The sequence below is a fragment of the Anaerolineales bacterium genome, from assembly GCA_016928575.1.
In the GTDB taxonomy this organism is placed as follows: Bacteria; Chloroflexota; Anaerolineae; order Anaerolineales; family RBG-16-64-43; genus JAFGKK01.
This window is the reverse complement of record JAFGKK010000095.1, coordinates 1-57671: the sequence shown is the minus strand read 5'-3', so window position 1 is coordinate 57671 and position 57671 is coordinate 1. Positions and strand designations below refer to the sequence as shown.

47 protein-coding genes are annotated in these 57671 nt (G+C 63.1%); 25 read left to right on the top strand and 22 right to left on the bottom strand.

Going from position 1 to position 57671, the window contains the following annotated elements; translation table 11 throughout:
- Nucleotides 1-439 precede the first annotated feature (439 nt).
- Entirely contained in the window at nucleotides 440-802 is a 363-nt protein-coding gene (locus tag JW929_12290; GenBank protein ID MBN1440179.1) for a hypothetical protein, read from the bottom strand.
- Nucleotides 803-1017: 215 nt separating this feature from the next.
- On the bottom strand, nucleotides 1018-1692 hold the full coding sequence (locus JW929_12285; protein ID MBN1440178.1) for a glycerophosphoryl diester phosphodiesterase membrane domain-containing protein: 675 nt from the start codon (nucleotides 1690-1692) through the stop codon (nucleotides 1018-1020).
- Nucleotides 1693-2285: 593 nt separating this feature from the next.
- Here JW929_12285 and JW929_12280 point away from each other — a divergent pair.
- From JW929_12280 to gnd, 6 genes are all read left to right on the top strand, one after another.
- Complete coding sequence (locus tag JW929_12280; GenBank protein ID MBN1440177.1) at nucleotides 2286-3296, top strand: LacI family DNA-binding transcriptional regulator; 1011 nt, start codon at nucleotides 2286-2288, stop codon at nucleotides 3294-3296.
- Nucleotides 3297-3358: 62 nt separating this feature from the next.
- Nucleotides 3359-4396, top strand: coding sequence for a uroporphyrinogen decarboxylase family protein (locus JW929_12275; GenBank protein ID MBN1440176.1), 1038 nt, complete (start codon nucleotides 3359-3361; stop codon nucleotides 4394-4396).
- Nucleotides 4397-4406: 10 nt separating this feature from the next.
- Entirely contained in the window at nucleotides 4407-5843 is a 1437-nt protein-coding gene (uxaC, locus tag JW929_12270; GenBank protein ID MBN1440175.1) for a glucuronate isomerase, read from the top strand.
- 340 nt (nucleotides 5844-6183) lie between these two features.
- Nucleotides 6184-7014, top strand: a complete 831-nt coding sequence (locus tag JW929_12265) for an SDR family oxidoreductase (protein ID MBN1440174.1) — start codon at nucleotides 6184-6186, stop codon at nucleotides 7012-7014.
- 18 nt (nucleotides 7015-7032) lie between these two features.
- Complete coding sequence (locus JW929_12260) at nucleotides 7033-8283, top strand: DUF2088 domain-containing protein (protein MBN1440173.1); 1251 nt, start codon at nucleotides 7033-7035, stop codon at nucleotides 8281-8283.
- A gap of 88 nt (nucleotides 8284-8371) precedes the next feature.
- The gene (gene gnd / locus JW929_12255) at nucleotides 8372-9835 is read left to right on the top strand and encodes a decarboxylating NADP(+)-dependent phosphogluconate dehydrogenase (protein ID MBN1440172.1); all 1464 of its coding nucleotides are present in this window, start codon (nucleotides 8372-8374) and stop codon (nucleotides 9833-9835) included.
- A 16-nt stretch (nucleotides 9836-9851) separates the two neighbouring features.
- On the opposite strand, the gene JW929_12250 is transcribed toward gnd, so the two are convergent.
- Nucleotides 9852-10001, bottom strand: coding sequence for a D-lyxose/D-mannose family sugar isomerase (locus tag JW929_12250; protein MBN1440171.1), 150 nt, complete (start codon nucleotides 9999-10001; stop codon nucleotides 9852-9854).
- On the bottom strand, nucleotides 9970-10080 hold the full coding sequence (locus JW929_12245; protein ID MBN1440170.1) for a D-lyxose/D-mannose family sugar isomerase: 111 nt from the start codon (nucleotides 10078-10080) through the stop codon (nucleotides 9970-9972). Before JW929_12245 ends, JW929_12250 begins: the two co-directional genes overlap by 32 nt.
- A gap of 704 nt (nucleotides 10081-10784) precedes the next feature.
- Here JW929_12245 and JW929_12240 point away from each other — a divergent pair.
- Both JW929_12240 and JW929_12235 read left to right on the top strand, forming a co-directional pair.
- Nucleotides 10785-11918 (top strand): DUF362 domain-containing protein, encoded by a 1134-nt coding sequence (locus JW929_12240; GenBank protein MBN1440169.1) that lies wholly within the window; start codon nucleotides 10785-10787, stop codon nucleotides 11916-11918.
- Between the two features lie 366 nt (nucleotides 11919-12284).
- Complete coding sequence (locus JW929_12235; GenBank protein MBN1440168.1) at nucleotides 12285-12692, top strand: hypothetical protein; 408 nt, start codon at nucleotides 12285-12287, stop codon at nucleotides 12690-12692.
- Nucleotides 12693-12923: 231 nt separating this feature from the next.
- Here JW929_12235 and JW929_12230 read toward each other — a convergent pair whose 3' ends face one another.
- The gene (locus JW929_12230; protein ID MBN1440167.1) at nucleotides 12924-13478 is read right to left on the bottom strand and encodes a hypothetical protein; all 555 of its coding nucleotides are present in this window, start codon (nucleotides 13476-13478) and stop codon (nucleotides 12924-12926) included.
- A gap of 446 nt (nucleotides 13479-13924) precedes the next feature.
- On the bottom strand, nucleotides 13925-14752 hold the full coding sequence (locus tag JW929_12225; GenBank protein MBN1440166.1) for an SDR family oxidoreductase: 828 nt from the start codon (nucleotides 14750-14752) through the stop codon (nucleotides 13925-13927).
- A gap of 109 nt (nucleotides 14753-14861) precedes the next feature.
- On the opposite strand from JW929_12225, the gene JW929_12220 reads away from it, so the two are divergent.
- The gene (locus JW929_12220; GenBank protein ID MBN1440165.1) at nucleotides 14862-15551 is read left to right on the top strand and encodes a hypothetical protein; all 690 of its coding nucleotides are present in this window, start codon (nucleotides 14862-14864) and stop codon (nucleotides 15549-15551) included.
- A 255-nt stretch (nucleotides 15552-15806) separates the two neighbouring features.
- Here JW929_12220 and JW929_12215 read toward each other — a convergent pair whose 3' ends face one another.
- The 4 genes from JW929_12215 to JW929_12200 form a co-directional block, all read right to left on the bottom strand.
- A complete protein-coding gene (locus JW929_12215; GenBank protein ID MBN1440164.1) occupies nucleotides 15807-17357 on the bottom strand; it encodes a DUF4445 domain-containing protein in 1551 nt (516 codons plus the stop codon).
- A gap of 165 nt (nucleotides 17358-17522) precedes the next feature.
- Nucleotides 17523-18575, bottom strand: coding sequence for a hypothetical protein (locus JW929_12210; protein MBN1440163.1), 1053 nt, complete (start codon nucleotides 18573-18575; stop codon nucleotides 17523-17525).
- 13 nt (nucleotides 18576-18588) lie between these two features.
- Complete coding sequence (locus tag JW929_12205; protein ID MBN1440162.1) at nucleotides 18589-19326, bottom strand: DUF1638 domain-containing protein; 738 nt, start codon at nucleotides 19324-19326, stop codon at nucleotides 18589-18591.
- A 13-nt stretch (nucleotides 19327-19339) separates the two neighbouring features.
- Entirely contained in the window at nucleotides 19340-19981 is a 642-nt protein-coding gene (locus JW929_12200; GenBank protein ID MBN1440161.1) for a corrinoid protein, read from the bottom strand.
- Nucleotides 19982-20614: 633 nt separating this feature from the next.
- On the opposite strand from JW929_12200, the gene JW929_12195 reads away from it, so the two are divergent.
- Complete coding sequence (locus tag JW929_12195; protein ID MBN1440160.1) at nucleotides 20615-22000, top strand: helix-turn-helix domain-containing protein; 1386 nt, start codon at nucleotides 20615-20617, stop codon at nucleotides 21998-22000.
- A 372-nt stretch (nucleotides 22001-22372) separates the two neighbouring features.
- On the opposite strand, the gene JW929_12190 is transcribed toward JW929_12195, so the two are convergent.
- From JW929_12190 to JW929_12175, 4 genes are all read right to left on the bottom strand, one after another.
- Complete coding sequence (locus JW929_12190; protein MBN1440159.1) at nucleotides 22373-22846, bottom strand: Rieske 2Fe-2S domain-containing protein; 474 nt, start codon at nucleotides 22844-22846, stop codon at nucleotides 22373-22375.
- Nucleotides 22847-23417: 571 nt separating this feature from the next.
- A complete protein-coding gene (locus JW929_12185; GenBank protein ID MBN1440158.1) occupies nucleotides 23418-24737 on the bottom strand; it encodes a hypothetical protein in 1320 nt (439 codons plus the stop codon).
- 179 nt (nucleotides 24738-24916) lie between these two features.
- Nucleotides 24917-25615, bottom strand: a complete 699-nt coding sequence (locus tag JW929_12180) for a hypothetical protein (protein MBN1440157.1) — start codon at nucleotides 25613-25615, stop codon at nucleotides 24917-24919.
- A gap of 22 nt (nucleotides 25616-25637) precedes the next feature.
- The gene (locus JW929_12175; protein MBN1440156.1) at nucleotides 25638-26267 is read right to left on the bottom strand and encodes a hypothetical protein; all 630 of its coding nucleotides are present in this window, start codon (nucleotides 26265-26267) and stop codon (nucleotides 25638-25640) included.
- 510 nt (nucleotides 26268-26777) lie between these two features.
- Between JW929_12175 and JW929_12170 the strand changes: the two genes are divergently transcribed.
- Nucleotides 26778-27641 carry an endo alpha-1,4 polygalactosaminidase gene (locus JW929_12170; GenBank protein ID MBN1440155.1) on the top strand — a complete coding sequence of 288 codons (864 nt, stop codon included), beginning with the start codon at nucleotides 26778-26780 and terminating at the stop codon, nucleotides 27639-27641.
- 344 nt (nucleotides 27642-27985) lie between these two features.
- On the opposite strand, the gene JW929_12165 is transcribed toward JW929_12170, so the two are convergent.
- The 3 genes from JW929_12165 to JW929_12155 form a co-directional block, all read right to left on the bottom strand.
- Nucleotides 27986-29062: a radical SAM protein gene (locus tag JW929_12165; protein ID MBN1440154.1), complete on the bottom strand. Its 1077-nt coding sequence runs from the start codon at nucleotides 29060-29062 to the stop codon at nucleotides 27986-27988.
- A complete protein-coding gene (locus JW929_12160; GenBank protein ID MBN1440153.1) occupies nucleotides 29062-29802 on the bottom strand; it encodes a hypothetical protein in 741 nt (246 codons plus the stop codon). Before JW929_12160 ends, JW929_12165 begins: the two co-directional genes overlap by 1 nt.
- 73 nt (nucleotides 29803-29875) lie before the next feature.
- Nucleotides 29876-30403 (bottom strand): hypothetical protein, encoded by a 528-nt coding sequence (locus tag JW929_12155; GenBank protein ID MBN1440152.1) that lies wholly within the window; start codon nucleotides 30401-30403, stop codon nucleotides 29876-29878.
- 153 nt (nucleotides 30404-30556) lie between these two features.
- On the opposite strand from JW929_12155, the gene JW929_12150 reads away from it, so the two are divergent.
- Nucleotides 30557-31609, top strand: coding sequence for an undecaprenyl-diphosphate phosphatase (locus JW929_12150; protein MBN1440151.1), 1053 nt, complete (start codon nucleotides 30557-30559; stop codon nucleotides 31607-31609).
- A 194-nt stretch (nucleotides 31610-31803) separates the two neighbouring features.
- Here the strand turns inward: JW929_12150 and polX are convergent, their stop codons facing one another.
- Nucleotides 31804-33525, bottom strand: a complete 1722-nt coding sequence (gene polX / locus JW929_12145; protein ID MBN1440150.1) for a DNA polymerase/3'-5' exonuclease PolX — start codon at nucleotides 33523-33525, stop codon at nucleotides 31804-31806.
- A 118-nt stretch (nucleotides 33526-33643) separates the two neighbouring features.
- Here polX and JW929_12140 point away from each other — a divergent pair, with 118 nt between their 5' ends.
- Together JW929_12140 and JW929_12135 are read left to right on the top strand one after the other, a co-directional pair.
- Nucleotides 33644-34615, top strand: coding sequence for a carbamate kinase (locus JW929_12140; GenBank protein MBN1440149.1), 972 nt, complete (start codon nucleotides 33644-33646; stop codon nucleotides 34613-34615).
- Nucleotides 34616-34735: 120 nt separating this feature from the next.
- Nucleotides 34736-35206, top strand: a complete 471-nt coding sequence (locus tag JW929_12135) for a GNAT family N-acetyltransferase (GenBank protein ID MBN1440148.1) — start codon at nucleotides 34736-34738, stop codon at nucleotides 35204-35206.
- A 45-nt stretch (nucleotides 35207-35251) separates the two neighbouring features.
- Here the strand turns inward: JW929_12135 and JW929_12130 are convergent, their stop codons facing one another.
- Nucleotides 35252-36478: an aminoacetone oxidase family FAD-binding enzyme gene (locus JW929_12130; GenBank protein ID MBN1440147.1), complete on the bottom strand. Its 1227-nt coding sequence runs from the start codon at nucleotides 36476-36478 to the stop codon at nucleotides 35252-35254.
- A gap of 155 nt (nucleotides 36479-36633) precedes the next feature.
- On the opposite strand from JW929_12130, the gene JW929_12125 reads away from it, so the two are divergent.
- Nucleotides 36634-37911: a (Fe-S)-binding protein gene (locus JW929_12125; protein MBN1440146.1), complete on the top strand. Its 1278-nt coding sequence runs from the start codon at nucleotides 36634-36636 to the stop codon at nucleotides 37909-37911.
- Between the two features lie 108 nt (nucleotides 37912-38019).
- Nucleotides 38020-39402: an FAD-binding protein gene (locus JW929_12120; protein MBN1440145.1), complete on the top strand. Its 1383-nt coding sequence runs from the start codon at nucleotides 38020-38022 to the stop codon at nucleotides 39400-39402.
- A 192-nt stretch (nucleotides 39403-39594) separates the two neighbouring features.
- Here the strand turns inward: JW929_12120 and acnA are convergent, their stop codons facing one another.
- Nucleotides 39595-42267 carry an aconitate hydratase AcnA gene (gene acnA, locus JW929_12115; GenBank protein ID MBN1440144.1) on the bottom strand — a complete coding sequence of 891 codons (2673 nt, stop codon included), beginning with the start codon at nucleotides 42265-42267 and terminating at the stop codon, nucleotides 39595-39597.
- Between the two features lie 391 nt (nucleotides 42268-42658).
- On the opposite strand from acnA, the gene JW929_12110 reads away from it, so the two are divergent.
- On the top strand, nucleotides 42659-43570 hold the full coding sequence (locus JW929_12110; protein MBN1440143.1) for a hypothetical protein: 912 nt from the start codon (nucleotides 42659-42661) through the stop codon (nucleotides 43568-43570).
- Between the two features lie 75 nt (nucleotides 43571-43645).
- Here the strand turns inward: JW929_12110 and gyrA are convergent, their stop codons facing one another.
- The gene (gyrA, locus tag JW929_12105) at nucleotides 43646-46180 is read right to left on the bottom strand and encodes a DNA gyrase subunit A (protein ID MBN1440142.1); all 2535 of its coding nucleotides are present in this window, start codon (nucleotides 46178-46180) and stop codon (nucleotides 43646-43648) included.
- Nucleotides 46181-46293: 113 nt separating this feature from the next.
- Between gyrA and JW929_12100 the strand changes: the two genes are divergently transcribed.
- The 8 genes from JW929_12100 to JW929_12065 all read left to right on the top strand — a co-directional run bounded on the left by JW929_12100 (nucleotide 46294) and on the right by JW929_12065 (nucleotide 55089).
- Complete coding sequence (locus JW929_12100; GenBank protein MBN1440141.1) at nucleotides 46294-46812, top strand: winged helix-turn-helix transcriptional regulator; 519 nt, start codon at nucleotides 46294-46296, stop codon at nucleotides 46810-46812.
- Nucleotides 46813-47669: 857 nt separating this feature from the next.
- On the top strand, nucleotides 47670-50600 hold the full coding sequence (locus JW929_12095; GenBank protein ID MBN1440140.1) for a HEAT repeat domain-containing protein: 2931 nt from the start codon (nucleotides 47670-47672) through the stop codon (nucleotides 50598-50600).
- A gap of 314 nt (nucleotides 50601-50914) precedes the next feature.
- A complete protein-coding gene (rplU, locus tag JW929_12090; protein MBN1440139.1) occupies nucleotides 50915-51250 on the top strand; it encodes a 50S ribosomal protein L21 in 336 nt (111 codons plus the stop codon).
- Between the two features lie 2 nt (nucleotides 51251-51252).
- Entirely contained in the window at nucleotides 51253-51522 is a 270-nt protein-coding gene (gene rpmA / locus JW929_12085) for a 50S ribosomal protein L27 (GenBank protein ID MBN1440138.1), read from the top strand.
- A 65-nt stretch (nucleotides 51523-51587) separates the two neighbouring features.
- A complete protein-coding gene (gene rpmE / locus JW929_12080; GenBank protein MBN1440137.1) occupies nucleotides 51588-52085 on the top strand; it encodes a 50S ribosomal protein L31 in 498 nt (165 codons plus the stop codon).
- Between the two features lie 264 nt (nucleotides 52086-52349).
- Nucleotides 52350-52928 carry a thymidine kinase gene (locus tag JW929_12075; GenBank protein MBN1440136.1) on the top strand — a complete coding sequence of 193 codons (579 nt, stop codon included), beginning with the start codon at nucleotides 52350-52352 and terminating at the stop codon, nucleotides 52926-52928.
- The gene (hpt, locus tag JW929_12070; protein ID MBN1440135.1) at nucleotides 52925-53485 is read left to right on the top strand and encodes a hypoxanthine phosphoribosyltransferase; all 561 of its coding nucleotides are present in this window, start codon (nucleotides 52925-52927) and stop codon (nucleotides 53483-53485) included. Before JW929_12075 ends, hpt begins: the two co-directional genes overlap by 4 nt.
- A gap of 101 nt (nucleotides 53486-53586) precedes the next feature.
- On the top strand, nucleotides 53587-55089 hold the full coding sequence (locus tag JW929_12065; GenBank protein ID MBN1440134.1) for a CCA tRNA nucleotidyltransferase: 1503 nt from the start codon (nucleotides 53587-53589) through the stop codon (nucleotides 55087-55089).
- A gap of 261 nt (nucleotides 55090-55350) precedes the next feature.
- Here JW929_12065 and JW929_12060 read toward each other — a convergent pair whose 3' ends face one another.
- Nucleotides 55351-57132, bottom strand: a complete 1782-nt coding sequence (locus tag JW929_12060) for an alkaline phosphatase family protein (GenBank protein ID MBN1440133.1) — start codon at nucleotides 57130-57132, stop codon at nucleotides 55351-55353.
- Nucleotides 57133-57671: the final 539 nt, after the last annotated feature.

Below are 57671 nucleotides of genomic sequence, written 5' to 3'. Positions count from 1 at the left end.
GTGAGTGACCCCTCCGTTCCATTCAGGGAAGAGTCAGGGTATAAAGCAATCTCCATCACAGTACAAAGAAGGAGATGGCCCCGCCCTGACTCCGCCATGCGGAGCCAGGGCGTCGCTCCCCCGGCCTCGCCACGGCAATAGCCTGCCCTCGCGAAGCGGGAGCCCGGGCGGGGCTTGCAATGACACAACCGAAGTGCTTTTCAGCACTCTGCGTTAATGGGAGTCGCTCCCGTGCCAATTTTTATTGGTTCGGAAAGGGGGGGTGGGGACTGCGCAATTATAAACGATCCGAAGGATAAATGGGTGGAATAAATCCAAATTGAAGGCGAAGATTTCCTTGCGCCCCCGGGATCGGCCGTTTCCATTCCGCGCCGGGGCGACTCTTCGATCAGGCGTTCCGCTGCGGGAGTGCCTTTCCCCCCGCGCAGGGCAGCATTTCTTACTCGTACGTCACGCCTCCGGTGGACCGCAGATACAGCCATTCGTTGTACGGCAGGCTCAGGACCATCCTGTTCAACACCGCATCGAATTCCGAAAGGACCAAATCCCGGCAGGCCTGGGACGAGGTTCCCTGCAAGCTCACGCAGACGCTGTCCGGCGAGGCGATGAAACCCATGTCGTTCCCGCGCGAGTGATACACGATGACCACGCCGTCGCGGTACTCGGCGTTGGGCGGCATGACGAATATTCCAGGCCGGACGATGATCCACGCCATGATCAGGACCACGATTCCGAAAACAATCCCCGTCACGATGCGGATGTTGCGGTTGTTCGCCTTTAACGCTCTCGATTTCTTGCTCACAATTCCATCCTCCCGGCAGACGTTATTTCAACCCCTTCGATTTCCGATGAACGGTCGCCGTCCGCGCCCGCCACCCCACATTATAAGCATTTTTTCCGCCCAACCGCCTTGCCTTCGCAGACCGGGCCGGTTTTGCCGGATCCGCAACGGCGGAGGCCGTCCGCCCGCGGATTACACCTTCCCGATTTTTCCGTCCCGTGTTGTTTCCGCGTTCCTTATTCTACAAGCTGGATTTCTTCTTCGGAATCGGTATTTTTCGGCGGCGACGACAAGTAATGATAGATGACCATCGCGATAAAGACGCTGTAGGGCAGAACCAGCAACGAAACCGCATCGGAAAGCATGCGCCCGGCGCATTGCGCTGCGGCGTTGCTTTCATGGAACACTTCGAGATAACCGGCAAAAGCCATGACGGGAAATTCCACGAGGATAAGCACCAGGTTGGCGATGAACACGATCGAAAATACTTCCCAAACCTTTCCTCTTGTTTTCTTCCACGAATACCGGAGGGTATCCCAAGCGTTCCGATTGCGGTCCACCAACGCCGGAAAGACGATGAACAACTGCAGGCTCAGATACCAGAGCAAGAATACGAAGGCGACGACGGCGAGGCAAATAATTCCCCTCGCGGCGTTGCCCAGCAGCATGATAAAGACAAACGGAGTCGCCGGGATCAGGATAAAGACGGACATCGCAAAGGCGCGTAGAAAAAAGGGGTTGCTTTTGGCAAACAGGGCGGCGATGGAAATCCCGGAATCGCCCGCCAGCATATATTGGATGATCATCAATTCCACCGGCACTTCCAGGACGAACAACGAGATCGCCAATACCCTCCCGGCTTCGGGAACCCGGGGCACGGCCAATGCGGTGATGCCCGCGTGCAGCGCCATGGGGAGCAGAATTATGGAGATAATTTTTAAAAAATAATTTGTATCTCCTCAGCCCCCCGTCCCTGCCCTTTCCTCACCCCCAACCCCCACAACCCCTTTCCCCTCTCCTGATTTATGTCAGGAGAGGGGAAAGGGGCCAGGGGATAGGGGTGGGGATGGAAAAGAGCAGGATTTCATTTCAATATTACTGAGGCTTAGTAGATATATTATTTTTATAGAATTTAAGCGCATCCGCAATCAGCTTTCCCGCACCGACATAGGTGATTTCGGAAATCTTTTCCATGCCTCCCCTTTCGCCGGCGTCCCCAATTCGGTTTTTTCCTTCCGGCGGTCCGCCTTCACGGGACCCACATTATATATGCAACAATCGTTTTCCCCCCAAAGCCATTCTCGCCCTCCCGGCCTACTCCGGAAAAACCCACCGCCGCATCCGGGCGGCGCCACGCCCGGTATCTCCGGCGTCCGTTTCGCTTTCTGTCTCTTCCGGAACTCCTTGCCGCATCCGGCCCGCGCCGCCAGCCGCAATTGACGCGGCGTCGATTCCGGCTATAATTCCGTTAGCGTTAACGGTAACGCTAACGGAACAATCCCGCATGGCGCGCAAAGCCACCGCCGCCGACATCGCCCGCAAGGCGGGCGTCTCGATCATGACCGTCTCCCGGGTGGTCAACCACAAGGGCGACGTCAGCCCGGCCACGCGCCGGCGCGTCGAGCAGATCATCACCCGCCTGAACTACCGCCCGAGCGGGATCGCCCGCAGCCTGGTCACCCGCCAATCCGGAACCATCGGCCTGGTGATTCCCGACGTCTCCAACCCGTTTTTCGCCGACGTCGCCCTCGGCGCGGAGCACGTGGCCTGCGCCGAAGGCTACAACGTCTACCTGTGCCACACCGCGGAGGATCCCGAACGCGAGCTTTCGGTGATCGCCTCGCTTGAGGAAAAGCGGGTGGACGGTCTGGTGCTGTTCAGCCGCTTGGAACCCAAATCCTTGTCGGCCGCCGTGGACCACCAAACCGCGGTCGTGCTGATCAACCGCCTGGCGCCGCGCAACACGAAGAAAACCTCGGTCGGATCGGTCCGCCTCGACGACGTGCTGGGCGGCCGCCTGGTCACCCACCACCTGCTTGAAAGCGGTCGCCGGGCGATCGGATTTCTTTCCGGGCCCGCGGCTTCCCACAGCGCGCGCAACCGGGTTATCGGATACCGCGAGGCTTTGGCCTCCGCCGGAATGCCGCGGGATCCCGCCTGGGAGCATCCCTGCCCCCCGACGGTCGATGGCGGGCAGGCCGCCGCCCGCGCGCTGCTGCTCGCAAAGCCCGAATTGACCGCGCTGTTCTGCTTCAACGACCTGGTCGCGGTCGGCGCACTGCAAGCCTGCGCCGAGCTGGGGCGCAAGGTCCCCCGGGATTTGGCCGTCGCCGGGTACGACGACATCCCGCTGGCGGCGCTGGTCACCCCGCCGCTGACCACCTGCCGCACCCCCCGCTACGAGCTCGGGGCGGAAGCCGTGCGCCAACTGCTTGGAAGGATCCGCGGCGAAAAATCCGCCGCTCCGGAAACGATCCTTCAGCCGCAACTCGTCGTCCGCGCCAGCGCGCCCTGAAGGCCGCCGCGCGGCAGGAAAAATCCGCCGGAGGAAGCGCCGGCGGTGGAGAGGTGGAACCGATGAGCGCTCCGTGGGACCGGTTCAAAACCGCCGCCCGGCTGGAGACGCCGGATGCCGTTCCGGTCGCGCTGATCGTCGACAGCCCCTGGCTCCCGGGATACGCCGGGATCGACACCCGCGATTATTTCCTCTTTCCGGAGAAGTGGCTGGAGATCAATCTCGGACTGTTAAAACGGTTCTCCGACGTGGCCTGGATTCCCGGCTTTTGGGTGGAATACGGAATGGCCGCCGAACCCTCCGCCTTCGGCACGCGGCTGCACTTCTACGCGGACCGGCCGCCGGCGATCGAACCGCTGACCGACAATCTTGATTTCTGGTCGGAGCTGCGCCCGGCCGACCCGCAGGAAGACGGCCTGATGCCGCTTGTCCTGCGCCAATACCGGGCGATGGACGAACGCCTCGCCGCCGAGGGGCTGGGGATCCGGATGGTGGCGGCCCGCGGTCCGATGACGGTCGCCTCGTGGCTGGCGGGGATGGTGCCGCTCCTCACCGATGTCGCGCTCGCCCCCGAAAAAGTCTCGATCCTCCTCAAGACGGTGACCACCACCATCATCCGCTGGCTGCACGCCCAGTTGGATTCGATCCGGCAGCCGGAGGGGATCCTCCTGCTGGACGACGTGGTGGGGATGGTTTCGAAGGAGCACTATGAAGAGATCATCCATCCGCACCTGCGGCGGATCTTCGATGAATTCGACGGGCTGATCCGCATCTACCACAACGACACCTCTTGCCTGCACCTGGCGGAAAGCCTGGCCGAAGCCAATTTCGACGTGTTCAACTTCAGCCACGAGGTGGATGCGGCCGAGGTGAAAAAGAAAATGGGCCGCCGTGTGGCGCTGATGGGGAACGTTCCGCCGCTCGATTTGGGAGTCCGCGGCACGCCCGAGGAAACCGCCCGCGCGGCGCGCGATTGCATGGACCGGGCCGCTCCGGGCGGCGGATTCATCCTCTCCTTCGGCGGGGGTGTTTCGCCCCAGACCCGCCCGGAAAACATCGACGCGCTGGTCCTGGCCGCCAAGGCCTGGAAGGCGCCCTGAAGGAACGGCCATGACCGCCCCGCCGAAGGAATTCCAAAAAAAACATTTGCCTGAGGATCGCTATTTCGGGCCGGATCCGGCGCAGAAGGGAATCGCCCGGGAGCTGTACGTCCAGATCCGCGATCTCTCCCTGCTCTGCCCGCACGGACACGTGGACCCCCGCATGTTCGCCGATCCGGATTACAGCTTCGGCACGCCCGCCGACCTGCTGATCATTCCCGATCACTACGTATACCGCATGCTCTATTCGCAGGGCATCCCGCTCGAATCGCTCGGGGTCCCGCGCCTGGACGGCGGGCCGGTGGAGAAGGATCACCGCAAGATCTGGCAAACCTTCGCCGAGAATTTCCACCTGTTCCGCGGAACTCCGAGCGGGATGTGGTTGAAGCACGAACTGGCCGAAGTCTTCGGCGTGCCTGAGAAACTGAACGGCGGATCGGCCCAGGCCGTGTACGATCAGATCGCCGCCCGGCTGGCGACTCCCGAATTCCGCCCGCGGCGGATGTTCGAGCGCTTCCGGATCGAAGTGCTGGCGACCACCGACGGCGCCGCCGATCCGCTCGAGCACCACCGCGCACTGCGCGATTCGGGCTGGCCGGGGCGGGTCATCCCCACCTTCCGTCCGGACGATATCCTTCACATCGGATCGCCGGCCTGGAAGAAGAACGTCGAGGCGCTCGGCGCGCGTTGCGGTTTCGACATCGGCGGCTGCGCCGACCTGATCCGGGCGCTGGAAGACAGGCGCGCGTTTTTCAAATCGATGGGCGCCACCGCCACCGACCAGGCCGCGCAGACCGCCTACACCGAACGGCTGAGCGGCGCCGAGGCCGAGGCGGTCTTCCGGCGCGCCTGGAAGGGCGAGGCGACGGAAGCCGACGCGGTCCGCTTCGCGGGCCACCTGGCGCTGGAAAGCGCACGGATGAGCATCGAGGACGGGCTGGTGATGCAGTTCCACGTCGGCGCCTGCCGCAACCACAACCCGCTCGTCGCCGGACGCTTCGGCCGCGACAAGGGCGCCGACATCCCCGTCCGCAGCGAGTTCACCGAAGCGCTGAGGCCGCTGTTGGAACGCCACGGCAACGATCCGCGGCTGACGCTGATCCTGTTCACGCTCGACGAATCCGCCTACACCCGGGAGCTGGCGCCGATCGCCGGCCACTACCCGGCGGTCAAGCTCGGGCCGGCTTGGTGGTTCCACGACAGCCTGAACGGGATGACCCGCTACCGTGAATGGGTCACCGAGACCGCCGGGTTGTGGAACACCGCCGGGTTCAACGACGACACCCGCGCCTTCCCATCGATACCGGCGCGGCACGATCTTTCGCGGCGGGTGGACGCCAATTGGATCGCGGGTTTGGTGGTGCGCGGAATCGTGGACCGCGAAGACGCGCAGGAAATGATCCGGGATACCGCCTACCGGCTGGCCAAGAAGGCCTACCGGTTCTAATCCCTCATCCCTTCCTTTCCCGGAAGACCACCGGGACAGGCTTCCCAGTTAACGCTGGGAGAAGGTGGCGGTGCCTGTCCCGGAGCGCCGCGGCGGGAGGACGGCATTCTACAGGATGCCTTGCGGTCGATTGGTCGTCATTCCCACGCCGGCTCTCGGCGCGTTCTTCGCCGGGGGTGGGTTTAGCGGGAATCCGGGCTTCTGCGACCGGATGCCCGCTACGTACTTGCGGGCATGACGATCCATAGACAGCGGTTGCCTTTTTTTTTAGGTAAGCCCCAAGGATCCGGCGCTTCGCGCCTACCCCGGACCACCTTGGAAAAAAAACGAGGCGGATGCCATGACAGAAAATACGAATTCCCTCTTTGACGTTTCCGGCCGCACGGCGGTGGTCACCGGCGGCGCGGGCGTGTTGTGCGGGACGTTGTGCCACGCGCTTGCCCGCCGCGGCGCACAGGTCGCGGTGTTGGACCTGGCGAAGGATGCGGCCGAAAAAACGGCCGCGGACATCCGCGCCGCGGGCGGGCAGGCGCTGGCGCAGGCGGCCGACGTCCTGGATCCTGCTTCCCTCCGGCGAGGATGCGACTCCATCCTTTCGGATTTCGGACGGATCGACATCCTGATCAACGGGGCCGGCGGAAACCGCAAGCAGGCTTCGACCTCGGCCGAGCTTTCCTTTTTCGACATCCCGCCCGAAGCCGTGCGCGGCGTGACCGACCTGAACTTCCTCGGCGCGCTGCTGCCGAGCCAGGTGTTCGGCAAGGCGATGGCCGAGCGCGGGGAGGGATGCATCCTCAACATCTCCTCAATGAACGCCTTCCGGCCGCTGACCCGCATTCCGGCGTATTCGGCGGCCAAAGCGGCGGTGAGCAATTTCACGCAGTGGCTGGCGGTGCACCTGGCGCAGGAATATTCGCCGCGGATCCGGGTCAACGCAATCGCGCCCGGCTTCTTCCTGACCGAACAGAACCGCTTCCTGCTGACCGACGCCGCCAGCGGCGAGCTCACTCCGCGCGGGAAGACGATCCTGGCCCATACGCCGATGAGCCGATTCGGCGAACCGGAGGACCTGATTGGAGCCGTGCTTTTTCTGCTCTCCCCGGCCGCCGCCTTCGTCACCGGCGTTGTCCTCCCGATCGACGGCGGCTTTTCGGCCTTCAGCGGAGTGTAGGAAGCGGGAGTTGAAGCCATGGTTCACGGACAGGGTCATCCCGATCGGATTTTATCCGACGCCGAACTGCAAGCGATCGTCCGCGAAAGCCTGGGGGCGCTGAAGCTCGACGGCAAACGCGTGTTGGCGATCATCCCCGACGGAACCCGCTCGATGCCCATGCCGCAGATGTTCGATCTGCTGCGCGAGGAAGCGGGCCCGCGCGCCGCCGCGCTGGATTTCCTGGTCGCGCTCGGGACGCATCCGCCGATGAGCGACAAACAACTCGGCCGGCTGGTGGGAAAAGCGGTGGCAGACGGACGAGCCGGACCGACTCGGATTTTCAACCACGAATGGGGTGACAAAGCGGCCTTCGCGAAGGTGGGGACGATCCCCGCCGACGAGATCCGCCGCATCTCCGGCGGGCTCCTCGCTCAGGACGTCCCCGTCTCGCTGAACAAGCTGATCTTCGCCTACGACCACCTGCTCATCTGCGGCCCGGTGTTCCCGCACGAAGTGGTCGGCTTTTCCGGCGGCAACAAATATTTCTTCCCCGGGATCGCCGGTCCGGAGATCATCGATTTCACCCATTGGCTGGGGGCGCTGCTGACCAGCTATAAGATCATCGGCTCCGGTTACACGCCGGTGCGGGCGGTGATCGACCGCGCGGCGGAGATGATCGACCGGCCGAAGACCTGCCTGGCGCTGGTGGTGCGCGAGGAGGGCGTGGCCGGCCTGTTTGCCGGCGCGCCCGAAGAGGCCTGGCGCGCGGCGGCCGGTCTCTCGGCGCAGGTTCACATCCGCTTCCTCGCAAAGCCCCTGCGGCGCGCGCTTTCGATCATGCCCGAGATGTACGACGACCTGTGGACCGCGGCCAAGGGAATGTACAAGATGGAGCCGGCCATGGCCGACGGCGGCGAAGTGGTGATCTACGCGCCGCACGTCCGCGAGGTCAGCCACACCCACGGCCGCCTGATCGACGAGATCGGCTATCATTGCCGGGATTATTTCGTCAAACAATGGGAGAAGTTCAAGCGCTACCCGGGCGGCGTGTTGGCCCATTCGACCCACGTCAAGGGATTGGGGGAATACGATCCGGCGACGGGCGTGGAAACCCCGCGCATCCGGGTGACGCTCGCCACCGGGATCCCGGAGGAACGCTGCCGGCGGATCAACCTCGGGTATCTCGATCCGCGGGAGGTCGACCGGCGGGAGTGGGAAGGGCGCGAGGCGGAGGGAGTCCTCGCGGTCCCAAAGGCCGGGGAAATGCTGTACCGCATTAACACGTAGGGCTTGTTGAGGATTGAAGAAGAGGTGCTTCGAGAACCGTCCTCACACAATCCTCAACCCGCCCGACAAACGATGAAAGGACATCCATATGGGCGACGCAGACATCGGCTTGATCGGCCTGGCGGTGATGGGACAGAACCTGGTGTTGAACATGGACGACCACGGATTCACCGTGGCCGTCTACAACCGCACGCAGGCGACGGTCGACAAATTCCTCGCCGAAGGCGCCAAGGGCACGCGGGTGATCGGGACTCGCTCGATCGCCGAGCTGGCGGCGGCGCTCAAGCGCCCGCGGCGGGTGATGCTGATGATCAAGGCCGGTCCGCCGGTGGACGAGATGATCGAGCGGCTGCTGCCGCACCTCGAGCCGGGCGACGTCATCATCGACGGCGGCAACTCGAATTTCGCCGACAGCATCCGCCGCGCCGCCTACATCGAATCCAAGGGGCTGCTGTTCATCGGCACCGGCGTTTCGGGCGGCGAGGAAGGCGCCCGGCGCGGGCCGTCGATCATGCCCGGCGGATCGCCGGCCGCCTGGCCGCACGTCAAGCCGATCTTCCAGGCGATCGCCGCCAAGGTGAAGCGCCCGGACGGCGGCGAGGATCCGTGCTGCGATTGGGTCGGGGAGAACGGCGCCGGGCACTACGTCAAGATGGTCCACAACGGAATCGAATACGGCGACATGCAGTTGATCTGCGAGGCCTACCACTTGATGCGCGAAGGGCTCGGGATGGGAGCCGGCGCGATGCACAAGGTCTTTGCCCGCTGGAACAAGGGCAAGCTGGATTCCTACCTGATCGGGATCACCGCCGACATCCTTGCGCACAAGGATTCCGACGGCAGTCCGCTGGTCGATAATATCCTCGACGCCGCCGGGCAGAAGGGCACCGGCAAATGGACGAGCATCTCCGCGCTGGACCAGGGCATCCCGCTGACGATGATCGTCGAAGCCGTACTCAGCCGGTCGCTCTCGGCCCTGAAGGAGGAACGCGTCGCGGCATCGAAGGTGCTCAGCGGCCCTAAGCCGCGGATCGCCGGCGACTCCCGGTCCTTCCTGCGCGCCTTGCAGGAGGCGGTTTACGCCTCGAAGATCATTTCCTACACCCAGGGCTACATGCTGATGCGCGACGCGGCGGAGGAACACCGCTGGAACCTTAACTACGGCGGGATCGCGCTGATGTGGCGCGGCGGCTGCATCATCCGTTCGGCTTTTCTGGGGAAGATCAAGGAGGCCTTCGACCGCCGGCCGGACCTGACCAACCTCCTGCTGGATCCGTATTTCCGCGGGCAGATCGAGGCGGCCCAGCCGATGTGGCGGCGGGTGACGTCCAAGGCGCTGCAGAGGGGCATCCCTGTGCCGACGATGGCCAGCGCGCTTTCGTTTTTCGACAGCTACCGCCGGGCCTGGCTGCCGGCCAACCTGTTGCAGGCCCAGCGCGATTACTTCGGCGCCCACACCTACGAGCGGATCGACGCGCCGCGCGGCGAATTCTTCCACACCCAGTGGCAGGAAAGCGGCGGAAAGGTCACCTCGAGCGCCTACAACGCATAGCCTTCCCCGCCGAAGATCATGCCCCCGTTTTCAAGATCAGGAACAAGCCGCGCTTTTCGGAATCCCCGGTCCCGAAATCGGTGATGTCCCATCCCAGGCGGTCGGTGGTGATATCGCCGGCCGCGCTGCGTGTTTCAACCCAATCCTCCCGAGGTCCTGTAGGCAAACGGCGGAAGGGAAAATTTTCTACAGCGAAGAAAGGTTTTCGCGGAGCGCAGGATTGTGTTGATCTGGGAGCGTTTCATGTTTTTTCCCCTAGCAGGGTGTTGAAAAAAACCGTAAAGGGTGTCATTGCGAGCGACCGCAGGGAGCGAAGCTATCTCCTTCGCTGGAAAAAGAGGGAGATTGCTTCGCCCGCCCCGGCGTAGGGTGGGCCGGGGTCGCTTCGCTCCTCCGTCCTCGCCGCGGCGAAGCCGGGGCGGGGCTCGCAATGACATCGCTAGGCTTTTTCAACACCCTGTTAGCAATTTACAAACCAATCGAGGAAAATTTCGATATTATCCCTTCTGGACTTCCAAGGAAACCTTGAAGAAATTAGGTACCTCCTTAGCCTTCCGTCCTTTCTCTTTCCTCGCTCCCAACCCCCAAGCCCCTTCCCGCTACTTGCATTTGTCAGGAAAGGGGGCAGCCGGTCCCCCGTCCCCGCGCGTCGGATGCAATGGCGGGGTTTGAGCGCTTGTCCCGAGCAGAGCGAGGGAAAGCGGAAGGAGGGTTGTGAAGAGGAGGATAGGAGGCAAGGTAATGGATCAGCAGAAGCATTCTCCCGCGGTTTGCGCTTTTTCTCAGCGTGGTTTTCGTCGTGGGGAGCGAAGCATCCCGGCTTGGATTTGCGGATTCCCCGCTCGGCCGCTGAGCTGTGCCCTGCAGGCCCGGGCGATCGGGCTGACGATCCCGGCGGTTGCGTTATGTATAATGGGGCGTAGTCCTGTCCCATCTCCCGGGAGGAACCATGCCGAAACTCCTGCATCCGCATAAACGCCTTTCGCGCCGCGACTTCCTTAAAGCCGGGGTGGCCGGCACCTCCGCGCTGTTGGCAGCCGGAGCCTGCACGCCGACTTGCATCCCCGTCACTTCCACGCCTTCCCCGACGGCCGCGCCGAAAAAAAACTCCGTCAGCGTCGTGGAAACCACCGGCGGCATCCGGCCGGCGGTCGAAGAGGCGATCCGCCTGCTGGGCGGCGCCGAGCGGGTGTTCGGCAAGTCCAAGAACATCATGCTCAAGCCTAACCTGGTTTCGGATTCCAGCAACTCCACGACGAATCCGGAAGTCGTCGGATGGCTGGCCAATCTGATCCGGGAGAGCAGAGTGGGAGGAGAGCAAAGGACGGTGTCCATCGGCGAAGGTTCGGCGGCGGCGGCTGGATACAACGTGTTCGCGGAAGGCCCCTGCTACACGGACGATGAGGACACGCTGAACGATCTGCAGGACCACGTGTTTCAGCGGCTGGGGTACAAAGATCTGGCCGCTGAATTGTCGATCGAGCTGATCAACCTGCACACGGGGCCGATGGCGACCGTGGAATTGCCCGACGGGCTGGCTTACAAGAAGCTGACCATCCACAAATCACTGATCCAGACCGACCTGCTGGTTTCGGTTCCGATGATGAAGACCCACTACATGGCGTCGGTCTCGCTGGGGATGAAAAACCTAATCGGCTTGTATCCAGGCACCAAATACGGCACCGTCCGCTACAGCGTCCACGAGGAAGCCTACAACGCGGGATCGGATGGGGTCGCCTTCGAGACCATCGACATGGTCCGCGCGAACCGGCTGGGCCTGACCATCATCGACGCTACCACGGCCATGGAAGGCAACGGCCCCACGAACGGCGATTTGGTGCCGATGAACTTGATCGTCGCCGGCACCAATCCCCTAGCGACGGACATGATCGGCGCCTATCTGATGGGTTATTGTCCGGACGAGATCCCGACCTTCGTATGGGCGCGCAGGATGGGAATGGGTCCGCAGAGCCTCAACGACATCGTCGTCCGGGGGCTGGATATCGTCACAGCCCGGAGGATGTTCAAAAGACCGGATATGCACACCTGGCCGGACGAGCGGGGCATCTACTACCCTTGCTGACGGGAACTCCGCGATCGCCCTTGCACCGTCCTTTTTTGTGAGCTTGACATGAATCGATCCCTTAAAACGGTCCGGGCGTTGGATCCTTGCCGGACAGATAATCGGCCAATGAGTCCGCCGCACACAAAGCCGGTCTGGCTGTTCTGATTGTTGGTTTTTTCCCTCAATTGCAGTTTTCTTACCTCGATACTCAGCGCAGAGGATGCGCACGCGCCGAACCCCATCGCCGTTTCAACAGGGGAGCAAATTCCTGCCACGGCACCCCCCGGCGCCCGCGGAACCCGGACGCGGACATCTGCGCCCACGAGGTTGTTCCCGCCTTCGAATACCGCCGCCTTAACAAGAACGCCTGCATACCGCCCCGGAGTGTACTACTACAATCGATGCGCCGCGTACATTCCCGCCAACGTTCCGCCGTTCGTCAATTATGAGGTGCTATGCCTGAACGCCGTCCGGGTAAACGGAGACTACTCATTGCAGTTCATTCTGAACTGGTCGAGCAGTATTACCGGTCTTCAGTGCTACGACCATGTCCCGGACGTTGACCGGCACGATATCTTTCTGCGGGATGACCTTGACCACAGGTACGACCATATCGACTCCGGGGGCTGCGCCGCGGTAAAAGAGAATCTGTGCGGGTCGAATTATTCGGGGGAGGATTTCGCCGATTGCAGCGGCTGGCTACTCTTCCCGGCCGCGAAGCCGGAAGCGACTACCTTCAACCTTGTCGACAACCGGAACGGTTTCATCATCGAAGGGATCGTGCTTCAGTAGGGACATCGAATGATTCAGCGGGTTTCAGCCGATCTCCGCGATGAAGCCGCGCCAACCGGCGCCCCGAGCCTGCCGGCGATGCCCGGTTTTGCCGGGCAGGCACATACATGAGTGTAATCACGGATTATGGCGGAGAAATCCCACGCGCGAGATCGGCCGGAATTCGCCCGTCCGGTTGCTTATAATCGTTGACCTCGGAACAGGCCCCTCATCGCCGGCCCCCCCGATGATTCATCCGCCGGCCGGTCCGGCTTCCTGAATCTTGAATTTGTTGACGGCCCCCTTGACCAACCCGATCAGCAGCACGAGAAGGATCGGAACGCCCATGAGGTATTTGCCCGACGTGAAGATCGTGGCGAGCCAAGCAACGATTGCGGGACGGGCCGGAAAGGCCCAGATCAGGATCATGATCCAAATGTTTTCCATCAAGTCGAAGAGGCCGCCCAGGACCGGTACCAAATTGCCTCTCTGCAATCCGCTTTCGGGTTTAAATCCGCGCCGGAACAGCCAGGATACGGTGAGGGACAGCAGCAGGGTGTATCCGGCAATCAGCAGGAAATCCGCCAGATGAAGCAGGAGCATTTGAACGCGGCCCGCCTCGCCGTAGGAAGCCACCGCCGCAAAGGCCTGCTCCGGGGTATAGGCGAACCTGCCGTCCAAACTTGCTGCGACCAATTCGGGATCAAACAAAGGCAGGTTGACCAGCAGGATAAACGCCGCCAGAACAGCCAGGATCAGCCGGCCATCGGCCCAGGCGCGCAAGCGGTCCGAAAGTTCCAAAAGCATGGCGTTCTCCTTTGCGAACAGCGTGGTTTTTCCATTAGCAGGGTGTTGAAAAAGCCTAGCGATGTCATTGCGAGCCCCGCCCCGGCCCCGCCCGGTGGGCTTGCCGGGACGGGCTTCGCTCCCTGCGGTCGTTCGCAATGACATCCTTTACGGGCTTCTTCAACACCCTGTTAAGATCTGCCGTCGCGGATCTCTCCGCCGGGTGGATACGCCCAAAGCCGTAGCCGGTTATCGCCCGGCGCCGCGGCCTGCCGCTCGATGCACGCCCCGCCGCCGGAATCCGGCACGGTCACGCCCGTAGGGGAATATCCGCCTCGGTATTTTCGTGGGCGGTCGTTGCGGACGGCTTGCGGAAACCGGCAGCGTTCCCGGGGATCAGGTTCGCGTGATCTCCGCCCGATCCCGAACCGGCCGCCATCCCGGCCGCCGCCCTTTCTCGCCCCCGCTCAGGCTTGGATGCGGTGCTTCCGGATTTCACTCACCCCCATTTTCACCAACGCGGCGTACAAGTCCGGATTCAGACGATACAGCCACCAGAACAACCGATTGTGAACTGCGCCGTCCAGGATGACGGCCCGGTTGCGCTCAACGCCGCGCAGGATGGCGCGGGCGCAGTCGCCGGGTTCCATCATCTTGAACGCGCCGATTTCCCCGATCGCCCCTTCGCGTTTCACCCCGACAAACGACGCCCCTTCGAGGATGTTGGTTTTTACGGCCCCGGGGCAAGCAACGCTCACCTTGATTCCCAGGTCGGCCGCCTCCATCCGCAAGGTGGTCGACAGCCCGACCACGGCATGCTTGGCGGCGGTATAGGGAGCAGCCATCGGCATGGGCATCAGGCCGTCCAACGAGGCGGTGTTGACGATCTGTCCGGATCCCTGGGCGACCATCACCCGGTAAGCCGCCGCCGTTCCGTAAATCACGCCCCACAGATTGATATCGATCATCCGCCGCCAATCCGTGAGAGTCAGGTCGCGGACTTCCCCGCACAGTGTGGCGCCCGCGTTGTTGAACATCAGATCCAGGCGGCCGTTCTTTGCCGCCGTTTCCCGGACGAGGTTTTCCACGGCCGCTTCCTGCGAGACGTCCACCTCCGCCGCGGATGCCTTTCCGCCGCCCTCCTCAATTCGGGCGGCAACCCGCCGCGCGCCCTCGGCGTCGATATCCGCGGCGACAACCTTGGCCCCTCTTTGTGCGAGGGATTCGCAAAGCGCGCTTCCGATTCCGGAAGCGCCTCCGGTCACTATCGCCGTTTTGCCGTTGAAGTAGCCCATCTCACTCCTTTGCCCGATCGATCTTTTCGCGAGCCCGACACCATTGCCCAACTGTAAAAGTTGGATGGCTGCAAATTGGGAATAATAGTATCACAATCCTATTGTCGGGATGGCCCCAACTCCCGCCCAGGCTGGATTGCAGTTGGCAAGCAACACCCGCACCTGCGCCCGTTCGAGAAGGTTCTCCTCTGTCGCCGGGTTGGTGAATGAGGGCTTTTCTGTTATAATCCGTTCGATAAATCAAGGACAAAATGCGGACCAGTCCTTTTTTTTGGGCTGGTTTCTTTTTTCGAAGGAGAGTGTCATGGCCTTTCACATCGGCGAAAAAGTGATCCATGCTTCCTTCGGCTTTGCCGAAGTCGTCAACATAGAAAACAAAGTGATCTCCGGCGATTCGCGGCAATATTACGTCGTGAAAACAAAAGAAATGCTGATCTGGGTTCCCACGTCGGAAAACAAGGAAACCAAACTGCGGCCGCCTTCCTCCATGAAGGATCTGCAGGAATGCTTTAAAATTCTTAAATCAAAATATTCGCCGTTTTCTTCCGACCGCCACGAGAGAAAATCGCTCATTCAAGATAAAATTCATCACGGTTCGATCCATTCGTTGTGCGAAGTGATAAGGGATTTATCCTTTTATAAGGTCCAGAATAAGATAAACGACAGCGAAAAAACCCTATTGGAGAAATCGATAACGCATTTGCTTGATGAGTGGGGATACGCATTTCAAATCACCCACATTCAAGCGCGCAATGAATTGAACAGACTTTTAAAAGAAAGCTATGCGTCTTCCGTATAGGGCGTATTTCCCGAAAAGGCGCCCCTCGGACCGCCCAATTCCAACGGAATGATCTGAACACGGCGCCGCCGGCGTTCCCCCGGTTCCGTTCGTCGCCCCGGAGCCCTCGTCGTACACGGCATAACCGGGGCGAACCCCGGGACGACGATCGCCGGTCGAGCCGCTGGCCTGCAAATGGATTTTCCCCGAACAGCCGCCCGTTTAACGGAATGCGAGTATCGGCAATCAGGGAAGGTGTCCATTCTCCTTGCCCGCTCATCCGGCCGAGTGCGGAAACCGCATCGCATTCACGAACTCCTCCTGAAAGCCGGGCGCCCTTGAAAGATCCAGCACCCGCACCGCGGGAGCAAGCGCGATCAGCCCTTCGAGCAACGCCGGATCGCGGGCGGTCATCAGGGTGCCCGCCAGGGCGGTGTTCCCGGCCGGCTCGATCCGCCCGCCCAGTTCCTGTGGGATCAGGCCGACGATCCGCGCCGACTCGGGCGAGAGGCTGCTGCCGAACCCGCCCGCCAAATGCACCATCCCGACCTCTTCTAACCTTACGCCGGCGCTCCGGCACAGCGTTTGGATGCCTGCGGCGATCGCGCCTTTGGCGAGCTGCAGCCGGCGGATGTCGGCTTGGGTGATACGCAAAGGCGGATCCTCCGACAGGGTGAACGCTTTTTCACCTGCGGAGTCCGCCTCCACTTTCAGCGCGCCGTTTTCATCCAACAACCCGGCGCGCCGCAGGCCGGCCAACAGATCCAGCAACCCCGACCCGCAGATCCCCGCCGGCGGCAGACGGCCGAGCACGGTGAACGAGAAGACTCCGCCGCATTGATCGACCGTATCCACCGCGCCGTCCATGGCGGGCATCCCGCATGAGATCTCGGCGCCCTCGAAAGCCGGGCCTGCCGCCGTGGCGGTGGCCCACAGCTTGCCCTCCGCGGAAAGTACGATTTCGCCGTTGGTGCCGATGTCGACCAGCAGTTCGGGCCGCCCCCTGGCGTCGGCCAAGCCGCAGGCGAGGATTCCGGCGGAAATGTCCGCGCCCACGAAGGCGGAGATCATCGGCAGGAGGCGGCACTCCGCGCCGTCCGCCCCTTCTAGGTCGAGCGCCGTCTCGCGGCTCTCCAGGAAAGCGGGTTCGAACGGCATCCGGCTCAGGCCGGCGAGGTCCGCGCCCTCCCACAAATGCAGCATCGTGGTGTTCCCGCAAATGTGAATCCTCGGCGGACGGTTTGTCCCGCTCCGGCGGCAGAGCCCATCCAGCATCGCCTGCGCCTGCTCGTGGATCAGGCGCCGCATCCCGGCGGCCTGATCCGGCGCACGCAACCCGTTCTCGATCCGCGAGACGACATCTTGGCCGTAGCTCCTCTGGCGGTTGGCCTCCGCCGCGCGGGCGAGGATCCCGCCGCCGGCAACATCCGCCAGGGCGCAGGCGACCGTGGTGGTTCCAAGATCGACCGCCGCGCAGGTTTCGCCGCCCTCCGCGGCGGAGGCCGCTTTCATGCGGATGATGTTCGGGAGGAAGAATTCGCGTTCCTGCCGTTCCACAAGCAGGGAGCCGTCGTGTTGGAAACGAGCCCGGCAGGAAAGCCGCCCGCCGGCTTGGATCTCCTCCGTCCCAAGCAGCCGCTTTTCCTCTTCATCGGGCGGCGACAGCAATCCTTCCGGGAGACGGCCCGCCGCGGCATCCGCGCGCACCCTCACCCGGCAGCGCCCGCATCGGCCGGACCCTCCGCAGGGGGCTTCGGCGTTCGGAAAAACCGCCCGCATGGCATCCAGCAGAGTTTGCCCTTTGGTTCCCCGCACCTGCCTCGCCATTGATCCGCACTCCTTGGTGGAAATTCGACGGGCCGCGCTCAGCCGCCGAGGGTGACGGCGGTTTCGATCCGCCTCGGAAATTCGAAGCGTATGCTCCACCGCCTTCCGGCTTGCGGAGCGGGCTTCACCGCCTTGGGGCAATGCCGGGCATGAACCGCACCGGGTTCAGGCCGCGAGGCCGTGGAAGGCGCTCACCTTCTTCATGATGACCGATTCGTATCCCGGCATGCTGAGAATATCGCATTCGCTGGCAGGAATAAAGGGGTGCCCGGCGGCGCGCATCCTTTCCAGAAGTCGGCGGGTCAGGGCCTCGACCTTCTTCACCGGCATCTCCTCCTCGGAATAGAAGCGCTTGGTGGGCAGGTTGCCCAACAGAACGGTCGTCTTCGGAACATGGCGCGCCGCTTCCCACAGCGTTACCGGACTTCCCAGGCTGAGGATTGCCGGATCCAGTATCGAAAAAGACTCGATCATCTCCGGGATCAACTCGCCGCAATCGTGGAGGATCAGGTCGCAGCCGAGCGAATCGAAAACGTCCTTTAGCCTCCGGTTGGGCTCGATGACGAAATGCGAAAACGCCCTTGAGCCGGGCTGGCGGACCTGGTTCGGAGAAAAAAATACCGCATTGGCCGCCGGCTCGCAGATCATGATCGCCTTGGCGCCGGCCTGAATCTGCGCCGAACAGGAGGCACGGACCGCGTGCTCGGCAGCCCGCAGAACGGATTCCAGAAGGGAAACCTCGGCGGAGAGTTCTTCTGCAGCGGAGAGGAAGACCGGCGTGATCGGATCCTGGACCAGTTTGGAGGCCAGCGAGAACGGGCCGATGCACATGCCGACCGGCAGCCACTCCGGCCGGTCGGCGACCTGCGCCAGGGCTTCGCATTGGGCGCGGAACCGATCGTGGGCGAACGGATCCAGCCGGTCTTGGATCCGCCGGATCCGGCTTTCCTCCAGCGGGCGCTCGAATTGATGGGCCGACATCCGTTCCCGGGGCACGCCCAGCGCTCCCAGCAGCAGCTCTTTTTCCAGGGTCAGATCCATCGCCGAAAGCGCCAGCGGATGTCCGAATCGGCGAGCGGTCTCGATCATCACGGCCGCGAGGCGCTTCCCGTCGCGCAGAACCACTTCGGCGTCCGGCTGTTCGCGAAGAATCAGGTCCGTGGCGATCGGGACGCATGCACCACGCGCGGCGAGATCGAGGTAATACCGCCGTTCCATGCCCTCCCTGCAATCAATCGATGGCGAGGATATCCGGCCCGTAACTCGGTTTGGCCGTCCGGCCGGGGGGAACGGTCAGGAATTCCGAATCGTCCCAATTTCCCGCGAGCATGCGGTCCAGCAATCCGGAATCTCCCTGTACTTCCTCGTACGTCCATCCCCGTTCCGCAGCCAGGGTCTGTGAAATTCGGCGGTAGGCTTCCACGTCGCCGACTCCGGTGTTGATGAAAGCCAGCTTGCGGTAGTGCTTGAACCAATCCGAAATTACCGGGGCGAGGTATTCGGCGTTCTCCTCGCCGAAGCGCGCGGACAGCTGCCCGAATCCGCCGCCGAGGTTCAGGCGCGCAGTGACGCTTGCCGGGTTGTCGTTCGGATTGGAATCTCGTTCGATCCAACCCGGGGATTTGAAGAACGTTCCCGGGTTGTCATGGAAATAGTCGGCATAGCGTTCGCGCGATCCGAGCATCAGGGTGATGCAATCGTGAGCCCGCGGGAGGATCAGGGGCAGCGGGGCGCGTACGCCGCACACGCCGTTGTTGCACAGGCCGTACCACAACAGGATGGCTTGGCAGCCTTCGCCGGGCGAAGAGTCTACGGCTTGCTGCAGCAAGGCCGACATGCGCTCCCGGCCGACGTCGTGCAGGCCCTTGGGCAGGAACACCGGCTGGATGATGTTCGGCGCGCGCGCAATTGCGGCGCACACCTCGCGCTGATTAATTTCGCAGGCGATGAGCTGGAACCGGCGGGACATCGATGGAAGGCCTCTAATTCGCGCGCGTCACCAGCCGAAGCGCGGCCTCGGCCGCGCTGGCGGCATCCGGGGCGTAGGCATCGGCTCCGATTTGGATTCGGAAATCCTCGGTCACGGGGGCGCCGCCGATCATGATCTTGAAACGGCCGCGCAAGCCGGCTTGCGTGAATTCCTCCACCACGGTTTTCATCTGCCCCATGGTGGTGGTGAGCAGAGCCGAAAGGCAGACGATATCGGCTTCCTGCTCCAGCGCCGCTTCGACGAACCGCTTGGCGGGAACGTCGACACCCAGATCCTGGACCTCGATCCCTTTGCCCTCGATCATCATCCGCACCAGGTTTTTGCCGATGTCGTGCAGGTCGCCCTTGACGGTCCCGATGACGGCTTTGCCCCGCGGGCTGACTCCGGCCGAGGCGAACAGAGGCTTGAGCAGAGCCGTTCCGGCGTTCATCGCCCGCGCCGCGATCAGCACTTCCGGAACGAACACCTCGTTGCGCTTGAATTTCCCGCCGATGATGTTCATGCCGGCCATCAGACCCTCGTTGAGAATCCGCTCGACGGGGATTTGCTCCTGGATGGCCCGTTGAACCAATTCCTTCACTTCCTTGGCTTGGCCTTTTTGCAGGGCCGCGGAAATATCTTCAAGCAAAGTCATGCCAAAAACCTCCCAAACAGGGGAAATCCTCCGGGGGCGTTCTGAGTGTACTCTCTATGAATCAGCCCGTCTTGTATTTTTTTGCGGTGAATTGGAGTATTTGTTCAATCCCCAGATCCGTTCTTCATTTAAGATCACCACCGTCCTCTCCCTGATGGAAAATCGAAAAAAGGACGATTTTTCGTCTACCATCTCCCGGCGCCCGTCCTCGTAGAGAGGGAGTAACCTGGAAGAATGCGAACAGAGTTGAGCAAAGCGAGGGAAGCCGACGAGAGGGCGGATGAGGGAGAAGCTGAGTATTAACAATTTTTTGGGCCGGTAAACCATTCCTACATCGGGGGTCTGCAGACACGACCTGCTTTTTGGAGTGTAGTCAGAGACCAAAAATGCGTAAAAACCGACCAGGCGGGCGTTCCGCTGCCGCGATTGCTTCGTCCTTCCCGTCAGGCTGGTCGAGCAGGCCTCGTGTTCTTTGAAATTGCACCGAGACGCAGGCCGAGTTGCGGCGGCCGAGCTGGTTCTGATGCGGTGCGGAGGTCTTTTTGCCGCCGCCCCTCCCGTTTCCCCGGGTCTGGCGCATCAGCCTCTGCGCCTTTTCTCGACACCCTGGTAGAATATCTTCGGTACGCGAATATGGAAGGCCCCATCGGTTCCGCGCAAGGGTTAACCGTTTCCCTCCCGCCCGTCGATATTCAAGCCGCCATCCTCGAACTGGCCGGGCATTATTACGCGGCCACCGGCATAAAGTGCGCCGCAATCACTCCGGACGGGCAATGGATGGGCGCGCCTTCGGCTACGGGCGATCCCCGCCCGCCCGCACACCGCTGCCGCTTGTGCTCCGTCCTCTCCACCCTGCCCGCCTGCACCCGCGTGGATTGCCCCAGTGTGCACCGCTACGGGACCTACCAGGCGGAGCGCTTCGGCGGGGTGTACATCTACTTCTGTCCGAAGAACATGACCCACTGGGCGGCTCCGATCCGGATCGAAGGAATCACCGTCGCCTCGCTGATCGGCGGACCGGTCCTGATGATCGATCCGGAGGAATTTCTTCAGGACGACATCCTTGAAGGCAATCCGGTGCCGCCGGAACAACTCGCGGAACTGAGAGAAATCTGCTCCGAGATCCCGTATGTGGATCCGGCCCGGGTCCGCTCGCTTTCAGAGATCCTGAAATCCAACGCCCAAGCGCTGTCGACCTTGCTTGGCCGGAAGATGGGCGCCCCCCGCAACGCGGCCGTCCTGGAAAAAACCGCCGCCTTCGACGCCGCGCCGCATTCCGGGGGCATCGCCATCCCGGCCTCGCCGCACGATGGCTACCCGATGGCCAAGGAGCGCGAACTGCTGCACTACATTTCCAAGGGGGATCTGGACGGATCGCGGAAAACCCTCAACGAGATCCTCGGGTTGATCTTCTTCTACAGCAACAACAACCTGGAAGCCATCAAACTGCGGGTGGAGGAGCTGGTCGTGCTGCTTTCCCGCGCGGCCATCGACGGCGGGGCGTCGACCGAGGAAATCATCGGCCTGAACAACGACTACCTGGTCCGAGTGCGGGATTCCCAGTCGGTCTACGACCTCTCGGCGTTCCTCTCGATCATCCTCTCCCGCTTTGTGGATTGCGTCTTCACCCTGCGTTCGATCAAACACGCCGACCTGATCCGCAAGAGCATCTACTTCATCCACTCCCAATACACCGGAATCCTCTCGCTGGAGAAAGTCGCCGAATTCGTCCACCTCAGCCCGTCGCACTTCTCGCGGATCTTCCACGAGGCGACCGGCGAGAGCTTCGTCGCCTACCTGACCCGGATCCGAATTGAAAAAGCCAAAACCCTGCTGCAGACCCGCTCAATCCCGCTGGCGGAGATCGGCGCCCGCACGGGGTTCAAGGATCAGAGCTATTTCACCCGCGTGTTCAAGCGCAACACCGGAATGTCGCCGGGAAAATACCGCGTTACCCGCGGATTGAACGCGCGCCGGACGCGGATCGACGAATCCAACATCGAAATCCACGAAACGTGATCGTCGCGGCTGTCCGCAATGCGCGGAGGAGCATCCCCCGGATAGTCATGCCGGCGTCGGTCCTCGATCGGATTTTAGACGAGGGCGTCAGAAGCAGGCCTCCGGTCATGCGGCCGCCGGTTTCCGGCTTTTCCGCTCCGAAAAAAAAGCGGCTGGCGCAAGGCATCAATTCAACTTGCCTCCCGTGAAAATCCATGAAAGCCCGCAACTGTTGCAGCTTCCAGCCCTTGTTCCTTTCTCAATCCTATTCCCCTCCCCCTTGCCCCTCCCCTGGCAATGATCAGGAGAGGGAAAGGGATCGGACATGAAGGGGCATAGGCGCATGATATCTTATGGAGAAAGAACGGGCTGAGAATCGGCGGCGAAGGTCCTTCATTTCCGGATGGTTAAAACGGTTCCGGAAAGGCTCGCGCCGTACGCCGCCAGCGGCTTGTCGGCGGGTCCGCGCAGGACATTGCCGCCGGCGTCGAACTCCGACCTGTGGCACGGACAGGCGGCGACGCCATCCCGGAAACCCTCAACCGCGCAACCCTGATGCGGGCAATTCCGGCTGAAGGCGAGGACGGAACTTTCACCGGACCGGTACAGCAGAATTCCCTTCGGGTCGATATCGTTCGCTTCAAGCGTCAGCGTTCCGCCAACCGCGGCAAGGCTTTGGTTCTCCGGCAAAGCCAAGTCGAGAGTAATTTCCGCGGTTTCGCCGCCCGCGGAGGGGACTGCGGTCGGCGATCCGCAACCCGCCAGCAGGGGGCCGCAAGCCGCCGCCCCGCCGGAAACCGCGCAGACCTTTAAGAATCCGCGGCGCCGGAGGATCCGGCCTGTCTTTTGGTTTGTTCTTGTGGCCATGTTCATCTCCTTGGTTCCGATGTCCGGGAAGAACGACGTTCCTCCCTCTGGGTTTCCTACTTGGGCGGGTTTATTTTTCGTCCGCGGTATTCCTGCCTCCGCTTCCTCGCGGCCGGTTATTCAAGAATTGCAGCGCCAATCCGAAACCTGCAAAACAGCACGGCGAAACGACCGCGTACGCCAGTGGAACTCTGAAGATCCAGGGAATGGTGAAACGATCCTGGTCCCATTATTGGATCTCCGAGAGCTTGGATGGTAGAACGGGGGACCCAGTCCCCGGTTGCCGCACCCGGCAAATTGAGATACACGTCCAAATCCTTCGGCCACAACACTCAGAATACCACGCCCATCAGGATTCAAGCCGCCGCGAAAGCCACATTCAGTAAACGGCTGTCCGTAATACCCAACCGCCGCAACAGCCACACCCAGGCTAGGAACAAGACCGCGCTCGCGGGGGATCAGATTGGATCAGGCACCGATGACGAGAATTCTCCGCAAAAACTTGGCTCACGCCATCACCGTCCCAACAGTCAATTCCGGCCTGCAGACCGGGGGTATCCCAACGGGAGGGTTACCGGTAGCGGAGAGTCGGATCCCCGACAATGATCAGCATCGAAAAGTGAAATTCGCGGCTCTCGGACCACGGCGGTATCAGCGGGACATTCACGTGCCCGAGTACCGCCTGCCCGAGATTCCTCCCGGCCGCCAGGCGGACGGCGATGTTGTGGCCGTAGTATCCCTCGCGGTTAGTGCCCAAGCCTCCGGAATCGTTGGTCGAGCCTTTGGCCGCCAGGACCTCGCTGGCCGGACTGTATACTGCGGCGGTCAGAAAATTCTCCGGGAAATCGAGGTTGCCGACCGAACAGCCGTCGGTCCAGAACAGCGCAGTCCGGACGGGATGCGATTCCACCCAGGCGACGTCGATCCTTCCGTTGCGGGCGGGATCGCCGTGGGTTTCGGTGACGGCGATGTCGGCCACGCCCGCCGAAAGCGCTTCGTACCCATCGGCGACCGAAAGGGTCGGGCCGCTGAAGTAGAGGCGCGCGCCGGGCGCGTTGCTCAGCGGCGTCCAGGAATATTGCCCCGAGCGCAGGCCGGCCAGATAATCCGATTCCTCCTGCGCCGTCTTCGCGGTGTAATGCTCCGTAATCAGCAGAAAGCTCTCGGGGAGGGAATATCCGCCGGTGCGGAAGCGGTGGTTTTTTTCGAAGTAGCGGTTCACCGCTTCCGCCGTCAGGGCCGGGTTTCCATGGTAGATAGGCAGGATCGCGGTCCAGATCTCCCAATCCACCTCGCCGGCGTGCTGATTAAAGGAAAACGTTCGCCCGCCGGGCGAGCGGTACCCGGGCGAGGCGGAAAATTCCCCGTCCAGGTCGGAATAGTATTGAAAGCTGATCACTTCCTGCGGCGGAGGTTGCGCCTCCGGAATGGAGGACGCGGCCTGCACGCTTTGATACGCCAGCGGCGCGTCGCCGATGAAGATCGCGCCTTCCAAAGCCTGCCCCGAACGCTGATACAGGTCCGCGAGGTAGGCCCGCACCTCGGGCGGCGCGGCGAAATCCATCCGCCGTTCGATCACGCGGTAGCCGTCGGCGCACAGGTCGGATTCGAACCGGTCGAGGTTGGCGCGGACCGCTCCGGCCAGCGAAGGGTCGACGAGCAGGGCCACCCCCGCCGCTTGGTCGTCGCAGAGGATCGTCTCGGCGGGCGGTTCGGGATCGGCGGCCGGCGTTTGGATGGAAGCGCCGGTGGAGAAGGCGATCGCCTCGCCGGTTAATTCAGACGGCGCCGAAACACCCGCGGCTGGATCCGGGCCCGCTCCTGCGGAAAGATTGCACCCCAACCCAGACAGCCATATTCCGGCGAACGCCACAACCCAACCTTTGCGCATCGTCCAATTCCTCGGCCTCAGCTTATGCGAGCCGTGACGGATTTGCGCGGCCCTATTCCAGCTTCCATCCCCGCTATAAGAAAGAAGAAAAACGCCGAGGCCTGCTTTTTTCACACCTTGGGCCGAAGGATCCCGCCCTCTTCCGGGAACGGCGGAAGGATCGAAAAAAGGGTTGATCCCTATTCTCCACCGGAGAAAACCTCCAAAAGCTCGGTGCCGGCGTCCGGCGCGAAGATCAGTACGTTCCGCTGGATGTGCTCCAAGTGCGCCTTGACGGCCGCCGCGGGGACGCCCGCCGGGACGTAGGTGGTGAAGACTGCGTTTTTCGTCTCCGGGCGGATCTGAGTCCTTCGGTCCGGCCCGTAGATCACGCTGGAGATCACGCCTTCTCCGTCGCGGATGTACATATCGCCCTGCTTGAGCGTCTGCGCTTCGCCGCGCATGAGCATGTACGATTCCTTCCCCTGGGACGAATCGAGGATGAAGGGCGGAACCGCGACATCCAGATCGTGCCCGGCGGTCAGCAGCAGATCCTCCATCTCCGCCATGAACATCGCCTCGACCAGCGCGGCCACGGCGGGAATGGATTTGCCCCGCAGGACGATCGATTCCAGCTGGAGTTGGATGTGGTAGGTCTTCTTGAAGCGGCTGTAGTACCGATCGTAAGAGTAGAGCGCCGGCACGTCGAGAAACGCCTGCCGGGAAAACCCGGCATAGCGGGCGCGCAATTCCGCTTCGAGCGCGGCTTTCCGTTCCTCCAATCCGGGATGGCTCTGCGGATTGCCGGCGTTGCGCAGGATGAGGACTCCGGCGTGCGCATCCGGATGAGCCGACGACCATTCCCGCGTGGCGGTGAACATCGCTTTTGGAGGGGTCATTGTTACCGCTGGATGCTGTCTCCTAGCCGTAGATCCACAGGTCGGCGCCCGAAAAACCGGATCCCGCAGGGTTGTCCGCGTTCAGCAGTTCGATCAGGGGAATCGGCGGATTGTCCCCCCAATACAGCGTGTATTGGTCCTCGATCGGCTGGCGGAAGGCGAGGACGTATTCGCCGTAGAGGATTCCGCCGGCGAACGGGGAGGTGGTGTATCCGCTGGCGCTTTTCACCGTCACCTTCCCGGTGATTTTTACGAATTCCTCGCCGTCGATGTGCTTGGTGTCCTCCCCGCGTTCGAACCAGACATACAGCATCGTCCGCCCTTCGGTCGCTTGGTAGCAGAACCAATCGCTCTTCTGGCACCCGCGCGGAAAACTGTCGTTCATCTCCAGGCTCATCACCAGGAAATCGCCCTTGCTGGAATGCACCCGGGGGTTCGGCACCGGGGTCTCGGTGACGGTCGGCGTGGCCGTGGGGGGTTCCGTGCAGGTCGGAGAAGGCGTCTCCGTTGCGGCAGGGGTCGGGGTCAGCGTCGCGGTCGGCGTGGAGGTCGGAGTGGCGGTGGCGGCGGGCGCAAACAGCCCCCCGACGTCGCATCCCAAAAGGATTATTCCGGCAAAAAAAAGAACGATCAAAACCCGCCTGCGCTTCATATTCCTCCTTTTCATCTTTTCCCGGATGAGAGGGGATGCCGCCGCGTCGAAGCAGCAGCATGATCCGCATACTTCTTCTCCCGCCACTTTTTTAAGTGGATTGGAGGAATTATACGATAAACCCCCTTCTTTGACGTGCCGCCGCAGGGCGAAAACCGCGTTTCCTTAACCCTTCTTCATTCTTTTTTTCCTCCTTTCCCCCAACGCTTCCTCCCGGCCCTGCGCGACGGATCCCGGAGCGGGCAAAGCTATCTCCTTATTCATCCTCAAAAGGAGATTGCTCCGCTCCCTCCGGCCGTTCGCAATGAAATTTCCTACAGCCTTTTCCGGCACCCTGCCAAAGCAGAGACGGGGCGGGCCCGTTCCCGATTCGAGCGAAGGGAGGGGTTGGTCCAGGTTAGTGTGAGCAGGGGGTACAAACAAAACCAAACGATAGCGTCTCAGCCGGATTGGTCTTGCGCGCGCCGCAACTCATGTACAATGCATGGCATAAAAACGGAGGCGATCCCCATGCGAGCCCGCGGCTGTCTGCTCCTTTTCCTGCTGTCCTCCCTCGGCTGTTCGCTTCTCTTTCCCCCCGCACCGCCGGAAGGCACGCGCCCGGCGGCGACGGACAGTCCGCCGCCCAACGCCGCGGCCGAGACGCCGGACGCCGACGCCTGGTGGAAACCCGTGCCGGCGGCGACTTGGCAATGGCAGCTTTCCGGGAACGTGATCGACACCTCGTTTGACGTGGACGTCTACGATCTGGACGCGTTCGATACCGCCGCCGAAACCGTCGCCGCTTTGCATCGGGACGGGCGGCGGGTGATTTGCTACATCAGCACCGGCAGTTGGGAGGATTGGCGGCCGGACGCCGCGGATTTCCCGCCCGAGGTCATCGGCAACGATTACGAAGGCTGGGAAGGCGAGAAATGGCTTGACATCCGCCGCGTCGATCTGCTAGCGCCGGTCCTCGGGGCGCGTCTGGACCTGTGCAAATCCAAGGGGTTCGACGGCGTGGAGCCCGACAACGTCGACGGATACCTTAACGAAACGGGCTTTCCGCTTACCTACGAGGATCAGCTGGCGTTCAACCGCTTCCTGGCTCGGGAGGCTCACGCGCGCGGCCTGGCGATCGGTCTGAAGAACGACGCGGAGCAGGCCGAGGCACTTGCGGCGGATTTCGACTTCGCCCTGACCGAGGATTGCTTCGACCAGGGCTGGTGCGGGCTGACCCTGCCCTTCCTGCAAAACGGCAAAGCCGTGTTCGACGCCGAATACACCGATACCGGGATCACGCCGGAAACGTTCTGCCCGCAGGCGAAGGCGCTCGGCATCCAGGCGATCCTCAAACACCGCGAGTTGGACGCCTGGCGTCAAGCCTGCCCGTGAATTGAAAAAGGGAAATCCCGGGTCTCTTCGAATAATTCCGCGCCGATAATTCACCCTTTCAACTCGGAGAATATTGAATATCCCTGCACCGACTCCGATTCCCGCCCTCCATCCCAATCCACACTTCCCCGATCCTATCCACAGTGAACGCGGAGTGGCACGGAGATAAACCGAGACGTATGCGACCATCTCCATGCCATTGATGGATTCTTGAAGGAAGATCACGGGATGAGACACTGCTTCTGCTGCGACAGATATTCCCGAATGAATTCGGGGAGAATTCCGTTTCGCTAGCCTCTCCAAAGATATTGGTTGGGTGGATAATTATTGCAATACGGTTATTTCTATGGTTTCTCGCCGGCAAGCGTGAGAGGGGAAGCATGCTCCTTATTGATCCGCAGGAAGGGCTCTTCCTCGCCCGCCGATCCGTAGCACACTTCCGCCGCCGCTTTGCACCCGCCCCGGCATTCCATCCGCCGGCTGCAAGGTCCGCAAAAAGCCGGCATCGCTTCGGCGAAGGCCCGCATTCGCGCCGAGGCGGCCAGGTCGGCGAAGGATTCCTCCCGCAGGTTTCCGAGGATCGTCGGGGTGTGGTTGCACGGCCGCACGTTCCCGAGCGGATCGAGCGTGAAGTAAGCCCGGTCGGTTCCGGCGGCGCAAAATCCGGTGCCGAACCGCGGGAAGGCGCTCATGTCGATCAGGCAGGGCTGGATCGGGATCGAGCAGGAGACCGGCAGGTCGAACTCGGCCGATGCGGCGGCCGCCTCTTCGAGCGCCCGGCGGATCCCGCCGCGCGACGGAAGCAGCATTTCCAGATTGGCCCGCCCGCGGCCGCCCGGGTTGAAGCGATTGAACATCATCCCCTGGGCCCCGAAGGCGAACGCCAATTTCATCGTTCCGCGCACGTCGTCAAGGTTCAGCTTGGTGGCGACGAAGACAGCGATGAAGCGGCCGCGGAGCAGGCGGAGGTTGGCCATCGCATCCAGGACGGCCTCCCAGGCGCCGGGTGCGCCGGACATCCGGTCGTGCACCTCGCGCTTGTGGCTGAGCAGCGGGAGTTCGAACAAAGCCGCTCCGCGGTCGAGGCAATCCGCCGCCATCCGCTGGTCCAACAGCCGCCCGTTGCTGATCACCGTGGTCCGCACGTTCCGGCCGCGAAGGTATTCGAGGATGGCCGGCAGGTCCTCGCGCAGCAGCGGTTCGCCGCCGGTCAGCGTCACATGGGAGCAGACGGTCTCGTCGAGGGCTTTGCCCAGCAGGTCCAGCGTCCGCTTTGTGTCCAGCTCGCCGCGCGGGTACGGCGGGTAGGTCCGCGCGCACTCGTCCTCTCCGGCCCACACGTTGTAGCAATGCAGGCAGGCGTGATTGCAGCGCTGCGTGACTTCAAATATCAACGAGGCTATGCGCGGGCGGGAAGACATTATTTTCCGGTCAGCACGTCCACCAGGAACCGCGCCGCGGCTTTGACGTCCGGGGTGAGCGCCAAGTCCAGATCCTCGAACGAGGGGATCGTCTCGCCGGCATCCTGATACTCCTTGAGCAGCATTTCATACAGGGCCTGCACTTCCGCGTCGGTCAACGCATAGAACGCCAGGTCGCGCTCGAGCGCCGTGCGGATTTTCTCCAGCGTTGCCGGTGCGATCGGGGTTCCGGCGGCCGCCTCGGTCAGGGCTCCGGATTGGTTCACAAGGTTGGCGGCGCTGGCCGGCGCGTAATCGACCATCACCATCTCGTAGCAGGTCATCATCGTGTTCAAGCGCCAGATGTGGAATACCGCGGCTTCGTACGCTTCCTGGATCAGGTCGGAAACCGGCGCCGTGATTTCGCCGGCCGCCGTCAGGTCATCGAGGATGCGTCGGTGATCCTCGTTCATTTTCCCGGCCAACTGGCTCCCGTAGTTTTCGCCGGGTTCGGCCTTCCAATTTTCCTTCGTCTTCTGCGCCAATTCGCCGAAGCGCAGCCAGCACAGGCGGAGAAGCGTTCGCAGCGATGCGGTTTGAGGGGGGGACGTATCCGTCGGCGGACGGATTCCGGTCGGCTCGTAGCAGATTACCGGAAGCTCGGTGGGCGCCGGCGTTTCGGTCCGCTGGCAGCGCGTCAGGAGCAGCGAACCCAGCGAGACGCCGAACAACTTCATGAAACCGCGGCGTGGGACGGGCATGGCGGTTTCTTCTCCTGCCTCTGTACGACGCCGATTGCGGGAATATGTTCCGCGTAGTGCGGAATTGCACATATTACGCGGCGGACGGCTTCTCCGAACCCCAGTCATCCGGCAGAAAGAGCAGGGTGGCGATCTCGTCCGGCAGGTGGTCGATCCCGCCGAATTCCCTGACGACGATGGATTTTATCCTCCGCCGGAGTTCCTGGCGGACGCGAGGAAAAACCATCCCCCGTTCCCCGCCGATGCTTTCGCGGTCGTCTTCGACCAGGATATCCGGCCGGACCCGCTCGATAACCTCCGGGTAGCCTTCCCCTTCCCGTCGGGAAAAAACCTGCCCGGCCGGAAAACGGTGCGCCTGCAGGACTTCGGCGTCGATGCCGACGTCGGCGGCGGTCCGATGCGGGCTCAAGTAACCGATTTCCGCGCCCTGGATCTTCCAGATCCGGATTTTTTCAGCCGCGTGGCCGATCGGGACGTAGGAAACCCAATCGTAGATCGACGGATCGGCCTCAATCACCTGGCGCACGCGTTCCTCCCGGGTCCGGCCCAAGCCGCTGCGGTGCATCAGAACCGTGCCTTGTAAGAGAATCAGAACCTTCATCGGAGGCAACCGGACGTCCCGCCGTCTCCCCGGCGGCAATGCCTTTCCCGGATGGCAGGGATGATCACCCATTAATGACCGAATGCCCCGGGCAATTCAATATTCTTTCCGTTAAATCGGCGTTTCCCAGGATATCCACCCTCCGGCACCCTCATGCGGATGGCCTGCGCCGCGCTTTCCGCCGGATTTTTCCAGGCGCCCGCCTGCCGGACGGCTTGGGCGGCTTTGCGTCGGCAGTGCGGAAACGGCGGCGCCGGAGGTTTCTATGGGAGTACTTGCCACGTATCCCCCGGGACGGATTTCGAGTATTATTGCCCGCCGGAGGAGTATCCCGCCATGCTGTCCACCTTCGTCGAAGCCGTAATTCTGGGTCTGATTCAGGGAGCCACGGAATTCATTCCCGTCTCCAGCTCCGCCCACCTGGTCGTCGTTCCCTGGCTGTTCGGCTGGAGCGATCCGGCCCTGACCAGCCTTCCATTCGATATCGCATTGCACCTCGGCACGCTCGCCGCCGTGTTGATCTTCTTCGCCAAGGATTGGGTCCGCCTGCTCCGCGCTTTTTTTCAAAGCGCCGTGCAACGCCGGATCCAGCCGGATCCCGGACGGCGTCTGGCCTGGCTGCTTCTTCTGGGGACGATCCCTGGCGCCCTCGCCGGATACCTTTTCGAAGGCGCGATCGACGATTTGTTCCACACACCCGGCGCTCCCATCGCGCCGGCCGCGATGCTGGCCATGGCCGGGATCGTCGCCGTTTTCGGCGCGATCCTGCTTCTGGCGGACCGCGCCGCGCGCCACATCCGGGAACTCGAGGAGCTGACTCTTTTTCAGACGGTCTTGATCGGACTGGCGCAGGCGCTGGCGGTATTCCCCGGCGTTTCGCGCTCGGGCGCGACGATCGCCGCCGGCTTGGCGCTCGGCTTCAAGCGCGAAGACGCCGCGCGTTTTTCTTTTTTGCTTTCGGCGCCGATCATCGCCGGCGCGGGCTTGAAAAGCGCGTTCGACATCTTCTCGGACCTAAAAACCGGCGCGCTTTCGGGCTCGGACATGCTTCTGTTTGCGGCCGGTTTCCTCGCCGCGGCCGTCAGCGGCTACTTTTGCATCCGGTTCCTGCTGAGGTATCTGCAAAAAAACAAAATCGACCTGTTTGTGTTCTATCGATGGGGGTTGGCGGCGGTGATTGCGGCGGCGGCGCTGCTGCGCGGGTGATTTTTCCTGCCCAACCTCCTACGGGGTCATAGGAAAAAACCGTCATGTCTGCGTGTTCTCAATGGACATCCAGCCTCTTCAACTCCTGGATTCCCGCTGAACGCACGCGGGAATGACGATCGAACGAATGCAAGGAATCCTCAACAACACCGTCTTTCCTTTTTTTATTCCGGTTTGGGCGGGGAAACAAATGGTCACCGCTGCTTCAACCAACCCAACAGCTTTTCCGCCGGCCAGGCGTTGACCACATCCGCCTTGGTCAATCCGGCGCGGCGGGCGACGGCGACGCCGAAAAACAAATTTTCGAAATCCTCCTCGGAGTGCGCATCGGTGTTGACCGCCAACGGAATGCCCAGCGCGCGCGCCCGGCGGGCGTGGGTGTCGTCCAAATCGAGGCGGACCGGGTGGGCGTTGATCTCGAGCGCGGTCCCTGCCTCGGCCGCCGCCGCGAACACCGCCTCCAGATCCAGATCGGCCCCCTCGCGGTCCGGCAGCATCCGTCCGGTGGGATGGGCGATGAGGTCGACGTGCGGATTGCGGACGGCGCCGAGCATGCGTTCGGTGACCTTCGCGCGATTCTGGCGCAGGCCGACGTGCAGCGAGGCGATCACCAAATCCAAACCCGCCAGGAATTCGTCCGGATAGTCGAGAGTTCCATCGGCCTTGATCTCCACTTCGGCTCCGTGCAGGATGCGGATCCCGCCTCCGAGTGCTTCCTGCGCCCTGCGGATTTCCTCCGCCTGTCCGGAATGCCCGGCCATGTCGAGGCCGTTGGCAATCCCCAATCCGACGGTATGGTCGGTGATGGCGATGACCTTCAGCCCCCGCCGCATCGCAGCCCGGGCCACCTCCATCACGCTCAGCCGGCCGTCGCTCCAGCGGGTGTGGACGTGCAGGTCGGCGAGGATGTCGCCGGTTTCAACCAACCGCGGAAGTATGCCGCCCTGAGCGGCTTGCACCTCGCCGCGGTCCTCACGCAGTTCGGGCGGGATCCACGGCAGGCCGAGCGCCCGGTAAACGTCTTCCTCCTGCGCGCAGAGGATCTCGCCCCCGCCGCCGGTCCGGGTCAGCGCGTGTTCGGAAAGCGAAAGCCCCCGCTTCAGCGCCAACTCACGCAGGGACACGTTGTGGTCCTTCGATCCGGTGGCGTACTGCAGAGCCGTGCCGAACCGCTCCGGCGGATGCACCCAGACCTGGGCCCGCACGCCGTCGCCGAACTCGACGCTGGATTTGGTGTCGCCCTTGCTCAGAACCCGCGCCACGCCCGGCAGGCGCGTGAAAGCCTCCATCACCGGCACGGAATCCGTGGAGGCGACGAGGATGTCGATGTCGCCGACGTCCGAACGCATCCGCCGCAGACTGCCGGCCGGCTCCACGGCCGCAACGCCCGAAATCTCCCGCAGGGAGACGGCGATTTTCTGCGCCAGCGGGTAGGCACGGCCGAGCGGGATCCTTCCCGAACGGCGCTTAAGGCTTTCGATCCCAGCCAGGATTGCCGCCTCCGATTTGGCGCCCATCCCCGGCAGATCCCGCAGCTTTCCGGCCCGCGCTGCCTTCTCCAATTGCGGAATCGTTTTTATCTTCAACGTCTTCCAGATCAGGCCGGCCTTCTTGGGCCCCAGGCCCGGCACTTTCAACCACTCAGCCAATCCGGGGGGTATTTCCTTTTTCAATTGGGTCAGGAATTTTAATTTTCCGGTCTTGAGAACCTCTTCGATCTTCCCGGCGATCGCCTCCCCCACCCCGGGGATCTCTCGCAGTTTGCCTTCCTTCCAGTAATCCCCGGCGTCGCGGTCCAGCGCGGAAAGGCTTTCCGCCGCCTTGCGGTAGGCGAGCGTCTTGTAGACGATCTCGCCCTTGATTTCCAGCAGGTCGGCGATCAGGGTGAAGGTCTCGGCCAGTTCGCGGTTGTTCATGGCATGCATTATAGGACGGTTTTTTTCACAGCGGATTGCATTGAGGACCAGGGAGGGAAAACCTTGCTCCTCCGCGGAATCCTTGGTTGGCGTTCCCGGCTGAATTGATATAGGATGGATGGTGTTCTGGCGGAAGGAGACCGTGGACCGCAAACTGGCCGTCATCGCCGTCGGGGGCAACGCGCTGATTAGGGAAAAGGGGAAAGAATCCCTGACCGACCAGTACGCGGCCGCCTGCGCGGCGATGGCCCAGATCGCGTCGATCATCCAGGCCGGTTGGGACGTGATCGTCACTCACGGCAACGGGCCACAGGTCGGCATCATCCTGCGACGCTCGGAGCTGACCGAGCATGAGCTGTTTACCATTCCCCTCGACCACTGCGGCGCTAACACCCAGGGCTCGATTGGCTACATGTTTCAGCTGGCGCTGATCAACGAGTTTCGCCGGCGCGAAATGCCCAACCATGCCGCCACGGTCGTCACCGAGACGCTGGTGGACAAGCATGATCCCGCCTTCGAAAATCCGACCAAGCCGATCGGATCCTTCATGGACGTGCGCGCCGCCAAGGTGCGCCACGACGCCGACGGCTGGGTAATCTCCGAAGATTCCGGCGGCCGGGGTTGGCGGCGGGTGGTGGCTTCGCCGGCGCCGATCCGGATAGTGCAACAGGATGTCATCCTCACGCTGGTCAAAGCCGGCTTCACCGTGATCGGGGTGGGCGGCGGCGGCATCCCGGTCGTGGAAAACGAAAAGGGCGAACTTGTCGGGGTCGAAGCGGTGATCGACAAGGACCGCGCCTCCGCCCTGCTGGCCCGCGGAACAAGCGCGGACCTGCTCCTGATTTCGACCGACGTGGAAAAGGTGGCCCTGGATTACAACCGGCCGAACGTCCGCTGGCTGGATAGGATGACCGTCGAGGAGGCGAAGGCGTACATGGCCCAGGGGCATTTCGGCAAAGGAAGCATGCAACCGAAGATCGAAGCGGCGCTCGATTTTCTGGAGCACGGCGGCCAACGGGCGATCATCACCGACACCGGGAATATGCTGCGCGCGTTGATCGAACTGACCGGGACGCAGATCCTGCCCTAATCCCTCCCCCTCCCCAAATCCGAATTAAGGATTTTTCCCTTTCACGGAATCATGGCTTCGGAATGGGAGAAGAAAAGGAGGGGTGGATGGGATCCGCGAACCCGTGTACCATTGCCCCTCATGACCGTCTCGATTCTTCCCGAACGCCCCGACGGCGCCGACGCCCGCGCGCTGATCGCCGAACTCGACGCTTATCTCATCCCGCTCTATCCGCCCGCCAGCCATCACGGATACCCGGTGGAAAAACTGATCGCCGAAAAGGTGGTTTTTTTCATCGTGCGCGTGGACGGCGCGGCCGCCGGATGCGGGGGATTGAAATTCTACGAGGGGTACGCAGAACTCAAGCGGATGTACATGCGGCCTTTTTTCCGCGGGCGCGGTCTGGGGCGCGCGCTGCTCAATCATCTGGAACGGCACGCCGCTTCTCGCGGCGCAGCTGCCTTGCGGCTGGAAACGGGCATCCTGCAGCACGGCGCAATCGGATTGTACGAATCGCTGGGGTACCGTGAGATCGAAGCCTTCGGTGAATATCAGCCGGATCCGCTTTCGCGGTTCTATGAAAAGCAATTGATTCCATCCGCCGATGCGTAGTTCCTTAAGGATCTTTTATGCCTTTTGTGCCCGTTTTCTGTAGAATTATTTTTTACTATCAGCCGCCGCCCGGCCGGCCAGCGCGCCGCTGGCGAAGGCGAAGTGCAGGTTGAACCCGCCGCATGGGCCGACGACGTCGAGCGTCTCGCCGGTCAGGTGCAGTCCCGGCACGACCCGTGATTCGAGCGTGCGGGGATCCGCCTCCGTCACCGGGATTCCGCCCACGGAAAGCTGGCACACCTCGAAGCCGCGCACGCCCTTGACCTTCAGACGGAGATCCCGCAACGTGCCCCCCAACCGCCCAATCGATTCATCGTCCAATTGATTCATCGGCAAGTCCGCGGAGATCCGCGCCAGCTGGGGGAGAAGGGAAGCGGCTTTGGGGGGAAAAAAAGCTTCGAGGAAGATCCGGACCGGGGTCGGCGTGGTGCGTTTCTCCCGCAAAAAATCCGAAAACTCCTTCTCGAAGAAGTACAGGAAGTTCAGCGACAGCGTGAACCCGCGCTTCAGATCGGCGGATACGAGGTGGCTGAGATCCATCACGCCTGGTCCGTTGAGGCCCCACTCGGTGAAGAGCACGCTCCCCGCCGTGTGCGCAAGGTCGTTTCCCCCTTCCAGGAGGCCGACACCGAGATCCAATTTCACTCCCTGAAGATGAATCAACGATTGCAGATCGGCCTGGATGGGCGCCAGCGCCGGACGCAGGGGGATGACCGTATGTCCCAATTTTTCCAGAACGGGGAACAACTCACCGCGCGAGCCGAGCTTCGGCTGCGCCGCACCGCCCGCCGCCACGACCGTTTTCGAAAAAACCCGCTCTTGCGCGTGATCCTTCTCGTCGACGAAGGTGACGAGAATTCCAGTCTCCACGGGACGGATCCCCGTCACCCGTTTTTTCGTTCGGACGGCGACCCCTGCTTGCAGCAACGATTGGCGAAAGCCGTCCGTCACCGATTGGGCCGAGTTGGAAAGCGGGTAGTACCAGCCATCGTCCGTCTTATATACCGGTATCCCGACCTTTCTAAGGAATTCGATCAAGTCCCGAATGCCGAACCTGCCGAGAAGCTCCCCGATCCACTTCGCATCGGCGCAGGCATATTTCTCCGTCGCCACAGCATCATTGGCGAGGTTGCAACGTCCGCTGCCGGTCACGAGCAGTTTTCGCCCGAGGTCGGTGTTGCGCTCAAGGAGGGTAACCGCCGCGCCGCGCCAAGCCGCTTCCAGCGCCGCGGCCATGCCCGAGGATCCTCCGCCGATAATGGCAATATCCATGACGGGATTTTATCAGTCTTCCCCTTCCTGCCCCTCCTCAATCCACCAAATCCGAAGCATCGGTCTTTCTTACCGGCAGATTCATTTCTACAGGGTTGGGCAAGGCATGGGGTGAGGGTATAATCCCCCGAACCCGAACGGACATCTGGATCTCCGTGCCCATACCCGACCTTCCACCCCTTCCTTCCGAAGCCGAATACTTGAACTGCATCCGGTGTGGGTTGTGCCTGGCTGTCTGCCCGACCTATCGCGAATCCCTGCACGAAATCGCCTCGCCCCGCGGCCGGTTGATGCTGGCCCGCAAGGGTCTGCAAGGGGAATTGGATCTCCGCTCGAACCTCTATGAGCAGATGTACGCCTGCTTCGACTGCCTGGCCTGCAACGAAGTCTGTCCGGTCGGAATCCGCCCGGCGGACCTGGCGGTGGAAATGCGCCGGGTGCAGGAGCAAGCGGGTCCGCAGTTCTGGAAAAAGGTAGTCTTCAACCGCTTTCTTCAGAATCCGGATTGGCTGGAGGCCGCAACCCTGCCGGTCCGGCTGTATGAACGCCTGGGAATTCGCGGCCTGGTGCATGCCTTGGGCCTGCAGAAAATCCTGCCGCGCCGCTTGCGGGATATGGAAGCCATGCTCCCGCGCGCGCCGCGGCGTCCGCTGCGCCAAATCCTGCCGGAAGTCACGTCGGCCGGCGGCGAAAGCAAACGCCGGGTGGGTTTCTTCCTTGGCTGCGCCCAAAACCTGATGTACGCCGACGAAAGCGCCGCCGCCGTGCGGGTGCTGGCGCGCAACGGTTCGACCGTTGTGACGCCCAAGGACGTCGTTTGCTGCGGAATGCCGGCCCGGAGCTACGGACGGATGGAAGACGCCCGGGCGCAGGCCCGCCGCAACATCGAATTGTTCGAAACGGCGGACGTGGAAACCGTGGTCACGGACTGCGCCACCTGCGGCGCGACCTTGAAGAGTTACGGCGCGTTCCTGGGAGACGATCCGGTCTGGGCGGAACGCGCCGCGGCCTTCAGCGCCAAAATCCGCGACGTAAGCGAGTTCCTGCTTTCGATTCCGATGGAAAACCCGGCCAAGCGGATCGCGGCGCGCGTCACTTACCATGACCCTTGCCACTTACGCCGCGGCCAGGGCGTTTGGAAACAGCCGCGCGAACTGCTGAAGATGATCGGCGGAGTGGAATTCGTCGAACTGCCCGAGGCGGACGTGTGCTGTGGGATGGCCGGCACCCAGATCATCACCCATTACGAGATGTCGATCAAGGTGCTTATGCGAAAGTTAGACAATCTGGCGAAGACCGGAGCCGATTGCGTCGCCTCCGGATGTCCGGTGTGCCGAATGCAGTTGACCACCGGCCTGGCGCGCGCCGGGCTTTCAATGCGGGTGACGCATCCGGTGGTTTTGCTGGATGAGGCGTACCACAGTGATCTGTAGGGTGAGTTGACGGCGGGGAAAAAGCCATCAGCCTCCCTGCAATCATGCGGTGGAGTCGTCGAAGGAGCCGGCCGTCAACCCACCCTACACCACATTGCCGAGGCAATCATGCTGGATAAGAAAATCCTCTCCCAACTTGAATCCATCACCGGCCGCGGAGGCGTTTGCTCCTCGCCCGAGGACCTGGTCGTCTACGGCTACGACGGCACCTTCGAGGAAGGGACGCCGGATGCGGTCGTCCTGCCCCGTTCCACCGAAGATGTCAGCCGGATCGTTAAGCTCGCCGCGGCCGAGCGCATCCCGGTCGTCCCGCGCGGGATGGGGTCGGGCTTGGCCGCGGGTTCGGTTCCCTTCCGCGGCGGGATCGCGCTGACCCTGACGCGCATGAACCGCATTCTGGAGATCGACCAAGCCAATGCCGTCGCCCGGGTCGAGGCGGGCGTCGTCACCGCGGACCTGCAGGCGGCGGTGGAAAAGGCCGGGCTGTATTATCCGCCCGACCCCTCCAGCCAGCGGCACTCGACGATCGGCGGGAACGTCGCCTGCAACGCCGGCGGCCCGCACTGCCTCAAATACGGCGTCACCGGGGATTACGTTCTGGGCCTGACGGCCGTCCTGGCCGACGGGCGGGTCCTCCGCACGGGGAGCAAGTGCATCAAGGACGTGGTCGGCTACGATTTGAAAGCGCTCTTCACCGGCTCGGAGGGGACGCTCGGCATCATCACCGAAGCGCTGTTGCGTTTGATCGCTACGCCGAAATTCTTCCGCACGGCGCTGGTTGAGTTCGATTCGATGGACGGCGCGGCGCGCGCGGTTTACGCGGTCCTCGCGGCGGGGGTCGTCCCGGCCTCCCTTGAGCTGATGGACGAGACCGCGATCGCCTGCGTCGAGGAGGGGCTGCACCTCGGCCTGCCGCTGGATGTGGCGGCGACTCTGCTGATTGAGACCGACGGCGGCGACGAGGCGGCCGTCGCGCGCGAGATCGAGACCGCGGCCGAAATCTGCCGCCGCGAGGGCGCGCTGCGGTTGAAGGTCGCCGCGAACGAGGCGGAGCGCGCCGCGCTGTGGAAGGCGCGCCGCTCCGTCTCTCCGGCGCTGGGCCGCAAGGCGCCCAACAAGCTGGGCGAGGATATCACCGTCCCGCGCGAGAAGATCCCCGAAGCCATGCGGCGGGTGAAGGCCATCCGCGAAAAGTACGGCCTGCCGATCGTGCTCTACGGGCATGCCGGCGACGGCAACCTGCACCCCAACATCCTCTTCGACAAGCGCGATCCCGAGCAGTGGAAGACGGTCGAAAAGATGGTGGCGGAGGAATTCGAGGCGGCGCTCGAGCTGGAGGGAACTCTCTCCGGCGAGCACGGCGTGGGGGCGCTCAAGCGGGCGTATTTGGAAAAAGCACTCGGTCCGGTCTCAACGGAAATCCAGAAGCGGATCAAGCAGGCGCTGGATCCGCTGAATATTCTAAATCCGGGGAAAATTTTTCCGGAATAAACCTTCAGTATCCTCTTTGGTCGAAGGATAAAACCTTTTCACCGCTAAGGCGCCAAGAACGCAAAGGCTTGATTAACTTTTCCTTTGTGCTCTTCGTGGCTTTGCGGTGAAGAGGAAGTAAATCCTGCACTCCAAAACCCGGCTTCTTGACACAAAGCGGGATTGTGGAGGTAAGCCGAAGGCCGGGAGGGGTCAAGAGGCCACGATCTTCCGCGCCACCGCCGGCAGGATCCCGCCGTTGACGTAATACTCGACCTCCACCGGCGTATCCAGCCGGGCGACGGTGTTGAAGCGGATCTTCGACCCGTCGCGGTGGAGGGCTTCGACCGAGACCTCCATCCGCGGCTTCATGTGCGCGCCCAGGTCACGGATCGAATAGATTTCGTCGCCGGTCAGGCCGAGCTGTTCCGCGTTCTGGCCCCCCTTGAACTGCAGCGGCAGGACGCCCATCCCCACCAGATTCGAGCGGTGGATGCGCTCGAAGGATTGCGCGAGCACCGCCCGCACCCCCAGCAGGCGCACTCCCTTGGCAGCCCAGTCGCGCGAGGAGCCGGTGCCGTATTCCTTGCCGGCGATGACGATCAGCGGCGTACCCTCCTTGCGGTATTGCATCGCCGCTTCATAGAACGACATCTTGGCGCCGTCCGGGAGGTGCAGAGTCCAGCCGCCTTCGAGGCCTTCCCGCATTTCGTTCTTCAGCCGGATGTTGGCGAAGGTCCCGCGCATCATCACCTCGTGGTTGCCGCGCCGCGTGCCGTAGGAGTTGAAATCCGCGCGGGCCACGCCCTTGCCCAGCAGGTAGCGCCCGGCGGGGGTCTCCTCCGAAAACGCGCCGGCCGGCGAGATGTGGTCGGTGGTGATCGAATCGCCGAAGAAGCCGAGCGCCCGCGCGCCGACGATCGGTTCGGGCGGGATCGGCTCCGTCGTCATGCCTTCGAAGAACGGCGGCTCGAGGATGTACGTGGATTCGGAATCCCAGGCGAACAATTCGCCCGCGGTCACGGGGATCGCGTTCCAGGCTTCGGGTCCGCGGCCGATGTCGGCGTACACCTTGCGGAACATCTCCGGGTTGATGGCATGCATCGCCGCGCGGATCTCATCGCGGCTCGGCCAGATCTCCTTCAGGGCGACATCCTTACCGGCGGCATCTTTCCCCAACGGATCCTGGGCGACATCGACCTCCATGCTCCCCGCCAGCGCATAGGCCACCACCAGCGGCGGTGAGGCGATGTAGTTGGCCTTGACCAGGGCGTGTATCCGCCCCTCGAAGTTGCGGTTGCCGGACAGCACGGCGCACGCCACCAGGTTGTGTTCGCGGATCGCCTGGGCGACCTCCTCCGCCAGCGGGCCCGAGTTCCCGATGCAGGTGGCGCAGCCGAAGCCGACGACGTGGAATCCCAACTGCTCAAGGTGCGGCGTCAACCCGGCAGCCTGGAGGTATTCGGCCGCGGCCCGCGAGCCGGGCGCGAAACTGGTCTTGACGTGTGCGGGCACCTTCATCCCGCGCGCGGCCGCCTTCTTGGCCAGCAGCCCCGCGGCGAAAAGCAGGTACGGATTCGAGGTGTTGGTGCAGGAGGTAATCGCGGCGATCACCACCGCCCCGTCGCCGGGCGCGGGGGATTCGGCTTCGGGATCCTTGCCGAAAATTTCCTTCAGCGCGGTCCGGAACGCGCGGCGCGATTCCTTCAGCGGGATCCGGTCCTGCGGCCGGCGCGGCCCGGCGATCGAGGGTTCGACCGCGGAAAGGTCGAACTCGACAATCGAAGTGAAGTCGGGATCGGGCGATTCCGCCGTCCGGAACAGTCCCTGCTCCTTGCAGTAGCGCTCGACGCGCACGACGTCCGCCTCGGCCCGGCCCGTCAGGCGCAGGAAAGCGAGCGTTTCGCCGTCGACCGGGAAGTAGCCGCAGGTCGCGCCGTACTCCGGCGCCATGTTCGCCAGAGTCGCCCGGTCCGGCGCCGAGAGCGCGGCCAGCCCCGGCCCGCAGAATTCGACGAATTTTTCGACCACGCCGTGCTTGCGCAGGGTTTGGACCAGCGTCAGCACCACGTCGGTGGCGGTGACTCCCTCGCGCAGCGCGCCTATCAGCTTCACCCCGACCACGTCCGGGGCGAGGAAATACAGCGGCGCCCCGAGCATCACCGCCTCGGCCTCGATCCCGCCCACGCCCCACCCCAGCGCGCCCAACCCGTTGACCATCGTCGTGTGGCTGTCGGTCCCCACCAGCGTATCCGGCAGGGCCACCGGTTTGCCGTCCGGGCCGGGGCGCACGCTCACCACGCTCGCCAGATACTCCAAATTGATCTGGTGGATGATCCCCGTCGCGGGCGGGATGACCCGCAGGTTGCGGAAGGCTTGCGCTCCCCAACGCAGGAACTGATAGCGCTCCCGGTTGCGCTCAAACTCGCGGCGCACGTTGGTTACCATCGCATCCGCACATCCGGCCGAATCCACCTGGATCGAATGATCGATCACCAGATCCGCCGGAAGGAGCGGATTGACCCTGGAGGGATCACCCCCCAGGCGTTTGACCGCGTCGCGCATCGCCGCCAGGTCGACCACGCACGGCACGCCGGAAAAATCCTGCATCAACAGCCGCGCCGGTTTGAACGGCAGCTCCTCCCGTACGGCGGCCTTCGGTTTCCATGCGGCCAATTTGGCGACATCCCCTTCGGTGACCGTCTGGCCGTCGCAGTTGCGCAACAGGGATTCAAGCAGGATCCGGATCGAATACGGCAAGCGCGCAAGAACCGGCGCGAGATGCGCCTCCTCCAGCGCGGCCAGCCGGAACACCGTCTCCGCTCCGCCGCCGAGGTCGATTTCGGCGCGCGCGCCGAAAGGATCCAGCTGTGTCGATTCCGTCATGGGAACGCTCCAAGGGGATGAACTGCGGGCGGATTATATCAGCCTTGATGCGTCATTCCGAGGGGCGCGCAGCGGCCCGTGGAATCGGCGGCGCGTGATTCCCGAAACTCGCCCGTCCGCTTCTTCCGGCAAATCCCAAGAAGTCACCGATTCCTCGGCCCATCGAGCGGGCCTCGGAATGACATCCACCGGTGGTAGACCGAGGCGGTCTTGGAGACCGCTTCGTTCTTCATACCTGGCATCGAACATGCACGGTCATAGGAGTCCCAAATCAGCATCGGGAAGAACGCCTGACTCAGGCAGACTCAAGCGCTCTTTCCGGTTGCCCTACAAAAGTCAAGGTGACAAATCCGGCGCTTCCCATATAATAGGAGAAGAAGGAGACTTCCTCATGAAGCGATTATCCCGCGTTTTCCCGATCCTTCTGGCTTCCATTCTGCTTGCAGCTTGCTCAGCTCAGCCCGCCACCAAGACGGCCGCCTCCCCCGAACAGGATTCGGGCCCGAAGGTGTCGTTCGCCTCTCCAGAGCCCGGAGCGACCTTGCCGCTCGGACCCATCCAATTAATGATCCTTTCCGAGGACGTGCGCGGCACCGCCGAGGTCGAGATTCTGGTCAACGGGGTGCCGGTCGCCACCGTGCCCAGTCCCGATACCACCCAAAATTCGGTGATCGTGGACTACGTCTGGACTCCCTCCGCCCCCGGCAACTACGTCCTGCAGGCCCACGGCAAAAACAACGCCGGAACCTGGGGCTCCTTCGCCTCCCTGGAGATGACCGTGGGCGACGCCCTGCCGGCCGAAGAGACCCCCGACGACGCGCCGACCGCGGAACCCATCGTCGAAGAGACCGACGTGATCGCCACGCCGGAGGCTCCGACCGAAACGCCCATCATTCCGGATGTGACCCCTTCGCCGACCCGTTCGGGCATCACCCTGAACTATACCTTCACCACCTACCAAATGTACAAGTACGGCTCCAACTGCGAACCGCAATTCAACAGCGTGATCGTCACTGTCTCCGGAATCGACAAGAATGTCATCGGCGGAGTGATGGTCTTCTTCAACCCGACGGATGCCAGCACCGGCCAGCAATGGACTTGGCAGGTGCGGAACCTTGAAGCGTACGAAAGCGGAGCCTACGGATTCAAATTCTCGACCGCCAACATGGTCGCCAAGGGCAAGGCCTTCCCCTTCATCCCGTCGATCGTTCTGTACCAGTTCGCAATCACCGACAAGAGCAACCAGCCGATCTACCGCAGCGAGGTTTACAACAACCTGCAGGTTCTGGCTTGCGGGAAATAGGAAAACCGTAAGTAAAAAAGGCCCGGCGGCTACTCGATCCGCCGGGCCTTTTTTCTTTCGGCCGGGATGTCCGGCTTACCCGCTCTTTGGGTTGTGGGTTTTTTCCTTTGCGTCCGTTTCGATCTCGGCCTCCTTCAAGTCCGCGGCCGAGATGCGCGCGATCGAGGCGACGGTGTCCCCTTCCTTTAAATGGATCACGTGGGTGCCCATCGTCGCCCGTCCGGCGCGCCGGATCGCCTTGACCTCGGTGCGCAGAGCCACGCCGCCGGAGGTGATCACGGTCAGGTCGTCGCCCTCGCGCACCACGCGCGCCGCGGCGATCGGGCCGGTCGAGTCGATCGCCTTCTGGGCGATGGTCGCCATTCCGCCGGTCGCGCGCCCCTTGGGCGAGTATTCCGCGAGCGGCGTGCGTTTGCCGAACCCCTTGGTCGTCACCACCAGCAGATCTCCTTCGGGATCAACCACCTCGGCACTGGCGACCGCATCGCCTGGCTTTAGGCGGATTCCAGTCACCCCGGCCGCCGGCCGGCCCATCGGCCGCACCTGGCTCTCCGGGAAGCGCAGCGCTTGGCCGCGCTCCGTCACCAAGATGACTTCCTGAGCGCCGGTCGTCGCCCGCACCCAATCCAAGCTGTCGCCTTCCTCGAGCGTGATGGCGATCAGCCCCGACGGGCGGACCGATTCAAATTCCTTGAGCGATACCCGCTTGATTTTCCCGCGCCGGGTGACCATCGTGCAGAAGGCGGCCGCCTCGAAGGACGGCACCGCCACCGCGGCGGTCACGGTTTCCCCAGCGCCCACCGCCAGGACGTTGGCCACCGGACTGCCGCGGTCGTTGCGGTCGGCCTGCGGGATGCGATGGGCTTTCTCGCTGTAGACCTTGCCCTTGTCGGTGAAGAACAGGATCGTATTCAGGGTCCGCGCCGGGAAGAGGAACTCGACCTCGTCCTCCTCGCGCAGGTCATGGCCGGTCACGCCCTTGCCGCCCCGGGCTTGGGTGCGGTAGACACGCGCGGCCACGCGCTTGATGTAGCCGCGGTGGGTGATACTCACCAGCGCCGCCTCGTCGCGCACCAGGTCCTCTTCGCGCAGCTCCTCGCTGGCGCCTCCGGCGACCGTCGTCCGGCGCTCGTCTCCGTATTTGTCCGCCAGGTCGTCCAGGTCGCCCTGAATCAAGGTCAGGATTTTCTTCGGATGCGCCAGCAGGTCCTCGAGGAAGGCGATAGTTTTCAACACTTCCTTGTGCTCGTCCTCGATTTTCTGGCGTTCCAGCGCCGCCAAGCGCCGCAGCTGCATGTCGAGAATCGCCTGGGCTTGAAGTTCGCTGAGTTTGAAGCGGCTCATCAGCCGCTCTTTGGCTTGATCGGCGTCCTTGGATTCGCGGATCGTCTTGATCACCGCGTCGAGGTTGGCGAGCGCGATCAACAGGCCGTCGAGGATGTGAGCCCGGGCTTTCGCCCGCGCCAGTTCGAAATTCGACCGCCGGGTGATCACCGCCTGGCGGTGCTCGATGTAGATCTGCAACGCGCGCTTGAGCGTGATCAGCCGCGGCTCGCCGTCCACCAGCGCAAGCATCTGCACGCCGAAGGTGCTCTGCAGCGGGGTGTATTTGTACAGTTGGTTGAGGACGGGCTTGGGCGCGGCGCCGCGCTTGAGTTCGATGATGATGCTCATCCCGCGCCGGTCGCTCTCGTCGCGCAGGTCCGAGACCGCGTCGATCCGGTCTTCGCGCACCAATTCGGCGATCCGCTCGATCAGCGCGGTTTTATTGACCTGGTAAGGGATTTCAGTAATCTGGATCCGGTAGCGGCCGCCGGCCATCTCCTCGATGTGGGCCTTGCCGCGCACCACGATCCGCCCCCTCCCGGTGCCGTAGGCCGAGAGGATGCCCTCCATCCCGACGATGATCCCGCCGGTGGGGAAATCCGGGCCGTGGATGTGCTGCATGAGGTCCTCCACGGTCACTTCGTCCATCTCGTCATGGCGGTCGATCAAGTAACGGATCGCGGCGGCCAATTCACGCAGGTTATGGGGCGGGATGTTGGTCGCCATCCCGACTGCGATGCCGGAGGAGCCGTTCAACAGAAGGTTGGGCAGCCGGGCCGGCAGGACTACGGGTTCCTTGAGCGTGCCGTCGAAGTTGTCCGTAAAATCGACGGTGTCCTTGTCGATGTCAAGCAGCATCTCCTCGGCCAGCTTGTTCAGCCTGGCCTCGGTGTAGCGCATGGCCGCCGGCGCGTCGCCGTCGATCGAGCCGAAATTCCCTTGCCCGTCGACCAGCATGTAGCGCATCGAAAAATCCTGCGCCAGCCGGGCCATGGCGTCGTAGACCGCCATGTCCCCGTGGGGGTGGTATTTGCCCAGCACTTCGCCGACGATGCGGGCGCTCTTTTTGTAGGCGCTTCCGGCGCGCACGCCGAGTTCGTGCATTCCGAATAGGATCCGCCGGTGGACGGGCTTAAGCCCGTCGCGGGCGTCGGGAAGGGCCCGGGCAACGATCACGCTCATCGCATAATCGAGGTACGCGCGGCGAACCTGCTCGTCGATGTCTACGTCGTGGACTTTTCCCACGGAAACAGGGGGGTTTTTGTTTTCTTTCTTTTCGGGCATGGGGTGAATTATACCAATCCAAAGGCCTTTTTTCCCCTTTTCCAGGCGGCCCTTTTCATCGTCAGGGATGCCGATTATAATTAGATAAACTAATTTTTTGGATATCTAACCATATGAAAAACACCGCCGAGGCTGTCGCCCGCGAGATTTTGGATGTCGCGCCTTTTGCGATGCGTCTCATCCGCGATGAAATGCGCAGCCGCCGGGGCGCGGACCTCACCGTTCCGCAGTTCCGAACCCTCCTTTTCCTTCAGCGCAAACCCGGCTCCGCGCTTCGCGAACTCGCCGAACACCTCGGCCTCACGCCGCCGACCGTCTCGGCGATGGTCAACAGCCTGGCCGTCCGCGGTTTGATCTGGCGTCCGGATTCCCAGTTCGACCGAAGGCGGGTGGAACTGCGTCTAACTGCTCGCGGAAATGCGCTGGTCGACCGGGTCCGCGCGGAAACGGTTGCGCTTTTTTCGAAGCGGTTCGAGAAAATGCCCCCCGAAGACTGCCAAACAATACTCGCGGCCTTCGAATCATTGCGGGCCGCTCTGCAGGGGGAGAAGGAACAGCCGGATTTGCCCCGCGCCCGCCCTCACGCCCGCTCTCGGGAAGCGGGGGAAGCAGGGGAAGCGGGAGTCGGCTGAGACGTGGCGTGGTCGGGGTAGGCCGCCGTTCTTCGGCGGCCGAAAAAAAACGCGTGTCGGATTGGCTGGTCGATCACCGCCGCGCGGCTCTTTGCGCGGGGCGCATCAAACCTCCGCGGCGGATAAGCCGGTCGAGTAGGCCGCCGCCCTTCGGCGGCCGTCTCGAGACGGCCTGCCTCGTACCCCATCCGGGGTCTCGATCCGCTGGAAGATTACCGGCTGCTCGACCGCTTTATTTCCGAGGACCTATGCCCACTGCTCTTCAAACTTTCTCCCTCACCCACCGCTTCGGCCGACTGACCGCGGGTGGCGTATTGACCCCTGCATTGACTTCCCCGTCATCCGCAGTTTGGAGGGAGAAGGCGAGGAAGGATCGTTGGGGGAGGCGTTTGCGGGGAAAAGCACCGCGGTCTTTTCGTTCGATCGTCCGGCGCCGCCCGTCCTTCCCCGAAACCCGCCAAGGTTGTGCCGCCGGATCGCATGCGCCCGTTACCCCATTAGTCCTGCCATCGTTGGCTTGGAGCGAGACGGCATCCGGCTGTCGTGCGTTTCAATAATGAAAAGATTGCCGGTCCGATCGGCGGCTGGATCCGGCTTTTTCAAGCACGCGGGCGGGGCGCAAACGCGGCCCCGGGAGTCATACCTACTATTCTCCTATGTTTTCTCGGGCAATCCGTATGGTAGAGTAATCATGCAATCACCTGATTCGCATCATCCGTTTTTATTATTCATTATCCGCAATCCAACCCGCCCGAATCCGATCCTCTTTTCTCGGAGGCGGATTTCCGTTTTCGCCTACCGCCGGAGGCGACCTTCCGGCCGGGAGGGTTCAGGGAAACCGCAAGGAGAAGAAAGCCATGTTCCTTTTCGGACCGCCGAACATCGAACGCCTGACGGCCAAGCGCAACGTGAGGGGCCTAGCCCGGGCCTTGGGCTACCGCAAGGCGTGGTTCGTCCGCAAAGCCGCCGCCGAATCGCTTGGCAGCCTCAACGACATCCGCGCCATCGAGCCGCTGACCAACGCGCTGAAAGACGAGGATAAAGACGTGCGCCGTGCCGCCGCCGACGCCCTGGACGCGCTCCACTGGCGGCCGATGAAAAACGAAGCCAGCGCCTATTATTGGATCTCGAAAAAAAACATCGCCCCGTGCGCCGAGATCGGCTCCCCGGCAGTCTTTCCGTTGATCCGCGTCCTGGCCGACCGGGATTGGTCGGATTGCCGGGCTGCCTCGATCGCTCTGGGCCAAATCGGCGACGCCCGCGCCATTCCGCCGCTGATCAACTCCTTGCGCGGAACCGGCTGGGGATTCATCGGCAACGAGGTGACCGAAGCCCTCGGCCGTATGGGCGCGGACGGAGTCGCGCCGCTGTTGGAATTCCTTCTAGATCCCGAGTCCGACGTCCGCCTGGCCGCCGTCCGCGGACTTGGAGCGATCGGCGACGCGCGCGCCGTTCCACCGCTGTATCGGGCCTTGAAGGACGCCGAGGGGAATGTTCGCCAGGCGGCGGCCGAAGCGCTTGGAAAGATCGGGGCATCCGCTGTCGAATCGCTGATCTTGGCCTTGCGGGAAAGTCCGGTCGCCGCGTACGCCGCGCGGTCGCTGGGCGCCATCGGCGATCCGCGCGCCATCCCGCCGCTGATCGAAGCCCTGCACAGCGAGGATTGGGGCATCCGCTCCGCCGCGGTCGAGGCGATCGGCCGCTTCAACGGGATGGCCGTCGACCCGCTGATCTACGGATTGCGCGACCCGGACAAGCACGCGCGCCTGGCGGCGGCCGAAGCGCTGGATCGCCTGGGCTGGCAGCCGAAAGCCGACGCCGCCGGCGTGCACTTCTGGATCTCCAAATGCAATTGGGACCGTTGCGTGGCCCACAAGGCGGCGGCCGTCGAGCCGCTGGTTTCGATGCTGGCGGACGCCGACGGCGACATCCGCAAAGCCTGCGTGGTCGCCCTGGGTAAGATCGGCGACGGCCGTGCCTTCGACCCATTGCTGCGGGCGTTGAAGGACACGCATCCGCCGGTGCGCGAGACGGCCGCCGAAAGCCTCGGCAAGATCGGCGACCGGCGGGCGGTCGATCCCCTGCTCGAAGCCCTGCACGATCCGGATTGGAGGGTACGCGACGCAGCGGCCGAGGCTCTCGGCCGGCTGGGCGACGAGCGCGTGGTGACGCCGCTGGTGGCGGCGCTGAAGGACGACGCCGGCCATGTGCGCGAAGTGGCGGCCGAGGCCCTCGGCCGGATCGGCAGCCTCCACGCCGTGGATCCGCTGATCGAAGCCCTGGCCGATGAGCAGGAAGACCTGCGCAAGTTCGCGGCCGAGGCGCTGGGCCGAATCGGCGACGCCCGCGCCGTCGAGCCGCTGATCCGCGCGCTGGAGTGGGACTACTACGAACTCTTCGAAGCCGCCCTCGCCCGCCAGAAGCTGACCGACACGCGCTCCGAGAAGGAAATCATCGACGAGCTGGTCGAGAAATACGTCTTCATCCGCGAGGCGGCGGCCAAGGCGCTGGGCCGGATCGGCGACGCCCGGGCCGTGGATTCGCTCATCGCCGCGCTGAAATACATCTCGCGCAACGTGCGCGAGGCGGCGGCCGAGGCGTTGGGACGGATCGGCGACGCCCGCGCCGTCGAGCCGCTGATCGATTCGCTCAAGGACCGCGAAGTGGACGTGCACGAATCCGCCGCCGAGGCGCTGGTCAAGATCGGCGACCCGGCCGTCGCCCCGTTGATCGACGTGCTCAAGGAGGAGCGGGGCCAGGTGCTGATTTCCGCAGTCGAGGTCCTGGGGAAAATCGGCGATCCGCACGCGGTCGATCCGCTGATCAACGCGCTGAAAAACGATTCCGCGGAGGTGCGCGAGGCGGCCGCCATCGGCCTGGTGCGGATCGGCCCGCCCTCGGTGGATCCGTTGGTTAACGCGCTCAAATTCGAAAACAAGGAAGTTCGCAAGGCGGCGATCAAGATCCTGGTCAAGCTGGACTGGCAGCCCGAAAAAGACGAGGCCGGCGCCTATTATTGGATCATCAAGCGGCAATGGGACGAATGCGTGGCGATCGGCGCCCCGGCGGTCGATCCGCTGATCACGGCGCTCAAGGACGAGGAAGTGGTGCCGAGCTGCGAGTGGCAGGAGCGCGAGGCGGCGGTGCGTTCGCTCGGCCGGATCGGCAAGCCGGCGGTCGATCCGCTGATCACCGCCTTGCGCTATGAGAACGAAGAGGTCTGCAAGGCGGCGGTGGAAGCTCTGGGGCAGATCGGCGAACCGGCGGTGAAGCCGCTGATCGCCGCGCTTTCCGACGAATATTACGGGGTGTGCATGGCCGCGGCCGAAGCGCTGGGGAAAATCGGCGACAAGCGTGCGGTGGAACCGCTCATCGCCGCGTTGAAAAACGGCGGCTGGTACATGATCCGCAAGGCGGCGGCCGAGGCGCTGGGAAAAATCGGCGATCCGTGCGCGGTCGAGCCGCTGATTCCGGTGCTCAAGGACGAGTACTTCAAAGTCCGCGAAGCCGCATCCGAGGCGCTGATCAAGATCGGCGCTCCCTCGGTCGAGCCGCTGATCACCGCCCTGCAGTACCGGGAGTGGCGGCTGCGCAAAGCCGCCACCGAGGTGCTGGGGAAAATCGGCGACACCCGCGCGGTCGAGCCGCTGATCGCCGCGCTCGAGGATGAAGACAAAGACGTGCGCAAGTCCGTCGCCTGGGGGCTGATCTCGCTTTCCCACAATGCGCCGCTCGACGATGAGGTAAAGCAGCGCATCCTGGCAGTGATCCCAATCGGCAGCAAGTGATTAGGGGTCGGTGAGGGGCTGTTGCAGGGCGGATCGTACGATCCGCCTTTTTTTTGGCACGATTCCGGCTTTCCCGTTTTCCGCAGACCGACTCGGCCTTAAGGCCGAGTCGGTCTGCGGAAAACGAGTCGGATTCGCCGCCTCGCCTCGGCGCCAACCTGCCGTTCGAGCCCGCCGTTGACATCCGCTCTCGGGCTGGTATAATCCCTTCGCGTTGCCCCGGGGCGGCCTTTCCGGGGCAAATGCCTGAATCCACTCCCCCGGCGCCCGGGCCCATTCGGCGTGGCCGCCGGTCCAAGAAGGAGTAGCCGGATATGAAGTACGCCATCGTCCAAAGCGGCGGCAAACAATACCGCGTCTCGGAAGGCTCCATCCTCGAAGTCGACCGCCTCGCCGCCGAACCCGAAAAATCCTACCAATTCGAGGAAGTTTTGATGGTCACCGACGACGGAAAAGTCAACGTCGGCGCGCCGACGGTTTCCGGGGCGAAGGTCAAAGCCGTCGTCCTCGAACACGTCCGCGGGCCCAAGGTGCGCGTGTTCCACTACAAAAGCAAAATGCGCTACCGCAAGACCCAGGGCCACCGCCAGGAGTACACCCGGCTGCGCGTCGAAAAAATCACCGCCGGCAAGAAAGGATCGGAGGATTAACCATGGCCCACAAGAAAGGCGCCGGCTCCAGCCGGAACAACCGCGACAGCCAGTCCCAGCGCCTGGGCGTCAAGCGTTACGGCGGCCAGTTCATCCACGCCGGCACCATCATCATCCGCCAGCGCGGGACCCGCATCCGCCCCGGACAGAACGTCGCCAAGGGCCGCGACGACACGCTCTTCGCCACGGTTGACGGAGTCGTGCAATTCGAGTTCGCCCGCGGCGGACGCCGCAAAGTTAACGTCCTGCCGCCGGAAGCCAAGGCCGCCTGACCCGGCCCTTCCATTCCCCAGCGGCCCGGTACCTCTACGGGTTCTGGACGGAAAGAGACCATCCGATGAAAGTGAAAATTCATCCGAAGTATTTCCCGAACGCCACCGTGATCTGCGCCTGCGGTAACACCTGGCACACCGGATCCACGGTGGAGACGATCCGCACCGACATCTGCTCGAAGTGCCATCCGCTCTTCACCGGCGAACAGCGCATCGTCGACACCGAAGGCCAAGTCGACCGCTTCTACAAGAAGCTGGAAGCCCGCTCGCAGTACGTGGCCGAAGCCAAGGCGCGCGAGGAGGCCAAAACCTCCACCGACCAGCCGATCTCGATTCTCGAGCTGGGTGAGCGCGTCGAAGGTGCGCTGAGGAAGGCCGGCATCGAGAAGATCAGCCAAGCGCTGGAGAAACTCGCCCTGGGCGACGACGCCGTGCTCGCGATCGAGGGCTTTGGACGTAAGAGTCTGATCGATATGAAGAAGCGCATGCGCTCGCGCGGCTTCGTCCTTCCCGGCGACGCCGAACCGGCGCCGGACGCCGCGGTAGAAACCCCGGCGGCCTGAGCCGGGACCCGCTCATGAAATCCCACCGGGCAGTCGATCGACTGCCCGGTTCGTTTGCCCCTCCCCTATTCCCCCCGATGGAATGCCGAAAAAAGGCACTGCAATCACGATCCCTACCTCCCTCCCCTTTTCTCCCTTGCCAATCCGGCAACTCGAGAGATTTCGATGAGGAGAATCTCAGCGCCGTTTGGGGAAAGCTGGGGAGGACCCGAATCGGTTTTCCCCTTCTGCGGTAAACTTGGTTCTTTGGAAAGAGGATTGCGCATGCCCGCCACCGGCTCGCTCGAGGTGATCACCGGCCCGATGTTCAGCGGGAAGACCGACGAACTCATCCGCCGGCTGCGCCGCGCGCGCATCGCCCGCCAGAAGGTTCAGGTGTTCTTCCCGGCGGCGGATTCGCGCTACGCCGGATACGGTTGCGCCAAGGTCGCCTCGCACGCGGGCGCGGAATTCGACGCCGTGCCGGTCCGCTCCGCGCAGGAAATCCTGCCGGCGGTGGAAGCCGAGACCGGCCTGGTGGGGATCGACGATGCCCATTTCTTCGACGACGACCTGCTCCGCGTCGCGCAGAAGCTGGCATCCGCGGGCGTGCGGGTGATCGTCGCCGGCCTCGACACCGATTTCCGCGGCGAACCTTTCGGACCGATGCCGGCCCTGATGGCCCAAGCCGAGCGGCTCGACAAGCTCCAAGCGATCTGCATGGTCTGCGGCGAACCCGCCTCACGCACCCAGCGGCTGATCAACGGCCGGCCGGCCGGCGCCCACGAACCGGTCCTCGTCGTGGGTGCCGGCGAGCTCTACGAAGCGCGCTGCCGCGCGCACCACGAGGTGCCGAGGGCATGAACGGCGCACCGGTATCCCCGCCGCAGAGACAGAAAGTGCTGATCTCCGCCGAGCGGATCCAGGCCAGGGTTCGGGAATTGGCCGAGGCGATCGACCGCGATTACGCCGGAAAGAACCCGATGCTGGTCTGCATCCTGCGCGGCGGCGTGATCTTCCTGGCGGACCTGGTGCGCCAGCTGCGCATCCCGCTTGTTGTGGATTTCATGGCGGTCTCGTCCTACGCTCCGAGCGCGCGCCAATCCTCCGGGCAGGTGCGGATCACCTTCGACCTGGGATCCGCGATCGCCGGCCGCGACGTGCTGGTGGTCGAGGACATCATCGACAGCGGACGTACCCTCGCCTCCGTCCTGGAACTGTTGCACGCGCGGCGCCCCCGCTCGCTCGAGGTGTGCGTCCTGCTCGATAAAACCGAACGGCGCAAGGTGGAGATCCCCCTGCGCTACTGCGGCTTCGCCATCCCCGACCGCTATGTGTTCGGGTACGGACTGGACATCGACGAATATAACCGCAACCTTCCGTACATCGCGGTAGAGGCGGAAAATCCTTCCGGAAAATGACCCCCCGCGCGGCAAGCCCCCCGCTTCCCCCGCTTCGCGTGGGCGGGCGCGAGGCCAGGCGCGGGGCATTCATCATCCCGCGAAAGCGGAATAAGGATCCGATGAGCAAAACGGTGAACTCCCAAGGAAAAGCGCCTGGCTTCCCCCTGCCCCCGATCGTGGAAGAGATTCGCGCCCACCTTCCCGAGGGCGACGCTTTCCTGGTCGGCGGCGCCATCCGCGATTCGATTCTCCGCCGGCCGGTCTTCGACATCGACATCTGCCTGCGCGGAAGCGGCGTCCATGCGGCCAAGATGGTGGCCGATGCGTTCGGCGCCGCCTGCTATCCGCTGGATGCAGAGCGCGGGATCGGCCGCGTGATCCTCTTGCGCGGGAACATCCGCTACACGCTCGATTTTGCTTCGCTGCGCACGGCGTCGATCGAGGAGGATCTCGCCCTGCGCGATTTCACGTCCAACGCGATCGCCCTGCCCCTGGCGGCGGAATCCGGTTTGATCGATCCTCTGCGCGGGGAGTCCGACGTGCGCGGCGGAATCCTGCGCGCCTGTTCTCCGCACGCCATCGACGATGACCCGGTGCGGGCTATCCGGGCCGTCCGGCTCGCCACCCAACTCGGCTTCCGCATCGAAAAAATCACCAAGGAACAGGCGCGGGCCGGCGCCGCCGTGCTTGGCAGAGCCTCGTCCGAGCGAATCCGCGACGAGTTCTTCCGAATCCTGTCCGGACGAAAGGCCGCCGCAGCCGTCGCCTCTCTGAAATCACTCGGGCTGTTAAGGGAGATCCTTCCGGAAACCGCAGGCCTGGACGGGATGGGACGGGCGGAATCGCGCCGCGACAGCGTTTGGGGGCACACCCTGACGGTTCTGGAAAAACTGGAGATGGCGTGCGATTTACTGGCGCGGGAAGAATCCGAAGGGGACCGCGCCGCCGGAGCCCTGGCCTTCGCGCGCGACCGATTGAACCGGTTCCGCGGACCCCTGGCCGAATACCTCGCGCGCCCGATCTGCGATGAGCGCCCGGTGCGCGGCCTCCTTTTCCTGGCCGCCATCCTCCACGACGCCGCCAAGCCGGAAACCCGCAGCGTGAACGCCCTCGGCGAGGTGCATTACCTGGGGCACGAACAACTCGGCGCGGATTGGGCCCAATACCGCTCCGCCGCGCTCCGGTTTTCGAACGATGAGGCGGATTTTATTTCCAAGATCGTCCGCAACCACATGCGTCCGCGCCTGCTGCAATCCAGCGGACCGGTCACCCGGCGGGCAGTGTTCCGCTTCTTCCGCGGAACCGGCCCGTGCGGCATTTCGGTCTGCCTGCTGTTTCTGGCGGATGTGCTCGCTTCTCACCCGGCGGAGGATTCCCCGGAGCCGTGGCCGTCCGCGGTCGAGACGGTGCATTCCCTCCTCGAGGGATATTTCGAACGGCCTGAGGAGATCGTCCACCCGGCTCCTCTGCTCTCAGGTGACGACCTGATGCGCGAGTTTGACCTGCGTCCCGGGCCGCAGATCGGAGAACTGCTCGACGCACTGCGCGAGGCGCAGGCGGCGGGAGAGGTCGGCTCACGCGAGGAGGCACTCGCGTTGGTCGAACGCGGCCTGGGACGGTAATGCATCCACGCTGGGCGCGAGGGAGAACCGCAAGGGAAGAACAGAAGAATATGGGTATCTCCTCAGCCTTCCCCTCATGCGCCCTGTGTCGCTTTCCTTCGCTTTACCTCACTCCGCTCGGGACAGACGCTCCGGGACAGATTCGGATACCTTTACCGGAATTGCTCCGGGACCGGCTTGACAACTCCACAACATCGGAAAAAGTCTGCTTAAGTTGAAAAAAAACCGCCTTTGAAGGCGGGGTTTTTTCAGACATTTGTCCTATCGTCTGCGGCCGCCGCGGCCGGTTCGTCTCCTCGAAGTCGCGGCGCGCTCCGCAGGCTGCTTCGGCGCAGCCTCCGATACGGAACGTTTGGGATGCGATTTTACCCCGGCTTCCCGGACAGCCGGCCGCTTGGCCAGCGCCGCGGCGCCTGCCAGGACGCCTCCCAGAATCGCCAGAGTGAAGATCTGGATCATCGCCAGCAGGCCGAAGAACGCGCTGTTCACCTCCGGAAGGGTCCAGCGGACCACCGTCCCGTTGAGAAGGAAATGGGCCGCCACCAACAACGATAGAAGGCACAGGAACAAGCCCGCCAGGGCAAGGGTGTTTCCGGCGGCTTCTTCCATCCCCGCCGAAAGGGTCTTGCGCCAGATGACGTCCGCGAGCCAAGCGGCGAGAAAGCCCGCCGCGGAGGATACGACGATCGCCAGGATGAAGACCGTCTGGTTCGGCGCCCGGCTCAGCGAGAAGGTCTGCTGGAAGGCGAACAGGTAGACGGCGGAAAACGCCAGAGCGTAGAGCAGGAACAGGAAAACCCGCTCCAACAGCCTGCGGCTGAAGAATTTCCATCCCAAGTAGATTGCCGCAGCCGCGGGCAGGAACAGCAAAAAGGCGCGGCCCATCACTTCTCCGCCCAAGCGGTTGCCCCGCGCGCGTTCGATGCCGGCCTGATATTTGACGACCGGGTTTTCCTCCTCGAGATCGAGCTTGGCCGTGAAGGTGGTGTTTCCGGTTCCAATCATCCTTGTGTAGTATTCATACAATTGTTTTTGCTGAACGCCGGCAGCGGCGGGCAGGGCGTCGAGCACTTCCTGATCCAGCGTGAGCATCCACCACAGCACCTGGCCTTGGCTGGAGGAAGGGATGGCGGCGCCGAGCAGGGCCGCGGCGGTGGGCGCCACGTCCACCATCTGCATCTGTCCGAAATACCCCGGCCAAACGCCCGCCCCGGCCAGGATGAAGGGCTCCACCAAATTGTCCGCCTCCGGACCGCCATGGCCTCCGGCATCGATCTGGCCGTGATCGCTGACGATCATCAAGGTATCCTTCGAGAAATCCATCATCGAGGCCAGCATCTGGATCATCGCGTCCACCCGGGTGGCGGCGTCTTTGTAGGCTGCGCCGTTCGGGCCGCCGCGGTTGTCTCCGGCGTCGTCCACCTGGCAGAAATGGATCAGCATCAAATTCTGTCCGCCGGATTGGACCCGCGCCAGTGCCTTGTTGAGAATCAGGTTGTCCCCGAACTGATCGCAATGATCGGTGAAGAAGCCTTCGGAGATGTCCGGGGCGGGAATCATCTTTTCGAACGGATCGTGCGCCGCGATGAACGTTACGCCGCCCGTGCGGTGGACCGCGGAGAAGAGGTTGTCCTGAGTCCAGACCCGGATCGCATCTCGGTCCATGTTGAGCGCGGGGCCGTCGTTGAGATCCGGCCAGGCGCCAATTAGCAGGGTGGAATACCCGGGCTGGGAATAGGAAAACGGCCGGCTGTGCATGGTAGCCCAAGCGCCCTGCTCGCGCAGGGTCTGCAGGTACGGCATCAGGTCCGGGTCGTGCGAGACATCTTCGCGCAGGCCGTCCACCAGGATGATGACCAGCCGTTCCGAAACGGCGTGTCCAAGCGGCTCCTGCACCAACGGCGGAGCAGAGGACAGCGGCGACCGGTAGTCATAAACGGATTCCATCAACCTTACCGTCCAAAGGATCGCCAGGAAGCCCGCCGCCGCAAAAAGGCACCCGGCAATGAAAAAACGGGAACGCAGAAAACTGGGTATCGTCATGCCTTCTTCTCCCAAAGGGTGGAATTGACCTCTTCAAGAAAACCGGGGAGGGCCGGGAGGATTCCCGAATCTTCGGAAACCCCGGCCTTCCCGCGGACAACTACCAGCCAAGAAGGGGAAGCTTCTTTCCATGAGGTCTCGCCAGCGGGCTATGATAACAGGTTTATGCCCCTCTGGGTATCAGCCGGAAGCAGTCGGAGTGTCATCTCCGTCAGGCGGAAAATAAGGGGAATCCTTACCCCCCGCCCTGCCCTGAAAGCCGGCCTCACACAAGGGGCTGACGATGTTCCATTTTTGGGAATTACGGGATGGAAGGGATACATGGTTGCCAGCGGCATTCTACGGAAAAAAAAGCGCCAGCCGAGGGGGGCGGCCGGCGCTTGGTCGTAGGGGAAACCCCCTCGTACCAACTATAGTATACCTTAAACCGGCATATGAATCGAGATCTTGCCGGGTGCAAATTCCGGTCAATTCGGCCACCGATTCCGGTGTAATCCGGCCGCCCCATACCAACCCTCCATCATCAGCGACGAGATTGT

Excerpts from the sequence above, each read along its gene's own strand:
- JW929_12230 (MBN1440167.1), bottom strand. The coding sequence starts at position 13,478 with ATGCTTTTGGAACTTTCGGACCGCTTGCGCGCCTGGGCCGATGGCCGG.
- JW929_12200 (MBN1440161.1), bottom strand. The coding sequence starts at position 19,981 with ATGACTTTGCTTGAAGATATTTCCGCGGCCCTGCAAAAAGGCCAAGCC.
- rpmA (MBN1440138.1), top strand. The coding sequence starts at position 51,253 with ATGGCCCACAAGAAAGGCGCCGGCTCCAGCCGGAACAACCGCGACAGC.
- JW929_12180 (MBN1440157.1), bottom strand. The coding sequence starts at position 25,615 with ATGACCCCTCCAAAAGCGATGTTCACCGCCACGCGGGAATGGTCGTCG.
- JW929_12285 (MBN1440178.1), bottom strand. The coding sequence starts at position 1,692 with ATGGCGCTGCACGCGGGCATCACCGCATTGGCCGTGCCCCGGGTTCCC.
- JW929_12225 (MBN1440166.1), bottom strand. The coding sequence starts at position 14,752 with ATGGGCTACTTCAACGGCAAAACGGCGATAGTGACCGGAGGCGCTTCC.
- JW929_12245 (MBN1440170.1), bottom strand. The coding sequence starts at position 10,080 with ATGAAACGCTCCCAGATCAACACAATCCTGCGCTCCGCGAAAACCTTT.
- rplU (MBN1440139.1), top strand. The coding sequence starts at position 50,915 with ATGAAGTACGCCATCGTCCAAAGCGGCGGCAAACAATACCGCGTCTCG.
- polX (MBN1440150.1), bottom strand. The coding sequence starts at position 33,525 with ATGAACAACCGCGAACTGGCCGAGACCTTCACCCTGATCGCCGACCTG.
- JW929_12135 (MBN1440148.1), top strand. The coding sequence starts at position 34,736 with ATGACCGTCTCGATTCTTCCCGAACGCCCCGACGGCGCCGACGCCCGC.
- JW929_12280 (MBN1440177.1), top strand. The coding sequence starts at position 2,286 with ATGGCGCGCAAAGCCACCGCCGCCGACATCGCCCGCAAGGCGGGCGTC.
- JW929_12060 (MBN1440133.1), bottom strand. The coding sequence starts at position 57,132 with ATGACGATACCCAGTTTTCTGCGTTCCCGTTTTTTCATTGCCGGGTGC.
- JW929_12185 (MBN1440158.1), bottom strand. The coding sequence starts at position 24,737 with ATGCGCAAAGGTTGGGTTGTGGCGTTCGCCGGAATATGGCTGTCTGGG.
- JW929_12275 (MBN1440176.1), top strand. The coding sequence starts at position 3,359 with ATGAGCGCTCCGTGGGACCGGTTCAAAACCGCCGCCCGGCTGGAGACG.
- JW929_12215 (MBN1440164.1), bottom strand. The coding sequence starts at position 17,357 with ATGGCGAGGCAGGTGCGGGGAACCAAAGGGCAAACTCTGCTGGATGCC.
- rpmE (MBN1440137.1), top strand. The coding sequence starts at position 51,588 with ATGAAAGTGAAAATTCATCCGAAGTATTTCCCGAACGCCACCGTGATC.
- JW929_12160 (MBN1440153.1), bottom strand. The coding sequence starts at position 29,802 with ATGCCCGTCCCACGCCGCGGTTTCATGAAGTTGTTCGGCGTCTCGCTG.
- JW929_12240 (MBN1440169.1), top strand. The coding sequence starts at position 10,785 with ATGCCGAAACTCCTGCATCCGCATAAACGCCTTTCGCGCCGCGACTTC.
- JW929_12260 (MBN1440173.1), top strand. The coding sequence starts at position 7,033 with ATGGTTCACGGACAGGGTCATCCCGATCGGATTTTATCCGACGCCGAA.
- JW929_12210 (MBN1440163.1), bottom strand. The coding sequence starts at position 18,575 with ATGGAACGGCGGTATTACCTCGATCTCGCCGCGCGTGGTGCATGCGTC.
- JW929_12195 (MBN1440160.1), top strand. The coding sequence starts at position 20,615 with ATGGAAGGCCCCATCGGTTCCGCGCAAGGGTTAACCGTTTCCCTCCCG.
- gyrA (MBN1440142.1), bottom strand. The coding sequence starts at position 46,180 with ATGCCCGAAAAGAAAGAAAACAAAAACCCCCCTGTTTCCGTGGGAAAA.
- JW929_12075 (MBN1440136.1), top strand. The coding sequence starts at position 52,350 with ATGCCCGCCACCGGCTCGCTCGAGGTGATCACCGGCCCGATGTTCAGC.
- JW929_12065 (MBN1440134.1), top strand. The coding sequence starts at position 53,587 with ATGAGCAAAACGGTGAACTCCCAAGGAAAAGCGCCTGGCTTCCCCCTG.
- JW929_12165 (MBN1440154.1), bottom strand. The coding sequence starts at position 29,062 with ATGTCTTCCCGCCCGCGCATAGCCTCGTTGATATTTGAAGTCACGCAG.
- gnd (MBN1440172.1), top strand. The coding sequence starts at position 8,372 with ATGGGCGACGCAGACATCGGCTTGATCGGCCTGGCGGTGATGGGACAG.
- acnA (MBN1440144.1), bottom strand. The coding sequence starts at position 42,267 with ATGACGGAATCGACACAGCTGGATCCTTTCGGCGCGCGCGCCGAAATC.
- JW929_12100 (MBN1440141.1), top strand. The coding sequence starts at position 46,294 with ATGAAAAACACCGCCGAGGCTGTCGCCCGCGAGATTTTGGATGTCGCG.
- uxaC (MBN1440175.1), top strand. The coding sequence starts at position 4,407 with ATGACCGCCCCGCCGAAGGAATTCCAAAAAAAACATTTGCCTGAGGAT.
- JW929_12120 (MBN1440145.1), top strand. The coding sequence starts at position 38,020 with ATGCTGGATAAGAAAATCCTCTCCCAACTTGAATCCATCACCGGCCGC.
- JW929_12190 (MBN1440159.1), bottom strand. The coding sequence starts at position 22,846 with ATGGCCACAAGAACAAACCAAAAGACAGGCCGGATCCTCCGGCGCCGC.
- JW929_12095 (MBN1440140.1), top strand. The coding sequence starts at position 47,670 with ATGTTCCTTTTCGGACCGCCGAACATCGAACGCCTGACGGCCAAGCGC.
- JW929_12220 (MBN1440165.1), top strand. The coding sequence starts at position 14,862 with ATGGCCCCAACTCCCGCCCAGGCTGGATTGCAGTTGGCAAGCAACACC.
- JW929_12110 (MBN1440143.1), top strand. The coding sequence starts at position 42,659 with ATGAAGCGATTATCCCGCGTTTTCCCGATCCTTCTGGCTTCCATTCTG.
- JW929_12155 (MBN1440152.1), bottom strand. The coding sequence starts at position 30,403 with ATGAAGGTTCTGATTCTCTTACAAGGCACGGTTCTGATGCACCGCAGC.
- JW929_12175 (MBN1440156.1), bottom strand. The coding sequence starts at position 26,267 with ATGAAGCGCAGGCGGGTTTTGATCGTTCTTTTTTTTGCCGGAATAATC.
- JW929_12140 (MBN1440149.1), top strand. The coding sequence starts at position 33,644 with ATGGTGTTCTGGCGGAAGGAGACCGTGGACCGCAAACTGGCCGTCATC.
- hpt (MBN1440135.1), top strand. The coding sequence starts at position 52,925 with ATGAACGGCGCACCGGTATCCCCGCCGCAGAGACAGAAAGTGCTGATC.
- JW929_12150 (MBN1440151.1), top strand. The coding sequence starts at position 30,557 with ATGCGGATGGCCTGCGCCGCGCTTTCCGCCGGATTTTTCCAGGCGCCC.
- JW929_12170 (MBN1440155.1), top strand. The coding sequence starts at position 26,778 with ATGCGAGCCCGCGGCTGTCTGCTCCTTTTCCTGCTGTCCTCCCTCGGC.
- JW929_12130 (MBN1440147.1), bottom strand. The coding sequence starts at position 36,478 with ATGGATATTGCCATTATCGGCGGAGGATCCTCGGGCATGGCCGCGGCG.
- JW929_12205 (MBN1440162.1), bottom strand. The coding sequence starts at position 19,326 with ATGTCCCGCCGGTTCCAGCTCATCGCCTGCGAAATTAATCAGCGCGAG.
- JW929_12265 (MBN1440174.1), top strand. The coding sequence starts at position 6,184 with ATGACAGAAAATACGAATTCCCTCTTTGACGTTTCCGGCCGCACGGCG.